General features: G+C 58.9%; 54 protein-coding genes and 3 pseudogenes (2 of these 57 only partly in view). 33 read left to right on the top strand and 24 right to left on the bottom strand.

All coding sequences use genetic code 11. The features are described 5' to 3' along the window. The 3 genes and pseudogenes from POR16_RS11005 to POR16_RS10995 form a co-directional block, all read left to right on the top strand. Window positions 1-627, top strand: a pseudogene (locus POR16_RS11005) (toxin VasX); its annotated part reaches 480 nt to the left of the window's first position; the annotation flags it as partial. A gap of 35 nt (window positions 628-662) precedes the next feature. Then, a pseudogene (locus POR16_RS11000) lies at window positions 663-1,099 on the top strand (permease); the annotation flags it as partial. Between the two features lie 55 nt (window positions 1,100-1,154). Further along, a complete protein-coding gene (locus POR16_RS10995; RefSeq protein WP_005893206.1) occupies window positions 1,155-1,730 on the top strand; it encodes a GNAT family N-acetyltransferase in 576 nt (191 codons plus the stop codon). A 62-nt stretch (window positions 1,731-1,792) separates the two neighbouring features. On the opposite strand, the gene POR16_RS10990 is transcribed toward POR16_RS10995, so the two are convergent. Both POR16_RS10990 and POR16_RS10985 read right to left on the bottom strand, forming a co-directional pair. Then, entirely contained in the window at window positions 1,793-3,361 is a 1,569-nt protein-coding gene (locus tag POR16_RS10990) for a TerC family protein (RefSeq protein WP_005893208.1), read from the bottom strand. A gap of 469 nt (window positions 3,362-3,830) precedes the next feature. Then, window positions 3,831-3,992 carry a hypothetical protein gene (locus POR16_RS10985; RefSeq protein ID WP_005893210.1) on the bottom strand — a complete coding sequence of 54 codons (162 nt, stop codon included), beginning with the start codon at window positions 3,990-3,992 and terminating at the stop codon, window positions 3,831-3,833. A gap of 16 nt (window positions 3,993-4,008) precedes the next feature. Here POR16_RS10985 and POR16_RS10980 point away from each other — a divergent pair, with 16 nt between their 5' ends. From POR16_RS10980 to POR16_RS10960, 5 genes are all read left to right on the top strand, one after another. Next, a complete protein-coding gene (locus POR16_RS10980; protein WP_005893212.1) occupies window positions 4,009-4,290 on the top strand; it encodes a hypothetical protein in 282 nt (93 codons plus the stop codon). Window positions 4,291-4,415: 125 nt separating this feature from the next. Further along, window positions 4,416-4,757, top strand: coding sequence for an FKBP-type peptidyl-prolyl cis-trans isomerase (locus POR16_RS10975; protein ID WP_005893213.1), 342 nt, complete (start codon window positions 4,416-4,418; stop codon window positions 4,755-4,757). A 132-nt stretch (window positions 4,758-4,889) separates the two neighbouring features. Next, the gene (locus POR16_RS10970) at window positions 4,890-5,117 is read left to right on the top strand and encodes a hypothetical protein (protein WP_005893216.1); all 228 of its coding nucleotides are present in this window, start codon (window positions 4,890-4,892) and stop codon (window positions 5,115-5,117) included. Window positions 5,118-5,168: 51 nt separating this feature from the next. Continuing rightward, window positions 5,169-5,873, top strand: a complete 705-nt coding sequence (locus POR16_RS10965; protein WP_024669126.1) for a YoaK family protein — start codon at window positions 5,169-5,171, stop codon at window positions 5,871-5,873. A 65-nt stretch (window positions 5,874-5,938) separates the two neighbouring features. Next, on the top strand, window positions 5,939-6,901 hold the full coding sequence (locus POR16_RS10960) for a class I SAM-dependent methyltransferase (protein WP_005893223.1): 963 nt from the start codon (window positions 5,939-5,941) through the stop codon (window positions 6,899-6,901). 30 nt (window positions 6,902-6,931) lie between these two features. Here POR16_RS10960 and POR16_RS10955 read toward each other — a convergent pair whose 3' ends face one another. Continuing rightward, on the bottom strand, window positions 6,932-7,771 hold the full coding sequence (locus POR16_RS10955) for an IclR family transcriptional regulator (RefSeq protein WP_042932571.1): 840 nt from the start codon (window positions 7,769-7,771) through the stop codon (window positions 6,932-6,934). 241 nt (window positions 7,772-8,012) lie between these two features. Between POR16_RS10955 and POR16_RS10950 the strand changes: the two genes are divergently transcribed. The 9 genes from POR16_RS10950 (at window position 8,013) to moaA (ending at window position 17,369) form a co-directional block, all read left to right on the top strand. Further along, window positions 8,013-9,041 carry an ABC transporter ATP-binding protein gene (locus POR16_RS10950; protein ID WP_024669123.1) on the top strand — a complete coding sequence of 343 codons (1,029 nt, stop codon included), beginning with the start codon at window positions 8,013-8,015 and terminating at the stop codon, window positions 9,039-9,041. Further along, on the top strand, window positions 9,038-9,910 hold the full coding sequence (locus tag POR16_RS10945) for an ABC transporter permease (protein ID WP_005893229.1): 873 nt from the start codon (window positions 9,038-9,040) through the stop codon (window positions 9,908-9,910). Before POR16_RS10950 ends, POR16_RS10945 begins: the two co-directional genes overlap by 4 nt. A 3-nt stretch (window positions 9,911-9,913) precedes the next feature. Further along, window positions 9,914-10,708 carry an ABC transporter permease gene (locus POR16_RS10940; protein ID WP_005893231.1) on the top strand — a complete coding sequence of 265 codons (795 nt, stop codon included), beginning with the start codon at window positions 9,914-9,916 and terminating at the stop codon, window positions 10,706-10,708. Window positions 10,709-10,725: 17 nt separating this feature from the next. Further along, complete coding sequence (locus POR16_RS10935) at window positions 10,726-11,016, top strand: (2Fe-2S)-binding protein (protein ID WP_005893233.1); 291 nt, start codon at window positions 10,726-10,728, stop codon at window positions 11,014-11,016. Continuing rightward, on the top strand, window positions 11,013-12,389 hold the full coding sequence (locus tag POR16_RS10930) for an FAD/NAD(P)-dependent oxidoreductase (RefSeq protein ID WP_122381275.1): 1,377 nt from the start codon (window positions 11,013-11,015) through the stop codon (window positions 12,387-12,389). The genes POR16_RS10935 and POR16_RS10930 overlap by 4 nt, the downstream gene beginning before the upstream one ends. Further along, window positions 12,386-13,561 (top strand): NAD(P)/FAD-dependent oxidoreductase, encoded by a 1,176-nt coding sequence (locus POR16_RS10925; protein ID WP_122381276.1) that lies wholly within the window; start codon window positions 12,386-12,388, stop codon window positions 13,559-13,561. The genes POR16_RS10930 and POR16_RS10925 overlap by 4 nt, the downstream gene beginning before the upstream one ends. Continuing rightward, entirely contained in the window at window positions 13,558-14,610 is a 1,053-nt protein-coding gene (locus POR16_RS10920) for an ABC transporter substrate-binding protein (RefSeq protein ID WP_005893236.1), read from the top strand. Before POR16_RS10925 ends, POR16_RS10920 begins: the two co-directional genes overlap by 4 nt. A 149-nt stretch (window positions 14,611-14,759) precedes the next feature. Further along, window positions 14,760-16,109 carry a cation:proton antiporter gene (locus POR16_RS10915; protein ID WP_005893237.1) on the top strand — a complete coding sequence of 450 codons (1,350 nt, stop codon included), beginning with the start codon at window positions 14,760-14,762 and terminating at the stop codon, window positions 16,107-16,109. A gap of 261 nt (window positions 16,110-16,370) precedes the next feature. Then, window positions 16,371-17,369, top strand: a complete 999-nt coding sequence (gene moaA / locus POR16_RS10910; protein WP_024689894.1) for a GTP 3',8-cyclase MoaA — start codon at window positions 16,371-16,373, stop codon at window positions 17,367-17,369. 41 nt (window positions 17,370-17,410) lie between these two features. Here moaA and POR16_RS10905 read toward each other — a convergent pair whose 3' ends face one another. The 5 genes and pseudogenes from POR16_RS10905 to POR16_RS27045 form a co-directional block, all read right to left on the bottom strand. Beyond that, the gene (locus tag POR16_RS10905; RefSeq protein WP_024669115.1) at window positions 17,411-17,944 is read right to left on the bottom strand and encodes a DUF3833 domain-containing protein; all 534 of its coding nucleotides are present in this window, start codon (window positions 17,942-17,944) and stop codon (window positions 17,411-17,413) included. Window positions 17,945-17,961: 17 nt separating this feature from the next. Continuing rightward, window positions 17,962-18,480 carry a chalcone isomerase family protein gene (locus POR16_RS10900; RefSeq protein WP_005893244.1) on the bottom strand — a complete coding sequence of 173 codons (519 nt, stop codon included), beginning with the start codon at window positions 18,478-18,480 and terminating at the stop codon, window positions 17,962-17,964. Between the two features lie 214 nt (window positions 18,481-18,694). Then, window positions 18,695-19,012: a hypothetical protein gene (locus POR16_RS10895; protein WP_005893245.1), complete on the bottom strand. Its 318-nt coding sequence runs from the start codon at window positions 19,010-19,012 to the stop codon at window positions 18,695-18,697. 569 nt (window positions 19,013-19,581) lie between these two features. Then, entirely contained in the window at window positions 19,582-20,211 is a 630-nt protein-coding gene (locus tag POR16_RS27050; RefSeq protein WP_371906713.1) for a methyl-accepting chemotaxis protein, read from the bottom strand. Between the two features lie 537 nt (window positions 20,212-20,748). Further along, a pseudogene (locus tag POR16_RS27045) lies at window positions 20,749-21,519 on the bottom strand (nitrate- and nitrite sensing domain-containing protein); the annotation flags it as partial. A gap of 275 nt (window positions 21,520-21,794) precedes the next feature. On the opposite strand from POR16_RS27045, the gene POR16_RS10885 reads away from it, so the two are divergent. Next, complete coding sequence (locus POR16_RS10885; RefSeq protein WP_005893250.1) at window positions 21,795-22,217, top strand: GFA family protein; 423 nt, start codon at window positions 21,795-21,797, stop codon at window positions 22,215-22,217. Here POR16_RS10885 and poxB read toward each other — a convergent pair. The 3 genes from poxB to POR16_RS10870 form a co-directional block, all read right to left on the bottom strand. Further along, window positions 22,214-23,932, bottom strand: coding sequence for a ubiquinone-dependent pyruvate dehydrogenase (gene poxB, locus POR16_RS10880; protein WP_005893252.1), 1,719 nt, complete (start codon window positions 23,930-23,932; stop codon window positions 22,214-22,216). The genes POR16_RS10885 and poxB overlap by 4 nt on opposite strands. 151 nt (window positions 23,933-24,083) lie before the next feature. After that, window positions 24,084-25,973: a penicillin-binding protein 2 gene (gene mrdA, locus POR16_RS10875; protein ID WP_005893253.1), complete on the bottom strand. Its 1,890-nt coding sequence runs from the start codon at window positions 25,971-25,973 to the stop codon at window positions 24,084-24,086. Window positions 25,974-26,111: 138 nt separating this feature from the next. Beyond that, window positions 26,112-26,540: a winged helix-turn-helix transcriptional regulator gene (locus POR16_RS10870; RefSeq protein ID WP_005893254.1), complete on the bottom strand. Its 429-nt coding sequence runs from the start codon at window positions 26,538-26,540 to the stop codon at window positions 26,112-26,114. Window positions 26,541-26,627: 87 nt separating this feature from the next. Here POR16_RS10870 and POR16_RS10865 point away from each other — a divergent pair, with 87 nt between their 5' ends. From POR16_RS10865 to POR16_RS10855, 3 genes are all read left to right on the top strand, one after another. Beyond that, complete coding sequence (locus POR16_RS10865) at window positions 26,628-27,485, top strand: SDR family oxidoreductase (RefSeq protein WP_005893255.1); 858 nt, start codon at window positions 26,628-26,630, stop codon at window positions 27,483-27,485. Between the two features lie 96 nt (window positions 27,486-27,581). After that, on the top strand, window positions 27,582-27,890 hold the full coding sequence (locus POR16_RS10860) for an RcnB family protein (RefSeq protein ID WP_005893256.1): 309 nt from the start codon (window positions 27,582-27,584) through the stop codon (window positions 27,888-27,890). Window positions 27,891-28,125: 235 nt separating this feature from the next. Beyond that, the gene (locus POR16_RS10855) at window positions 28,126-28,959 is read left to right on the top strand and encodes an AraC family transcriptional regulator (RefSeq protein WP_005893258.1); all 834 of its coding nucleotides are present in this window, start codon (window positions 28,126-28,128) and stop codon (window positions 28,957-28,959) included. Between the two features lie 9 nt (window positions 28,960-28,968). Here POR16_RS10855 and POR16_RS10850 read toward each other — a convergent pair whose 3' ends face one another. Continuing rightward, entirely contained in the window at window positions 28,969-29,553 is a 585-nt protein-coding gene (locus POR16_RS10850; RefSeq protein ID WP_005893259.1) for a LysE family translocator, read from the bottom strand. A gap of 210 nt (window positions 29,554-29,763) precedes the next feature. Here POR16_RS10850 and POR16_RS10845 point away from each other — a divergent pair, with 210 nt between their 5' ends. The 3 genes from POR16_RS10845 to POR16_RS10835 all read left to right on the top strand — a co-directional run bounded on the left by POR16_RS10845 (window position 29,764) and on the right by POR16_RS10835 (window position 30,862). Beyond that, a complete protein-coding gene (locus POR16_RS10845) occupies window positions 29,764-30,252 on the top strand; it encodes a DUF3828 domain-containing protein (RefSeq protein WP_005893260.1) in 489 nt (162 codons plus the stop codon). A 63-nt stretch (window positions 30,253-30,315) separates the two neighbouring features. Then, window positions 30,316-30,519 (top strand): hypothetical protein, encoded by a 204-nt coding sequence (locus POR16_RS10840; RefSeq protein WP_005893261.1) that lies wholly within the window; start codon window positions 30,316-30,318, stop codon window positions 30,517-30,519. 145 nt (window positions 30,520-30,664) lie between these two features. Beyond that, the gene (locus POR16_RS10835) at window positions 30,665-30,862 is read left to right on the top strand and encodes a hypothetical protein (RefSeq protein WP_005893264.1); all 198 of its coding nucleotides are present in this window, start codon (window positions 30,665-30,667) and stop codon (window positions 30,860-30,862) included. Between the two features lie 4 nt (window positions 30,863-30,866). Here POR16_RS10835 and POR16_RS10830 read toward each other — a convergent pair whose 3' ends face one another. Next, window positions 30,867-32,318: an MFS transporter gene (locus POR16_RS10830; RefSeq protein ID WP_024669109.1), complete on the bottom strand. Its 1,452-nt coding sequence runs from the start codon at window positions 32,316-32,318 to the stop codon at window positions 30,867-30,869. Window positions 32,319-32,379: 61 nt separating this feature from the next. Continuing rightward, on the bottom strand, window positions 32,380-33,699 hold the full coding sequence (locus POR16_RS10825) for an Nramp family divalent metal transporter (protein ID WP_042932619.1): 1,320 nt from the start codon (window positions 33,697-33,699) through the stop codon (window positions 32,380-32,382). A gap of 277 nt (window positions 33,700-33,976) precedes the next feature. Between POR16_RS10825 and POR16_RS10820 the strand changes: the two genes are divergently transcribed. Beyond that, entirely contained in the window at window positions 33,977-35,395 is a 1,419-nt protein-coding gene (locus POR16_RS10820) for an MFS transporter (RefSeq protein WP_005893271.1), read from the top strand. A gap of 33 nt (window positions 35,396-35,428) precedes the next feature. Here POR16_RS10820 and POR16_RS10815 read toward each other — a convergent pair whose 3' ends face one another. Beyond that, on the bottom strand, window positions 35,429-35,653 hold the full coding sequence (locus POR16_RS10815; RefSeq protein ID WP_005893272.1) for a DUF6555 family protein: 225 nt from the start codon (window positions 35,651-35,653) through the stop codon (window positions 35,429-35,431). 277 nt (window positions 35,654-35,930) lie between these two features. Here POR16_RS10815 and POR16_RS10810 point away from each other — a divergent pair, with 277 nt between their 5' ends. Genes POR16_RS10810 through POR16_RS10790 form a run of 5 tightly spaced genes read left to right on the top strand, consistent with a single transcriptional unit; the run spans window position 35,931 to window position 41,888 of the window. Next, entirely contained in the window at window positions 35,931-37,382 is a 1,452-nt protein-coding gene (locus tag POR16_RS10810; protein WP_122381277.1) for a UbiA family prenyltransferase, read from the top strand. Continuing rightward, window positions 37,379-38,695 (top strand): FAD-binding oxidoreductase, encoded by a 1,317-nt coding sequence (locus POR16_RS10805; protein ID WP_005893273.1) that lies wholly within the window; start codon window positions 37,379-37,381, stop codon window positions 38,693-38,695. The genes POR16_RS10810 and POR16_RS10805 overlap by 4 nt, the downstream gene beginning before the upstream one ends. Beyond that, window positions 38,692-39,432, top strand: coding sequence for an SDR family oxidoreductase (locus POR16_RS10800; protein WP_005893274.1), 741 nt, complete (start codon window positions 38,692-38,694; stop codon window positions 39,430-39,432). Before POR16_RS10805 ends, POR16_RS10800 begins: the two co-directional genes overlap by 4 nt. Then, on the top strand, window positions 39,429-40,400 hold the full coding sequence (locus tag POR16_RS10795) for a lysylphosphatidylglycerol synthase transmembrane domain-containing protein (protein ID WP_042932576.1): 972 nt from the start codon (window positions 39,429-39,431) through the stop codon (window positions 40,398-40,400). Before POR16_RS10800 ends, POR16_RS10795 begins: the two co-directional genes overlap by 4 nt. Before the next feature lie 57 nt (window positions 40,401-40,457). Then, the gene (locus tag POR16_RS10790) at window positions 40,458-41,888 is read left to right on the top strand and encodes a hypothetical protein (protein ID WP_005893277.1); all 1,431 of its coding nucleotides are present in this window, start codon (window positions 40,458-40,460) and stop codon (window positions 41,886-41,888) included. Between the two features lie 63 nt (window positions 41,889-41,951). Here POR16_RS10790 and POR16_RS10785 read toward each other — a convergent pair whose 3' ends face one another. The 4 genes from POR16_RS10785 to POR16_RS10770 form a co-directional block, all read right to left on the bottom strand. Next, a complete protein-coding gene (locus tag POR16_RS10785; RefSeq protein WP_122354843.1) occupies window positions 41,952-43,778 on the bottom strand; it encodes a glycoside hydrolase family 15 protein in 1,827 nt (608 codons plus the stop codon). Continuing rightward, the gene (locus tag POR16_RS10780) at window positions 43,771-44,571 is read right to left on the bottom strand and encodes an SDR family oxidoreductase (RefSeq protein ID WP_005893284.1); all 801 of its coding nucleotides are present in this window, start codon (window positions 44,569-44,571) and stop codon (window positions 43,771-43,773) included. Before POR16_RS10780 ends, POR16_RS10785 begins: the two co-directional genes overlap by 8 nt. 66 nt (window positions 44,572-44,637) lie before the next feature. Next, window positions 44,638-45,675 carry an NADP(H)-dependent aldo-keto reductase gene (locus POR16_RS10775; protein ID WP_005893286.1) on the bottom strand — a complete coding sequence of 346 codons (1,038 nt, stop codon included), beginning with the start codon at window positions 45,673-45,675 and terminating at the stop codon, window positions 44,638-44,640. An 86-nt stretch (window positions 45,676-45,761) separates the two neighbouring features. Continuing rightward, a complete protein-coding gene (locus POR16_RS10770) occupies window positions 45,762-47,573 on the bottom strand; it encodes an ABC transporter ATP-binding protein (RefSeq protein ID WP_122381278.1) in 1,812 nt (603 codons plus the stop codon). A gap of 86 nt (window positions 47,574-47,659) precedes the next feature. Here POR16_RS10770 and POR16_RS10765 point away from each other — a divergent pair, with 86 nt between their 5' ends. Further along, complete coding sequence (locus POR16_RS10765; RefSeq protein WP_005893293.1) at window positions 47,660-48,085, top strand: DUF1810 domain-containing protein; 426 nt, start codon at window positions 47,660-47,662, stop codon at window positions 48,083-48,085. 48 nt (window positions 48,086-48,133) lie between these two features. Here POR16_RS10765 and POR16_RS10760 read toward each other — a convergent pair whose 3' ends face one another. The 5 genes from POR16_RS10760 to POR16_RS10740 all read right to left on the bottom strand — a co-directional run bounded on the left by POR16_RS10760 (window position 48,134) and on the right by POR16_RS10740 (window position 52,282). Beyond that, a complete protein-coding gene (locus POR16_RS10760) occupies window positions 48,134-49,210 on the bottom strand; it encodes a DUF1615 domain-containing protein (RefSeq protein WP_042932581.1) in 1,077 nt (358 codons plus the stop codon). Window positions 49,211-49,277: 67 nt separating this feature from the next. Next, window positions 49,278-50,186, bottom strand: coding sequence for a glutaminase B (gene glsB, locus POR16_RS10755; RefSeq protein WP_005893300.1), 909 nt, complete (start codon window positions 50,184-50,186; stop codon window positions 49,278-49,280). A gap of 255 nt (window positions 50,187-50,441) precedes the next feature. Beyond that, a complete protein-coding gene (locus tag POR16_RS10750; protein WP_005893302.1) occupies window positions 50,442-50,936 on the bottom strand; it encodes a copper chaperone PCu(A)C in 495 nt (164 codons plus the stop codon). Beyond that, the gene (locus tag POR16_RS10745) at window positions 50,930-51,535 is read right to left on the bottom strand and encodes an SCO family protein (RefSeq protein WP_005893304.1); all 606 of its coding nucleotides are present in this window, start codon (window positions 51,533-51,535) and stop codon (window positions 50,930-50,932) included. Before POR16_RS10745 ends, POR16_RS10750 begins: the two co-directional genes overlap by 7 nt. 189 nt (window positions 51,536-51,724) lie before the next feature. Continuing rightward, complete coding sequence (locus tag POR16_RS10740) at window positions 51,725-52,282, bottom strand: TetR/AcrR family transcriptional regulator (RefSeq protein WP_024669097.1); 558 nt, start codon at window positions 52,280-52,282, stop codon at window positions 51,725-51,727. A gap of 179 nt (window positions 52,283-52,461) precedes the next feature. Between POR16_RS10740 and POR16_RS10735 the strand changes: the two genes are divergently transcribed. Next, entirely contained in the window at window positions 52,462-53,622 is a 1,161-nt protein-coding gene (locus POR16_RS10735; protein ID WP_042932583.1) for an efflux RND transporter periplasmic adaptor subunit, read from the top strand. Between the two features lie 33 nt (window positions 53,623-53,655). Beyond that, on the top strand, window positions 53,656-55,969 hold the 5' portion of the coding sequence (locus POR16_RS10730; RefSeq protein ID WP_122381279.1) for an efflux RND transporter permease subunit. The gene runs 827 nt beyond the window's last position; 2,314 of the gene's 3,141 nt are visible here — the first part of the coding sequence; it begins with the start codon at window positions 53,656-53,658; its stop codon lies off the right edge, out of view.

Genomic DNA, 55,969 nt, shown 5'->3' with positions numbered 1-55,969 from the left:
GCCCCAAGCCGCGCCTTGTGGATGAAAGCGCTTGACCTGGCCCGCTACTGCACCAGCATGGCCGAGCCCGATACCTTGCCGCTGGACCGCATCGCAGAGGCCGTGGCGGATATCGACCTGGGCCACGTGATTGACGATGGACGTTTTGCAGATACGTCGGTCCCCACTGCCCGCCCATTGTCAGAAGACCAAGACGCACAACCGTCATGGGCCCCATTGGGGGCTGACGTCTTCTGGCAAGGCAGCGTTGACGATCAGGACAGCGCCTTGGTCATCGCCCTTGATGACCCTCTGGCCGTTTTCAACGATCTGGGCATGCAGCTGGCGGCTGATCAGGCGGCGCTTCGGGATTGGCAAAGCGAACACGAACACAAGATCCAGATCGCCCAGACCGTCGCCACCCTGTGCGGCGCAGAGAGTGAAACGGATAAACTGCCTGCCTCGGTGCGCGACAATACTCTACGAACGCATCAGTACCTGAGCGAGCTAGAAGCCTACTTTGAACAGTGCATCCTTGAAGAGGCACAGATCAGCAGTAGCAACGTTCCAGGAGATTTTCTGCTGCTGCCGGACATGTTCAAGAGCCTGGACATGCGCAAGTCAATTCAGACCCGTTCCGGCAGCGCTTTGCCGGTGCGGCAACATACATCATTGCGTTAGGTGTCCGCCAAAAACCATCTACAACTACACCATAAAAACCGACTGTGCCCACCTGGATTACTACCTCCACTACCCCGACTTCGCCTCGTCCTTATTCAAAGGCATCGCCATAGCCGTCATCCTCGTATTCGTTCTCATCGCCGCCCTGACCGGATCGATACTTTTCCTGATCGGTCCGGTAGCCGTTGCATTTGTCGCAGCCGTCAAACTGCTAAATTGGGAAAACCCCATTCACCACGAACAAAGCCTGCCATGGGGCGAATATAACTACGTCACCGTCGACCGCAAGCGTCTGATGATCATCACGCACCGCACCGACGTGACGCTGGGCTTCGAGGCCCGCTTCCAGCACGAGGTACTGTTCAACAAATACCTCAGCTTTCTGCACACCGTGCTCCCCTCCACTGCCGAGTTCACCGAAAAAGCCTGGAAGTGGTAGTGCGCTCCAGATAACGTACACCCCGGAATTCAAGCCCTACTTGCCAAGGCCCCTCATGATCCAGATCCGCCCTATGACCCCGGAAGACTTCGACCACTTCTGGCCCACCTTTCAGGCTGTTGTCGTCGCTCAGGAAACCTACGCGTTCGACCCAGCAATCACTCAGGATCAGGCACGCGATCTATGGATGACGCTGCCACTGCACACGCTGATCGCCGAGGAAGACGGTCAGCTTCTGGGCAGCTACTACCTCAAGGCCAATGCGGCAGGTCCGGGCAATCATGTCTGCAACTGCGGCTATATGGTGGCGGACGCAGCAAGAGGCCGGGGTGTAGCGCGGTTGATGTGCGAGCACTCGCAACAGCTGGCGCGGGACAGCGGCTTTCTGGCGATGCAGTTCAATTCGGTGGTTGCCTGCAATGAGGTCGCCGTGGCGTTGTGGGCCAAGCTGGGTTTCGAGACTGTCGGGCGTTTGCCCAAGGCTTATCGACACGCCCGCCTGGGGTTGGTGGACTGTCTGGTGATGTTCAAATGGCTGGCTGAAGCGCCAGTGCCTGCAGAGCCGGTGCAACCCAAGCTGATAGGTCGCAAGAATATCGAGTCGGTGGTGTCGCGCCCGCGTCGAAAATAAGCACAAATAAAAACGGGGCTCGCCCAACAAACTGGCGGCCCCGTTTCGGTACTGCTCAGCGCTTATTTACCAGAGCTCACCTCGGGCTGCTTCTGCAGCAATACCCGCGTCACTCGACGCTCCTCCACGCCCACCACTTTCAGGTCCCAGCCCTGCCAGGTCAGGCTGTCGCCCGTAGAGGGCAGACGGTCCAGCAGGCTCATTACCAGCCCGGCCAAGGTCTGATAGTCGTCGGTCGCCTTGGCCTGAAAACCGGTCCGCTCGCGAATCAGGCTCAGGTTCAAGGCACCGGAGACCACGAAGTCCTCACCCTGCGCAACGATGTCCGGGCCTTCCACTTCACTGGCGTCAGGCAACTGGCCAGCAATGGACTCCAGAATGTCGGTCATGCTGAGCACGCCGATAAAGTCACCGAACTCGTTGACCACAAACGCAATGTGGGTCGACTCCTTGCGCATCTGTTCCAGGGCATTGAGGATGGTGAAGCTTTCAAGCAGATTGATGGCCTTGCGTGACACCAGTTTCAGGTCAGGCTGATTACCGGCCAGCAACTCCTTGAACAGTTCTTTCTTGTGTACAAAACCCAATGGCTCGTCGATGCCGCCCTCGCCAATCAATGGCAGTCGCGAGTATGAAGAGTGCATCAGATTCAGGCGAATCTTCTCGGCATCGTCGTTCAGGTCGATGTAGTCGATCTCGGCCCTTGGCGTCATCACCGTACGAATCTGCCGCTCCGCCAGCTGCAGCACGCCGCTGATCATGACCCGCTCACGCCGATCGAATACCGGCTCGGTGCTTTCGCCCTCAAGGATGTCGGTGATTTCCTCATCGACATCGCCAGGCTCGAGCCTGCGGCCGCCCAGCAAACGCATTACCGCATGAGCGGCACGCTCACGACGTGGCAAGTGACCATGCGCAGACTTCTTGCTGCGCTTGCGAGCGATCTGATTGAACACTTCGATGAGGATCGAGAAGCCGATCGCCGCGTACAGATAGCCTTTGGGAATATGGAAACCCAGGCCTTCGGCAGTCAGGCTGAAGCCGATCATCATCAGGAAGCCCAGACACAGCATGATCACCGTCGGGCGACTGTTGACGAATTTGGTCAGGGGTTTGCTGGCAATCATCATCAGGCCGATGGAGAAGATCACAGCGATCATCATCACCGACAAGTGTTCGACCATACCGACCGCGGTGATCACGGCATCCAGCGAGAACACGGCGTCAAGCACCACGATCTGCGCGACGATGGGCCAGAACAACGCGTAGCCCGCGTTACCGGCGCGCTGGGCAACGTGGCCTTCCAACCGTTCGTGCAGTTCCATGGTGGCCTTGAACAACAGGAACACGCCACCAAACAGCATGATCAGGTCACGCCCGGAGAAGCTTTTGTCGAAGACCTCGAACAACGGCTCGGTCAGCGTCACCATCCAGGAGATGCTCGCCAGCAGGCCGAGGCGCATGATCAACGCCAGAGAAAGACCAATGACGCGCGCCTTGTCGCGTTGTTCAGGGGGCAGTTTATCGGCAAGGATGGCGATGAACACCAGGTTGTCGATACCCAGCACCAGTTCAAGCACGATAAGCGTCAGCAGGCCAAGCCATGCCGTGGGATCAGCGATCCATTCCATGGTAGTTATGCAGCCTCACGAGAAAAATGACAGAGAGTGGCGTTGGTTACTGTAGACCAGACGCGATCGCGAACTTTCAGACACAGCTTTGCAGCGTCAGGACGCGAGGCCCTGCCGGAATCAAAACAGTTCAGAAGGCTGGATAACTCAGTATCGGGATGGGGCGGCCTGCTCGGTAAGAAGGAAATCACCGGCCAACCATGAGCAATGAAAGGAGGACAACTCGGAGGCTCCTGAAGGGTATTCATACAGTCCTGAAAATCAATACGGGCGCTGATCGTACAATACACACAGATGTTTCGTACGCTGGAGAAGTATTACAAGACTTGACCATTCAGTACCTGCCTAGATACTGACATAAAGGCCCAGAGCGACGTTTTGTCACACCTCCAGGCACGACCAGTTGTCTGACAACGGCTGCTCACGGGTAGATGGTGCAGGCCATTTGTTTTAAAATGTTTCCATAGCGTCAGGCAGACGCTGTGTCTTTTGCGAATTGTCCAACCTCGCCATTCACTGCTCGCCTGATCAGAACCATAAAAAGAAAGCCCGTCATAGACGGGCTTTTTTCGTTTTCAGCTTTTGCATCCGGTGCCGCTTCCGGCATCACAGCAAGCCGTTTTTTCAACATTTGAGGTGATATCCCCATGCTGCGTATAGTTGTCGTTCATCTGTTCCAGTGGTTCAAACGCCTGTCTTCCGCCCTGCTGTTCCGTAGCGCAGAAGACAACTACTCTCGTAGCTTCACGCGGGAGAACGACGATGAAGGCCGCTGGACCTTTGTTTCGATTGCCATTGTTCTGACCCTGAGCCTGTACTGCCTGGCAGGCCTCGGTTACTACGCCAAGACCAACATCTGGGACGGCTTCACCCAAGCGCAGAAAGAAAACATCGCTCAGGCCATGATCGTCAGTTCGCAGAACCTCTGAGCAGCCCAGTGTGACATCCGGACGGGGAAGCAAATGCTTCCCCGTTTTCGTTCTGGTGGCTTGCCACAGACTGCAATTTCTGCGAGAACGCCACCCCGAGACAAACACTCACTGGATAACCAGCAATGAGCAATGACTTACAGGTAACCGACCTGCAACTCGGCGACGGCAAGGAAGTGGTCAAAGGCGCGCTGATCACCACTCATTACACCGGAACCCTGAACGACGGCACGGTGTTCGACTCTTCGCATCAGCGCGGCAAGCCATTCCAGTGCGTGATTGGCACAGGGCGCGTCATCAAGGGTTGGGACGTGGGCCTGAAGGGCATGAAGGTGGGCGGAAAGCGTAAATTGTTTGTGCCAGCGCATCTCGCCTACGGCGACAGAGTTATGGGCGCGCACTTACCACCCGGTTCCGACCTGACTTTCGAGATAGAGCTACTGGAAGTGCTGACCCGCGACGATTGATTACCTGTCCTGAGGGCTTAACCTTACTGAAACGACGCCGATATCATTGACTACGCATAAGCCCGATTGCTTGTTATCGCGGAAAAAGCCATGCTCCGGGCATGGAATTCAGGTTTTCCCACAGGAACACGTATGGCGCTCAATAAGTCGACTCAAGAGCTGAAAAAGCACTTGAAAGGCACCGCAACGAATCTCGAAAGTACGGCAGAAGAAATCCTCAAGCTCGCTTCGCAAATGAAAGATGTCGATGTCACGGCCATTCTGCAGATGGTCAATCGACTTTACAGCGACGCTGATCAGCTCAAGGCTTACGCTGATGAAGTGAGGGCGAAAAGAATCGTACGCGCCAAGCCGCTATAAGCAGCTGAAGGCGTCCGCCAGCAACATTTGCGCCGGTACAGAGGTTCTTTGATGCTGCCATCGCCCGCCAACGTCAGCGCCAGTTCAAGGCACCTGCACATGCAGAAATGGCGTGGCCGGGTCGGCATGACGCTGGCTGCCAGCCTTTCGGTGCTGGCGGGTATGACCGATGCCATCGGCTTCATGGCGACCGGCGATTTTGTCTCGTTCATGAGCGGCAACACCACACGCCTCGCAGTCGCTATCAGTGACGGCGACCTGAACGTGACAGCACGTCTAAGCCTCGCGATCTTCACCTTCATCGTTGGCAATGCGCTGGGTGTCGTCGTTGCGCGGCTGGGGGGTCGGCGCGCGCTGCCTTTATTGTTGAGTATTGCCACGCTGTTGTGTGCTGCCGCCGCCTGGCCGCTGGAAAGCAACATCCTGGCCCTGGTCTGGGCAATTCTGGCGATGGGCATGCTTAACGCCGCTGTCGAGCAAGTCAACGGGCTACCGGTCGGGCTGACCTACGTAACAGGCGCACTGTCACGCTTCGGTCGCGGTCTGGGCCGCTGGATGCTCGGGGAGCGCCGGGATGGCTGGCGCATTCAGTTAATACCCTGGGCCGGCATGTTCATCGGCGCGGTGATCGGCGCAATCCTTGAACAGCGTCTCGGTCTTGATGCCTTGCTCGTCAGTGGCAGCCTGTCCGCGCTACTGGGGCTGGTGTCATTGAGCATCCCCCACCGCTGGCAGCGCCGATACATGCCTCGCTGAAGGCCGAGATTCCCATTCGCTGAAATACGTTTACCATACGGCGCCTTTCATAACCGACCGCTGTCATGACCCCTGAAGCATTAAGCATCCTGCAACAGCACCTGCTCAACGCCCTGAGCGACGTTCCCGATGAAACCCGCCGCCTGTTCCACGGACGTGGCCGCGTGTGGCCGGGGCTGGAGCACATCACCGTGGACTGGATGCAGGGCGTGGTGCTGGTCTGCGTGTTCAAGGAGCCGCAACCGGGCGAGCTGGAAGCACTCACGCACGTGCTGACCGGGCTGATCGACACACTTCAGTGGCAGCAAAGCCAGGCTCACACCCTGTTGTTGCAGCACCGCTATCTGCCGCAGAGCACCACACAATGGCTGACTGGCGAGGTGGTGGACGAATGGGTGATCACTGAGAATGGCTTGCGCTACAAGGTCGATTTCGGCAAAAAGCAGAATAGCGGCCTGTTTCTGGACATGCGCTACGGGCGGGACTGGGTGCGGGCCCAGGCCAAGGGCAAGCGCATCCTGAATCTGTTCGCCTACACCTGCGGCTTTTCGGTCGCCGCCCTCGCCGGTGGTGCGGACCACGTGGTGAATCTGGACATGGCGCGCGCGGCACTGAATCGCGGGCGCGAGAACCATCGGCTTAACGATCACGATCTGGGCCGAGTGACGTTTCTGGGGCATGACCTGTTCAAGTCATGGGCCAAGGTGACGCGCTCGGGGCCTTACGACCTGATCATCATCGACCCGCCTTCCTTTCAGAAAGGCAGCTTCATGCTCGACAAGGACTACCAGCGGGTATTGCGTCGCTTGCCGGAATTGCTGGAAGAAGACGGTTTGGTACTTGCCTGCATGAACGACCCTGCGACAGGCCCGGAATTTCTGATCGAGCACACGGCGGTCGAAGCCCCCTGCCTGCGCTTTCAGGAGCGCCTGGAGAACCCTCCGGAGTTCCCGGACGACCGCGTCGATGGCGGGCTCAAAGCTCTGGTATTCAAAGCTGAAGGCTTGAGCCGGACAGGATGGGCGTAACGGTTACTGAAGCGCTTCCCGGTCTGCAGCTTATTCCGCCTGCCCGAATACCTGACTCGGCCGGCGCAGCGACGGGTCGAACGGGTTGATCTTCGCGCTGATCGTCGTCGCTTCGCGCTTGAGCAGCTCTACCACGGTCGAAAGACGGTCAGGCCCTAAACGGTCGCTGATCGTCGCCACGCTGAGTGCCGCCACCGCGCGTCCGCTGCGGTCTAGAATCGGCACCGCCAGCCCCGCCATGCCCGGCAGCGCGCCGGTGTTGCGGCCCGCGTAGCCGAGACGCCGTACGTTGTCGACCTCAGAGCGCAGAAACACTTCGTCGTACAAGTGGAAGTCTTTGAGTCGTGGCAGGTTGTAGGCAATTACCGTTTCTCGCTCGTCTTCTGGCAGAAACGCAAGAATGGCCAGGCTGCCCTGCCCCACACCCAGTGCGACACGACCGCCAATGTCGCCGGTAAAGGTGCGAATCGGGTATGGGCCTTCGCTGCGGTCCAGGCAGATCGCATCAAAACCACTGCGCGCGAGCAGGAACAACGAGTCTCCCAACGATGCCGACAGACGCAACAGGCTCGGCCGCACAACATCGCGCAGGTTGCCTGTATTGCCAGCACGCGCCGCCAGCGCAAAGAACTCGATGCTCAAACGGTAGCGCTTGCTGAGCAGGTCCTGCTCGACCATGCCCTCATCCATCAGGCTGCGCAACAAGCGATGGGTGGTGGGCTGTGACAGCCCGACGCGCCTGGCCAGTTGGGTGACCCGCTCGCCGCCTTCGTCACAGTCACCCAGGCAACGCAGTACGGCAAACAGTCGTGAAACAGCGCCCACACCGACTTCTGCAAGCACGCTATTCCTATCAGTGGAATTATTCATGAAAATATCTCGCTTATTTTCCACCTGATGAATTAATCCGAATAAATATGTTATTCAGTGAAATTCCTTGTTGAGCGCATCCTAGCCTTCGCCCTACTCTCAGTCCACAGGGGCGATTTGAACAATCATCGGTAGCCGACTCAGAGCGAGCGCCAACGTCCACAGAATTGCATGACTTCATTTCGCATCTGCCCATGACAAACGCGTGCCACGGCACGCACGCATAAAGGTGGAAGCAGGCATGGCATTTCTGCAGCTGGAAGGTCTCTCCAAACGTTACGGTTCCATAGACGCCGTGGTTGCCACTCACCTGGCGGTGGACAAGGGCGAGTTCGTCTCGTTGCTCGGCCCTTCCGGGTGCGGCAAAACCACCACCCTGCAAATGATCGCCGGCTTCGTTGAAGTGAGTGACGGACGCATCGTGCTCGACGGCCGCGACATAACCCACGCCAAACCCAGCAGCCGTGGCCTGGGCGTGGTATTCCAGAGCTACGCGCTGTTCCCGCACATGACAGTGGCCAACAACGTGGCGTTCGGCCTGCGTATGCGCAAGGTGCCTGAAGCAGACCTCCAGACGCGGGTCAGCAAGGTGCTGCAACTGGTGCGTCTCGATCAGCACGCGGAGCGCTATCCACGTGAACTGTCCGGCGGCCAGCGGCAGCGGGTTGCGCTCGCCAGGGCGCTGGTGATCGAGCCGCCGGTGCTGCTGCTCGACGAGCCGTTGTCCAACCTGGACGCCAACCTGCGCGAAGAAATGCAGTTCGAAATCCGCCGTATTCAGAACGAAGTGGGCATTACCACGCTGATGGTGACTCACGATCAGGCAGAAGCCCTGTCGATCAGTGATCGGGTGGTGGTCATGCAGGCCGGACGCATTACCCAGATCGACGAGCCGTACAAGCTGTACGAACACCCTCGCACGCGCTTCATTTCGGGCTTTGTGGGCAAGGCCAATATGCTGCCTGGCGACCTGGACAGCAGCGGCTGCCCACAGATTCGCCTGCTGCCTGGCGACGGTGCGCTGACCCTGAGCTTGCGTCCCGAGAAAATTGACCTGGTTGCATCAGGCAGTGGTCGTCTTTCAGGGCGAATCGTCACGCGCTACTTCCTCGGCAGCCAGTGGCTGTATCGCCTCCAGACCGACATTGGCGAGATCACCGTGGTCCGCCGCAATGACGGCCAGGCCCCGCTGGAGGAAGGCGCTACAGTCGGTATGGACTGGCCAACCGAGTTGCTGCGCGTACTGGACGCCGATGAGGTGCGCGCATGAGCCTGATGACCGAGATGCGTCAGGGCGGTCGCGGTTACTGGCTGTCGGCGCCTGCACTGGCGCTGTACATCGGCTTGCTGGTGCTGCCGCTGGGTCTCACCCTGCTGCTGTCGTTCAACGTGTTCGACTATCAGGTGGGGGTGAAAAGCGACAGCTACACCTTGGACAACTATGTGGCCGTAGTCACCGATTCGTACTTCTATGAAATCTTCCTGCGCACCTTCTGGATCAGTGCACTGGTAACCCTGTTGTGCGTACTGATCGGCGTGCCGGAAGCCTACATTCTGAGCCGCATGGGCACGCCGTGGCGCTCGATTTTCCTGATTCTGATCCTCACGCCATTGCTGATTTCAGTAGTGGTGCGGGCCTTTGGCTGGAGCCTGCTGCTGGGAGCCGACGGCTTGATCAATCAGGCCATCCAGTTCATGGGCGGTCGCCCGGTGAAGCTGCTGTACACCCCTTTCGCGGTGATCATCGCGCTGGTGCATGTGATGTTGCCGTTCATGATCATTCCGGTCTGGACTTCGCTGCAGAAGCTGGACCCCACCGCCGAGCAGGCCGCGCTGTCGCTGGGCGCCAGTCAGGCGAAAGTGATGCGCCTGATCGTCCTGCCGCAAGTCATGCCCGGTGTGCTGTCCGGCTCGCTGATTGTGTTCGGCCTGGCCGCCAGCTCATTCGCCATTCCCGGACTGCTCGGCGGACGGCGCCTGAAGATGGTCGCCACAGTGATTTACGACCAATACCTTTCGGAGCTGAACTGGCCGATGGGCGCGACTCTGGCCGTGGCGCTGCTGCTGGTCAATCTGCTGGTGATGCTGTCGTGGAACCGCATGATCGAAGGCCGTTACAAAAAAACTCTGGGGGAATGATCCATGTCCAAGAACGGTCCTTTGTCCCTGTCATTTCATGCACTGGTAGTGATCTTCATGATGGCCCCGCTGGTCGTGGTATGCATGGTCGCATTTACTCCGGAAAACACGCTGAGCCTGCCTACTACCAATTTTTCGCTGCGCTGGTTCAAGGCAGTGTTCGAACGCGCAGACTTCATTGACTCGTTCTACAGCAGCGTGATTCTGGCGTTCGTGTCGGCAACCCTGGCAACACTGATCGCGGTGCCCGCCGCCCTGGCAATTACCCGGCACACATTCCCAGGCCGCAATTTTTTCAACGTACTGTTCCTGTCGCCGATCATCATTCCGCATCTGGTGCTGGGTGTGGCCATGTTGCGCCTGTTTGCCCTGATGGGCGTGAACGGCAGTTTCACCTGGCTGATCTTCGCCCATGTGCTGGTGATCACGCCCTATGTGTTGCGCCTGGTACTGGCTGCGGCCATCGGCATCGACCGCAGCGCCGAACACGCCGCCGAGTCATTGGGCGCAGGTCGTTTCACACTGTTTCGGCAAATCACCCTGCCGATGATCCTGCCCGGCGTGGCGGGCGGCTGGCTGCTGGCATTCATCAACAGCTTCGATGAGGTCACGCTGTCGATCTTCGTCACCTCGCCCGCCACCCAGACCCTGCCGGTGCGCATGTACGTGTACGCCACTGAATCCATCGATCCGATGATGGCCGCCGTGTCGGCACTGGTCATCGCCCTGACTGCGGCCACCATGATCCTGCTCGATCGGGTCTATGGACTGGATCGCGTGCTGGTCGGCAAACATTAATCCGGAGCTCTGACGTCATGGCACTGCTGAAAAGACTGGTCGAACGCGACCGCCCGGCACTCTCTTTCACGCTCGATGGCCAACCCGCCAGCGGTCTGTTCGGCGATACGCTGCTGACGGCGATCCTGACCACCAGCGAGCACCTGCGCGGCAGCGATTTCAGCGCTGAGCCGCGCGCCGGGTTCTGCATGATGGGGGCCTGTCAGGATTGCTGGGTCAGGCTGGGTGACGGCCAGCGAGTGCGCGCCTGCTCGACGTTACTGGAGGCCGGCCATGCAGTGATTCGCGAACCGGGGCGGCGCCTGTGAGCAATCACAAGATTGCCATTATCGGTGCCGGCCCGGCAGGCATTCGCGCCGCACAGACCCTTCTGGCCCACGGCATAAAAGCCTGCCTGATCGATGAAAGCCTGCGCGGCGGCGGTCAGATCTATCGTCGCCAGCCGGAAAATTTCAAGCGTTCGGCCAAAGCGCTTTACGGCTTCGAGAGCGGCAAAGCGCTTGCTGTCCATCAGACGCTCGATGCACTGGCAGCGCAGATCGACTACCGACCACGGACGCTGGTCTGGAACGCCGAAGACAATCGGCTCGACACTTTGCAGGACGGCTCGGCATCAACTCTCGACTTCACCCGACTGATCGTCGCCACCGGGGCCACCGACCGGGTGCTGCCCGTACCCGGCTGGACACTGCCCGGCGTCTACAGCCTGGGCGCCGCTCAGGTCGCCCTCAAATATCAGGGCTGCGCCATTGGCGAGCGGGTGGTGTTCTGTGGCAGCGGACCGCTGCTGTACCTGGTGGCCTATCAGTACGCGAAGGCGGGTGCAAACGTCGTAGCGGTGCTGGACAGTGCGCCGTTCTCGGCCCAGTGCAAGGCACTGCCGGCATTGCTCGGCCAGCCAGCGACGCTCGCCAAGGGGCTTTATTACCGGGCTTGGCTGACCGCACGGGGCATCCCGGTGCACCAAGCTGCGCACCTCACGCGCATCGACGGTGAGCAGCGCGTGAGCGGTGTCCATTGGGAGCGCAATGGCCGATACGGCCAGTTGAGTTGTGATGCAGTGGCGTTCGCACACGCGCTGCGCAGCGAAACCCAGCTGGCGGACCTGCTGGGCTGCGAGTTCGGCTGGAGCCCATTGAATCGCGCCTGGCTGCCCACCCGCGATGACTGTGGGCGCAGCAGCGTATCAACCGTGTACTTGGCAGGCGATGGCGCAGGAATCATGGGCGCAGACGCCGCAGAGATGGCCGGAGAGCTTGCCGCACTCGCCCTGTTGCAAGACAGCGGAGTCAGCGTGAACGCCTTGCGGATGAGTGATTTGCAGGCCGTCCTGCAGCACATCGAGCGCTTTCGCCAAGGACTGGAAACAGCGTTTCCGTTCCCGGAGCAATGGGCCGCGAACGTCCCGGATGAAACACTGATCTGTCGCTGCGAAGAGGTCACCGCAGGAGTTATCCGCAGCACCGTGCAGGACGGCCATTGGGAGATCAATCGAGTCAAGGCCATGTGCCGGATCGGTATGGGCCGTTGCCAGGGCCGCATGTGCGGGCTGGCGGCGGCCGAACTGATCGCCCACGAAAGCGGACGCCCGGTGGATCAGGTCGGTCGCCTGCGCGGCCAGGCGCCCATCAAGCCGCTGCCGTTCGGCGTAAAGACCCTGATCGTGGAGCCGCAGCCATGAGCACACTGATTGAAACCGACGTGATTATCATCGGCGGCGGCATTGTCGGTGCGTCAGCAGCTCTGGCGCTGGCTCGCAAAGGCCAGCGCGTCGCTTTGCTGGAGCGCGATTTCTGTGGCTCGCATTCCAGTGGCGTCAACTATGGCGGTGTCAGGCGGCAAGGTCGCCCGCTGTCACAATTGCCTCTGTCACAACGAGCGCACCAGATCTGGGGCAGCCTGGGTGACCTGATCGGCACCGACGGCGAATACCAGCGTTCTGGCCATCTCAAACTGGCCCGCAGCGAACAGGACATGAATGCCTTGCGTGCCTATGCCGAGGCCAGCCAAGGGTTTGGCCTGGACCTGCAACTGCTCGACCGAGAACAACTGCGTGCGCGATACCCCTGGGCGGGAGACGTAGCGGTCGGTGCGTCGCTGTGTGCCGAGGACGGCCACGCCAACCCGCGCCTGGTATCGCCCGCGTTTGCCCGCGCCGCGTGTCAGGCCGGCGCGCAGGTGTTTGAGCAGGCAACAGTGGTTGACGTCAGCCATGCCAGCAGTGCTTTCACGGTCAAAACAGCCAATGGACTGACACTGCGGGCTGCCTGGCTGCTTAACTGCGCCGGCGCCTGGGGCGGACAACTGGCGGCGCAATTCAACGAACCTGTGCCGATGTACTCAGGGCATCCGGCGATGCTGGTGACCGAGCCGCTGCCGATGTTCATGGACGTCAGCACAGGCGTCGAGGGCGGTGGTATCTATGCCCGGCAAGTAGCTCGCGGTAACTGCGTGCTGGGCGGTGGGCAGGGCTTCGCCCTTGACCCTGCACGCGCCAGACCGGGCCAGGCTGCGCTGCTGGACATTCTGCGTGACGCCGTCGAACTCTACCCGCCACTCGCCGGCGCCCAGGCCATTCGCACCTGGAGCGGCACCGAGGGCTACCTGCCGGATCGCGAGCCTGTGCTGGGGCCGAGCCTGACTCAGCCTGGCCTTTTGCACGGGTTCGGTTTTGCCGGAGCCGGTTTTCAGATCGGCCCCGCAGCCGGCGAAGCACTGGCCGAATGGGTCTGCGAAGGCTCTTCGGCTATCTCGCTTGAGGCCTTTTCAATAGGCCGCTTTCAGCAATCCCCCCTTCAACGTGAACCCGTTACGAACGTCATCCCATTGCACAGAGGAAGGTCGTCACTATGAAATTTATCAAACATCTTGCCCCCAGCGGTCTGTCGAGCCTGACCTTGGCCGTCGCACTGTTTTCCATGCCTGCGCAGGCTGAGACGACGCTGTATCTGGGCATGAACGGCGGCACCATGGAGCGCCTGTATGCCGATCAGGTACTGCCCGCGTTCGAGAAGGCCAATAACGTAAAGGTCGTGATCGTGCCGGGTACCTCAGCCGATATCCTCGCCAAGGTGCAGGCCAGCAAGGACAACCCGCAGATGCACGTGATCTTTCTTGACGACGGCATCATGTACCGGGCCATTTCCATGGGTTTGTGCGACACCTTGCAGCCGAGCGCCAGCCTCGCCGACCTGCCAGCCAAGGCAAAAATCAAGGATCAGGCCGCGGCAGTCAGCCTGGGCGTGACAGGCCTGGCCTACAACACACGCATGTTCAAGGAAAACGGCTGGAGTGCGCCGACCTCGTGGATGGATCTGGCCGACAAACGCTTCAAGGACAAGGTCGTGTTCCAGTCGCTGGCTTCCTCGACCTTCGGGCTGCATGGTTTTCTGATGTTCAACCGCATTCAGGGCGGCAGTGAAAAAGACGTCGAGCCTGGCTTCAAGGCGTGGCCGAAAACAGTCGGCCCGAATGTGCTGGAATATATTGCCAGCTCGGCGAAAATCTCAGAAATGGTGCAGACCGATGAAGCCGCACTGTTTCCATTGACCCCGACTCAGGTCACCGCGTTGAAGATCAAAGGCGTGCCAGTGGAGTACGCATCGCCCAAGGAAGGCGGCGTCGTGCTGAATGTGGCCGAATGTGCCATCGCCAACAACAACCAGCCGGAACTGGCGCAGAAACTGGCAGCGTATCTGCTCACCCCCGAGGCTCAGGCGCCGGCACTGGAGTTCGGTGACCAGATCCCGTCGAACCCCAAGACCCCCACCACCGACAAGACTCGAGGCCAGGTCGAGGCCATGAACAAATACCTCGAAACCGCTGTGACCATCGACTGGGATCAGGTCAATCAGATCCGTCCCGAGTGGAACGCCCGCTGGAGCCGTAGTATCGAGCGCTAGCGCGACCACCTGCACGCTGGATGCCCGCATTGGCGGCCAGCGGCAGTGTTTTCAAACCGCTCGGCAAATTATTTCAACTTATTACCGCATAGGGCAGTCCCACCGTTACGCCCTCTTCTCAAGGCGCATTCAACGGTGGTTCTTTCTCTATGAGTTTTCTGGTCTGCATGGGCGTGCTCGGCGTTTTATTGATGCTGTTGGCACTGACCTCTTCCTTTTTGCGCTGGATGCCGGTGACAACGTCGGCAGTCTGTCTGGCGTTCGGTTTCAGCATCGGCCCGATGGGCCTCGATATTGTCGATCTCGACTTCAAGGCGTCGCATGAATGGCTTGAGCGCCTGACCGAAGTGGCCGTGCTGTTTTCACTATTCGGTACCGGTATCAAGCTGCGCTTGCCGTTAAAGGGCAAAGCCTGGCACTCGGCTTATTGGCTGGCCGGGCCGGTGATGCTGGCGACGATCGCCGGGGTAAGTGTTGCCGCTCATTACATCTTCGGTATCGACTGGACCATATCCTTATTGCTCGGCGCCATGCTTTCACCCACCGACCCGGTACTGGCGGGGATGGTGCAGGTCAACAGTGCGCAAGATCAGGATCGCCTGCGTTTCGGCTTGTCGGGCGAGGCAGGGCTAAACGACGGTACCGCGTTCCCATTCGTTATTTTTGCGCTGCTCTATCTGACTTCCGGCGGAGGGATGGCCAACTGGGTACAGGACTGGCTGATCAAGGACCTGATCTGGGCAGTACCCGCTGGCCTTCTGATCGGTTATGGCATGGGACGAGGGGTTGGCCACCTGATGATTTTCCTGCGCATCAAGAATGCCGACAGCACCACCTCCCCCAACGACTTCCTGGCCCTGGCGCTTATTGCGCTGGCTTATGTAGTTGCCCAAAGCGTAGGAGCCTTTGGTTTTCTCTCGGTATTCGCCGCAGGCTTTGGCTTGCGTCAGGCCGAAGTGCGCGTCACCCGCTCGGAACTGCCCTCAGAGCACGTGGCACAGCCGGTGCTCGGGCACATGACAGCATCACTGGAAAAAGGCACCGTGGCCGAATCCGATGACCTGAGCGATTCACAATTGGCCGCCGGCGTGATGATGGGCGATATGCTGGCGTTCGGCAGTCTGGTGGAGCGCGCAATGGAGGTACTGCTGATCACCTTGCTGGGCGCTGCGCTGGCCACTTATTGGGACTGGCGCGCCATTGGCCTGGGGCTGGCGTTGTTCTGCGTCATCCGCCCGGTCAGTGTCTGGCTGCTGATCAGTCGACGTCTGCTCAACCGGAAACAGAAGGCACTGGTCGGCTGGTTCGGCATTCGCGGCATCGGCAGTCTTTACTACCTGTGCTTTGCCCTTTCCCATGGCCTGGCGGACGATGTCGGGGATGTTGTGATCGGCATGACGCTGTCAGTGGTGGCCTTGAGTATCTTGCTGCATGGCATCAGCATCCAGCCGTTGCTGGAGCGTTACGAGCGTAGCGCTTCGGCCAATCCTGAAACATGAGGCAACCCTGGCAGCGGTAATAGAGCAGGTCGATGGGCGTATCGGAACAAGCAATTGGACTGCGGCATTTCGTCTCGGTTAGCGTGACACATATCCAGCCTGTGCAACCCTGTCCTCACTAGCTACTATGAAGACTGATCGAGGCACTCTGCCAGCCTGTACCCCAGCGCCACACAGCACTCAGTCTGCAAAAGACCTGAACCCCTGTAAGTCGCTGGCCTCCAAACGGAATACAGTTCTATCAAACAGTTAGAAGGTGAAATGTCAGAACCGGTTTTGATGGACCGCTTTGCACGCAAAGTCGATTATCTGCGCATGTCGGTCACCGACCGATGCGATTTCCGCTGCGTGTACTGCATGGCCGAAGAGATGACGTTTCTGCCGCGACAACAGATTCTGTCACTGGAAGAAATACTTCAGGTAGCTGAGCGCTTCGTCGCACTGGGCACCCGAAAAATCCGTCTTACCGGTGGTGAGCCTTTGGTGCGCGCAGGCGTGGTTGGGCTTTGTGAGCGTATTGCCGCCCTGCCCGGCCTTCGCGAACTGTGCATGACCACTAACGGCTCGCAGCTGGATAAACTCGCCGAGCCGCTGTTCAAGGCTGGCGTCACGCGCTTGAACATCAGCCTGGACAGCCTGGACCCGCAACGTTTTCGCGAACTGACCCGTACCGGGGATCTGTACAAGGTCATTGCCGGGATCGACGCTGCCAACGCCGCCGGTTTTGTACACACCAAGCTCAACTGCGTGGTAATGCACGGGCGCAACGACGACGAGATCAATGATCTGGTGGCGTTCGCCATTGATCGCAACCTCGATATCTCGTTCATTGAAGAAATGCCCTTGGGTGTCATCAGCGAGCACAGTCGCGCCGAATCCTTTTACTCCAGTGATCAGGTCCGCGAGCGCATTGCCGAGCGTTATACGCTGGTGCCCTCCACCGATTCGACTCAGGGGCCTTCGCGCTACTGGCGCTTGGCCGAAGCGCCAAACATTCGTATTGGTTTCATTTCTCCGCACAGCCACAACTTCTGCGGTACCTGCAATCGTGTGCGGCTTACCGTAGAGGGCCGCTTGCTGCTGTGCCTGGGCAATGAACACTCGGCGGACTTGAAGTCAGTGCTGCGCGCGAACCCCGGTCAGCCGCAAAAACTTGAGAAAGCCATCATCGACGCCATGCAGTTGAAGCCCTGGAGCCACAACTTCACTCACGACGATGGCGTCCAGGTAGTGCGCTTCATGAACATGACTGGCGGTTGATCGCCGTTCAGGTCACACAACGCCTTGCGGCAAGGCGTTGCTTACTTCTCGGGCTTGCGAAAGAACAACGTGATCTGCCCGACCTCGACGCCCAGCTTGGTCATCGACGATCGGTTAGCCAGCGTCCGCTCATCGATCAGGTACATCCAGTCATCCAGACTGACGTCATATTCAGTGCCGTCCACCGGCAGTCTGAGCACGTAATTCCAGTGAAAGCTGTTGCCTGCCACTTCGCCGGACGCCTCCCCGACCACGTCGCCTGCGGTGCCCTTCCAGCGGCCCGGACCGTCGGGACGCAAGCGCCATTCCCGTACTTGTTTGGTGCCGTCGCTGTAACTGAACGCTTCGTGCATGACCAGCACTTCGCCCTCGCTGTGGCCATTGATCACGACGGTAAAGCGCTTGGCGACTTCACCTGAGCGTTTCTGAAACATCCCCCAGGCTTCGACACGCCCAGTGAAGTACTCGCGCAAATCAAGTTTGGGCGCTTCCTGGCTGTAGTGACTGACTGGCACACCGCCGCAACCGCCCAGCCCAAGACCGAGGCAAACCATCAACATCCATTTTCTGAGCATGAGCCCTCCAGAATCGATCATGAACCTTTGCTGCCCAGTAGCTGTTCCCGAAGCTCGGGGTTACGGGTTTTCGGGTCAAGCCAGATGGAAAAGAACGCCTTGGCAAACTGGCCGTCCGGCACGACATGCTGGAGCTTGTCGCCGACATAGAAACGCGCCTCGCGCCCAGGCAGATAGACGCCTGTAATCTTCATGCCCGGCTGAACGTCGACAAATGATTGATTCATTTGCTCGCGCCACTCGCTCAGTTGCCCGGCAGTCACCGTCGGCCCGGAAATGCGCTTGATTTCATCGATGCTGGCATCAACCAGATCTTCGCGATCAATGGCGCGATGGTAGGTGAGCTCAAGGGCCAGTGGAGCATCTGCCACAAAAGGTTTGGAGGGGCTCAAAAGCCTGGCGGTATAGATACGAAAGCCGAACAGACTGAGGTCACCGCCGCCTACCACTTGAGCATTGGGCAATGCCTCATGCCAGTCCGCCGAAGCGTTTGCGCTGAGCAGGATAACCAGCCATAACCACCGTGGTGCACGCATCGGCAACCTCTGTATAGGCACTGCCATAACTTCGATGGCAGGCTGGGAATGAGACAAGTCAGATGCACTGACTCATTGCCGGAATCTATACCAGCAAAATCACTTTGTACAACCGATAAGGCAATTGTTCTTCTCGGTACTTAAAACCAAAAAGCCTGCTCCCGATCAGGATCGGGAACAGGCTTCAGGGCTCAAGACTTAAAGCATCTTTAAATCACGCCACCTGAGAATGAGCGTGCCGCCGGGTCTTCAGCCATTCACTTTTCAGTGCCTGCAATGTGTTTTCCATAAAAGTGCGGTCAGCTGCGGCTTTCTTGCCGACATAACCCTGACCGCGGCGGAACATCTTCAGTGCCGTGCGCATGTGCGGGTGCGCATCGCGAAACTCGCTTTCCTGCGTGAACGGCGACATAGGGTCGACATGCACTTCACCTGAATCGGCGATCCAGACGATGTGGTTGTCCAGCGTATCTTTGCGCGCGGCAAACAGACGAGCCAGCTCATCGATAGTCGGTTGATTGTTGATATTCATGGTGACGCTCCTTCGCTCGCAGACTGTTCGATAGTTGATGCATCAAGTTCATGCGCCGGACGTTCATCGACGAAACTCGTCGAACACGGTTCCAGCCCTAAAGGACATGCAGGTAGCCCTGATGAAAAGCCGCTACACAACAGCATCAGCGCAGAGAAAAGAAGTCACGAAACCCAAAGATCCGGCCCAGGATCATCAATCGATCCGTTACAAGCATCATGAGGACATTTCGCCAGCTTCTCGCCCTTATCGACGACAATGCCAGTTCAGCTCCATCAATCTGCCTTGTGGGCAGCCTGCATCCAGGAACATCTCGACGGTTTGCCGAGCCCGTTCAGTACCTATTTGCAGCGCTCCCGATCAGGGAGACAGCTGCATGATGCAAGGGTAAAGGAGATGCGTCAACGATTATGTAGTGATTATTTTAAAGCACTACATAGCTGTATGAGGGATGTGCAGTTACGCAGAATCCTGACTGAGTGGTCGCAGACCGATACAGAATTCGAATAACAAAAAGGCCTGAAAGCTTTCGCTTCCAGGCCTTTGTACAGATGCATGACGCCTGGTGATCAGCTCACCTTGAAGCGCCCCACCAACCCTTGTTGCTGCTCGGCCAATCGAGCCAGTTCGCGGCTGGTGACGGCTGTCTGCTCGGCACCGGCGCTGACCTGGATGACCAGCGCGTTGATGTCGTGGACATTGCGATGGATTTCTTCGGCAACCAGGCTTTGCTCCTCGGCGGCCGAGGCCACCTGGATATTGCGGTCGCTGATGCTGGCGATGCCTTCGGCAATTTCTTCCAGCAGCTCGCCGGCGCGCACCACGTTGCTGGCGCCCTCCTGCGCTTTGCCCAGAGTCTCCTGCATTGAAGCGGCGGCACGTTCGGAACCCGATTGCAGGTTGGCGATCATCTGCTGGATGCTGACGGTAGAGTCTTGGGTCTTCTTGGCCAGGTTGCGCACTTCGTCCGCAACTACCGCAAAGCCGCGACCTTGCTCGCCTGCACGTGCAGCCTCAATGGCCGCGTTGAGCGCCAGCAGGTTGGTCTGGTCGGCGACGCCACGGATCACATCGAGGACCGAGGAGATAGAGTTGCTCTCGCCCTTGAGCTCGCCGATGATCTGCGAAGTTTGCTGCGCCTGAAGCGACAGTCCTTGAATCAGGCTGATGGTGTTTTCGATTTCGGCCTTGCCCTGCATCGTGCTGGCATTGACCCGTTGCGACATTTCCGACGCATCGGTAGTGCTGCGTGCAACGTCCTTGACCGTCGAGCTCATCTGGCTGATGGCAGTGGCCACCTGATCAGTGCCCTGACGTTGCTGTGCCACGTTCTGGCTGGTCTGCAGCGCGACGGCCGAAGACTGTTCGGCCGCCGTGGCAACCTGCGCTGTGGCGCTGCCGATCTCGCGAATGACGTCGCTGATCTGTTGCGCCATGTTGTCCAGGTTGCGTGAGATCTCGCCAAACTCGTCTTTGCCGATATAACGCGTTCTTGCGGTCAGGTCGCGGGTGGAGAGCGCAACCAGCGTGCGGTTCACGTCCACCACTGCAATCTTGATGTTGCGGATGATCACCGACGCCAGCCAGAGCACGACTATCAGCATCATGACCACCGTCCCGATAGCCACATACAGGCTGCGCTCCGCCTCGTTGCGCGCATCAGAGGCCAGGCTTACGACGGTCTGTCCCAACTCGGTTTCCACCTGAGCCATCATGTCGATACGCGACGTTGCAAGGTTGAACCAGTCTTCCGGTTTTACATTGAGTGGGTCGCCCAATGGCGTATCAAAACCCAGACGCTGCAGACGCGCGACTTCCAGCGAAGCAGGTTGCTGCAAAACAGCGTTCAATTTGGTTTTGAACACTTCAGGGGACCAACGCTGAAAGGCTTCGTAATAACCGGAGAACTCGCCCAGGTTGCGACTGAAGCGTGATAACAGTGCCGCGTCGAAACGGTTCTGGTTGAACGCCAGGCCCAGCAATACACGTTCACGACCTGCGCGCTCTTTCATGTCAACGAATTGGTTGAGGGAGCTCAGGGCACGCAGTATTTGCGGGTCTTCAATCGTGGCTTCGAGAGAGTAAGTAAAACCGATCAAGACTTTGATGATGTCGGTGAAGCGCGCACCGGACTCGGTATTGTTGATCGCCAGCGCATCGACTTTCAGGCGCAGTGCGATGACGTCATCCAGCGCACGCGACACGTTCTCCGTTCCGGAAAGGCCTTCAGTAGATTGCGCGCGCATTTCGACCATGGCCTTGTCGGTTTCCTGACGAAGGCTTCGCAGCTTGTCCTGCATGGTTTTGCCGCCGCTGCCCAGGAATACGCCACTGGCGCCGCGTTCGCGCTGCAATGTGGTAACCACATCACTCAGCGTACGGGCAACGCTGGTCGCAGTAACCGCGCGACTGTTGTCACCCAGCGTCTCGCTTTTGTCAGCGACGTAGAGACCTGCAAAGGCCAGAAAACCCAGCAGTGGGAAGATTAGAATAAGCAGCAGTTTCATACTCAAAGGAGCATTTCTAAGCATTACAGACCTCGTGACTCGCAAACTTTCTATAAAAATCACTGTGGCCCAACGCTTTATAAGCACTGACGTTTTTATAACCAGAGATGATTCGATAATTAGCCTGCCGTAGCCTGTCCTGCCTCCATCCATTTGTTTCGGCCGTGTTGTAGCAAGCTTTACCTGCCGGTCTGCTTTAATTTGAAAGCACGCCATTGCGAGAACATGAAATGAGTAACGACTGCGCGATTTAATATCAAACAAGAGGAAAAGACATGATCAAGAAAGTCGGCCCTACCGACATCAAACCTGTCCACCGCGCCTCGTGCCATTGCGGCGCGATCATGCTGGAGCTCGATTTACCGGACGGCGTTGTTGACCCGCGACGTTGTGATTGCTCGCTGTGCAGGCGCAGAGGCGCTGTGGTGGCCACTGTGGCGAAAGACGGCGTTCGGGTGATTCATGGGCAGAGTGTGTTGAAGCTGTATCAATTCAACACACGCACCGCCGAGCATTATTTTTGCGGAAGATGCGGGATCTACACCCACCATCAGCGACGTTCCAACCCCAATGAATACGGTTACAACGTCGCCTGCCTGGAAGGTGTGAACCCTTTCGATCTGGGCCAGGTGAAAACCAGCGACGGGGTCAATCATCCATCTGACCGCCCAGCCGATGTAGCGCCCGAGTGCGATTAGCGCAGGTTGGTCTTGGCCAGCTCCAGCACTTCGCTGCCTCGTCCGCTCATGATCGCGCGCATCATATACAGACTGAAGCCCTTGGCCTGCGCCAGTTTGATTTTCGGCGGGATGCCCAATTCCTGTTTGGCGGTGACGACGTCGATCAGCACCGGGCCGGGGTGATCAAAGGCCTTGCGCAACGCTGCGGGCAGTTCTTCGGCATTTTCTACTCGCAGGCCAAGAATGCCAGCGCCCAAGGCGATACCGGCAAAGTTGGTTTCGTGCAGGTCAGTGCCATGCGGCACGTAACCGCCGGCCTTCATTTCCATGTCGACGAAGCCCAGTGAACTGTTGTTGAACACCACCAGTTTGATCGGCAGGTTCAACTGCCGAATGCTCAGCAGATCACCCAGCAACATCGACAAACCACCGTCACCACACAGGGCGACGACCTGCCGGTCCGGATGTTCGGCCTTGGCACCCAGTGCCTGAGGCAGCGCATTGGCCATCGAGCCGTGGTTGAACGAGCCGAGCAGGCTGCGTTTGCCGTTCATGTGCAGGTAGCGCGCAGCCCACAGCGTCGGCGTCCCCACGTCTACGGTGAAGATGGCGTCGGCATCGGCATGCTCGTCGACGAGTCGGGTAAGGTACTGCGGGTGAATCGGTGTGCCATCCGGTGTCGGCGTGGCGAGTTCGTCCAGCTCCTCACGCGCCTTGGCGTAATGCTTCAGAGCCTTGTCCAGAAAGCGTCGGTCAGCGTGGGGAGTAAGCTTGGGCAGCAACGCGTCCAGAGTTTCGCGAACACCACCGACCAGCCCCAGGGTCACTGGGGTGCGGCGGCCCAACTGGGTCGGGTCAAGGTCGATCTGAATGATGTCGGCCTTGTCCGGATAGAAGTTGCGATAAGGCAAGCTGCTGCCGAGAATCACCAGCGTGTCGCAGGACAGCATGGCGTGATAGCCGGAGCTGAATCCGATCAGGCCGGTCATGCCGACATCGAACGGGTTGTCGTACTCGACGTGCTGCTTGCCGCGCAGGGCATGGACGATCGGTGCGCCCAGCTTGTCGGCCAGGGCGAGGACCTGCTCGTGAGCACCTTCACAACCAGCTCCGCACAGCAAAGTCACAGCCTTGGAGGCGTTGAGCATTTCGGCCATAGACTGCAAGTCGTTGTCCGCCGGCACGACCGTCGGCGGCGTAGGGGCGACCCATTTCACCGCAACATCCGGAGCCTCGCTGAGCGCCACGTCGCCGGGCAACACGATGACTGCCACGCCCTTCTGGCTGATGGCCGCACGCATGGCACGTTCCAGCACACGCGGAAACTGCTCGGGGTTGCTGACCAGTTCGACGAAGTGGCTGCACTCCTTGAACAGCTCCTGCGGGTGGGTTTCCTGAAAGTAGTCCAGGCCTATCTCAGGGGAAGGAATATGCGCGGCAATTGCCAGCACCGGGACCCGGTTGCGATGGCAGTCATACAGGCCATTGATCAAATGCAGGTTGCCAGGTCCGCAGCTGCCCGCGCAAACCGCCAGCTTACCGCTGGACGCCGCTTGAGCGCCTGCAGCGAAGGCAGCCACTTCTTCATGGCGGGTGTGCATCCAGCGAATCGAGTCGATGCGTTCCAGGCTATCGGTCAAGCCGTTGAGGCTGTCACCGGACACCCCCCATATGTGGGAAACGCCTGCCGCTGCGAGGGTTTGCGCAAAATGATCGGCAATGGTCTTGGACATAAGGGGTTCCTTGTCGAGGCAATAAAAGGGTCGAACAAACAGGCGTAGCGCTCTGCCACGCCTGTTGTGGTCGACCCGACGGAATCTCGACAGTTCAGAAAACCTGAGCCCTGTTCAGGGCTCAGGCAGGCAGTCTGCCTGGGCAGACGGCTCAGGCGTGCGGGTTGCCCGTCGCCTTGGTGGGCACTGCGTATTGCGGCTTGAGCTTGCCGTCGCTGTCGAGCAGCCAGGCGTCGAGAATTTCCCGCACCACCGGACCGGCCACCCGACCACCCGCCTCGCCGTTCTCGATGGTCACCGACACTACGATCTTCGGATGGTCAGCCGGGGCGAAACCGACGAACAAGGCGTTGTCGCGGTTACGCTCAAGGGTCTTGAGACGGTTGTAACGTTCACCCTGCTTGATCGCCACCACCTGCGCCGTACCGCTCTTGCCGGCAATCCGGTACTGCGCGCCCTTTGCGGCGTCGCGGGCAATACCGCGCGGATCGTGCATCACCATCTGCATGCCGGTGTTGACCTGATTCCACTCATTGGGGTCATGCAGCACGATATTGGGCATGGGATGCTCATCGACCGGCGCGGCATTGCCGACTTCCATCGCCAGATGCGGACGATGCCAGACGCCCTTGCTGGCGATCAGCGAAGTGGCCTGGGCGAGTTGCAATGGCGTGACCTGCATGTAGCCCTGACCTATACCGAGGATTACTGTCTCGCCGGGGAACCAGGCCTGACGGCGCGTTGCACGCTTCCATTCGCGGGACGGCATCAGCCCGGCGGCCTCCTCGAACATGTCCAGCGAGACTTTCTGGCCAATGCCGAACATGGTCATGTAGTCATGCAGTCGGTCGATGCCCAGCTTGTGCGCCAAGGTATAGAAGTACGTGTCGTTGGACCGCATGATCGCGGTGTCCATGTCTACCCAGCCATCACCGCTATGGTTCCAGTTGCGGTACTTGTGATCGAAGTCCGGCAGTTGGAAGTACCCAGGGTCGAAGACCTTGGTCGAGGCAGTGACCACACCGCTGTCGAGGCCGGCAATGGCAACTTCCGGCTTGACCGTCGAGCCAGGGGCATACAGACCGCGCAACACGCGATTGAACAGCGGCCGGTCGATGGAATCGCGCAATGCAGCGTATTGCTTGAAGCTGATGCCGGTCACGAACAGATTGGGGTCGAAGCTCGGCTTGCTGACCATCGCCAGCACCTCGCCTGTTTCCGGGTCCAGCGCCACTACCGAACCACGACGATCACCCAGCGCGTCCTCCGCAGCAGCCTGAAGATGCGCATCCAGCGTCAGGGTGATGTTCTTGCCGGGCACCGGGTCAGTGTGTTTCAGAACCCGCAGTACGCGCCCCTGGGCATTGGTCTCGACTTCTTCGTAACCCACATGACCGTGCAGCTCTGACTCGTAGAAGCGCTCTATCCCGGTTTTGCCGATGGATTGAGTGCCGCGATACTCGTTGTCGAGGTGAGCCGCTTCCTTTTCGTTGATGCGCCCAACGTAACCGATAGAGTGAGCAAAATGTGCGCCCAGCGGGTAGTGACGAACGAACTGTGCCGCGACATCAACGCCCGGCAACAGGTACTGATTGACTGCCAATGTGGCGATCTGCTCTTCGGTCAGTTCGTACAGGAGGGTCGCAGGCTCGAATGGATGACGTACCTGTTTCAGCTCTTTGTCGAACAGAATACGGTCTTCATCCGGCAGTTCCAGCAGGGTCATCAGTTCGTCGATAACCTTGTGCCAGTCACCTGCTCGCTCACGGGTCAGGGTCAGATTGAAACTGGGCCGATTGTCGGCCAGCACTTCGCCATTACGGTCAAAGATCAAACCGCGCTCAGGCGGAATCGGCAGTACATGGACGCGGTTGTTTTCGGAGATCGTCGAGTGATACTCGAACTCGGTGACCTGCAGGAAGTACATTCTCGCCACCAGGCAGGTGGCCAGCAGCCCGACCAGCACGGCACAGGCAATCAGTCGCTGGTTGACCAGCCGCGTCTCTTTCTCGTGGTCTTTCAGGGGGATTGGATTGGGCATTTCTACAGCTTCTCGATGAAGGGCAAACGGCGCAACTGAACGTGTAAATGAATATTTCGGCGCGCACCATAGCAAGAAGCGACTGATGACAGGCAGTTGCGCTGACATTCGCCAGATGAAAAATCTGTCAGAAATGCCTCAGGCAGGCAATGCACGGGCCTCGGCTGACGCTTCGCGCGCCTGCATGATGCGCGGCAGACTTGTCTCGATCCAGGTGACCAGTGTCTCGACCTGCAAAGCAACCTCTTCGCCCATCGGGGTCAACCGATACTCGACATGCGGCGGAACGACAGGCAGCGATTTGCGGCTGACGAAACCGTCCTGCTCCAGATGCTGAAGTGTCTGGGCGAGCATTTTTTCGCTGACCCCGCCGATCTTGCGTCGCATTTCGCTGAAACGGTGCACGCCGCCACGCAACACCACCAGCACCAGCACGCCCCATCGACTGCAAATGTGATTGAGCACGACCCTTGAGGGGCACTCAGTGGCCAAGACGTGTCCCTGGCGAACAAAGGCCAGCATGGACTCGACGGTATCAGATGGCACCTGCGGGGCAGACTCACTCATGACACTTACCTTTTTGTGCGTACTTACGAAAGGTAAGCATGATGACTATGCTGACGCTTCCTTTCAACCGATTCGAGGAATCATTCCATGATCGTTGTCACCGGTGCCACTGGCCAGCTAGGCCGCCTCGTCATTGAGCAACTGCTCGTCCGCATTCCTGCCGGACAGATCATCGCAGCCGTACGCAGCCCCGATAAAGCCGCTGACCTGTCGGCACTGGGGGTCCAGGTTCGTCACGCCGACTATTCGCAACCCGCGACCCTGGACAGCGCATTTGCGGGAGCTGAAAAGGTGCTGTTGATTTCTTCCAGCGAAATAGGCCAGCGCCTTTCCCAGCATAAGGCGGTTATTGATGCAGCCAAGCGCGCCGGGGCCAAATTGCTCGCCTACACCAGCGTATTGCACGCTGATGCCTCGTCACTGGGCCTGGCCAAAGAACATCGCGAGACCGAGGACTACCTGCGCGCCAGCGGGTTGTCATTCGCCTTGCTGCGCAATGGCTGGTACACCGAGAATTACACGGCAGGCATACCGGGGGCACTGGCACATGGTGCGATGATGGGTTGCGCCGACGAAGGCCGAATCAGCTCGGCATCGCGCCTTGATTACGCTGAGGCTGCAGCGGTTGTATTGACCTCGGAAGAAGATCAGTCAGGTCGCGTTTACGAGCTGGCGGGCGACGAGTCTTACACCCTTGCCGAATTTGCCACCGAGCTGTCGAAACAGTCGGGCAAACCAGTGCCTTACGCCAATCTGACGCAAACCGGGTTCGAAGCCGCTTTGATTCAAGCCGGCCTGCCTGATTTCGTCGCAAATCTGTTAGCCGATTCCGACGCGGCAGCCGCCAAAGGCGCCTTGTTTGACGACAGCCGCCAGCTGAGCAGACTGATCGGTCGCCCTGCCACCCCACTGGTAAAAACCATTGAGGAAGCACTGCGAGGCTGAGCACTGTAAAACCGATCGAATGATTCCAAATCGTGAAGGTCCCAGTTATGACCAATGGCATAAAGCCGACTGAGACCTAAGACTGGGAGTCTTCACATGAATACCAAATCGCTGATCGCCTGCATGACCCTGCTCGGCTGTTTCTCTGCCGTCACCCTGCCAGTTCATGCTGCCGAGACGCCTGATCCGAAAATCACCGAGTCCAAGGACAACGTTCACGAGCTTGAACTCGGTTCCCGCATACCCGAGAAATATCGCCGCAGCGACCTCGAAGTCAAAGACTGGAAAAGCAAAGGCCTGGAAGAGCCCGCCAAGGAAAGCGAATGGGTAAAGGTCAATGACAAGTATGTGCGGTTTCAGAAAGTGAATGGCCAGATCATGGATATCGTGCCGATCAAGAAGTAATCTCATGTGCCTCGCGCTGGCATGCCTGAGTGACACATAGAGTCACGAAATACATGTCAACGCGGCGCGTCGAAAAGAGTCAGTCAGACATATGCAACATGATCGGTGCAGCCCCACAAGCCTAGGCCCGGTGCCTCTTGCTCCTCACGCTTAATGGTGACGCTCTGCGTCACCTCCGCTTCGCTCTGACTCATCAGTTCAGCTAATCTGGTCGCTCTGCCGACGGGATATCTGTATGAACAGCACACACCCCAACCACTCGACCGTGAATCCTTTCTTCTGGCGCGATGAGCATCTGCCTTTCATCGAGGCACGCTCGGTAGAGGACGGCAGAAAGGTCTGTTATGCCCCGCATTCGCATGAATTTTTTTCCATTGGCGCGATCATTGCCGGGCAAAGTACCTATCTGCACGAAAAGACATCGCGGCGCGTCATGGCAGGCACCGTGGTGCTGATGAACCCTGGCGATGTACATGCCTGCAATCCGATCAATGACCAGCCGTGGTCGTACCTGATGCTTTACGTCGACAGCTATTGGCTGAGCGATATTCAGCAAGACGCGAGGCTGGATGCAGCAGCCGGATTTCAGCCGCTGCCCTACACGCATAGCTGCAATCCGGTCCTGTTCGGCGCATTGACGGCGCTTTACGAGACACTGGTCGACGTGAGTCTCGATACGTTGCAAAAGCATTGCTCAGCCGTATCGTTTTTCACCCTCATGCTGGGCACATTGGGCGCTGCGCAACTGCACCCACCTCAACCCTCCGCTCGAGTCACGCGGGCCGCCGACTACATCAACGAGAACTTCACTCGTTCCATCAAACTTGCCGACATCTGCGCAGCCTCCACCCTGTCGGCGTCATACCTGATTCGCTCGTTCGAACAGCACTATCACCTTACGCCGCATGCCTACCTGCTCAACCGACGCATTCAGCACGCCTGCACCGAACTTAAACAAGGCAAGATGATCGCCGATGTCGCACTCGAAAGCGGTTTTTCCGATCAGGCGCACTTTCAGCGCGAATTCAAAAAACATCTGGCCGCAACGCCAGGCCAGTACCGGTTGTGATGAATACGATCAGATAACCAGGTAAAACGCGCAGCCAATCAGCAACAGTCCCATGAACCGGTTGAACGCGCGCACCCTCGCCGCGTTGCGCAAGTAATGGCTCAGGAAGCTCCCGGCAAAGGCCCAGCAGCCGAGTGACACGTAGCAGACCACGCAATAGATGGCTGCAAATTGCCAGACCAATACAGCCTCGCCATTGGCGACAAAAACGCCCATACCTGCTATCGACGCCAGCCAGGCTTTGGGGTTTAGCCACTGCATGACCGCGCCTTGTATCATCGATGGGCCAGTGCCCTGCTGTCCTAAACTCAGTAGCCCGTTATCGGTTACCAGCCGAAAGGCCATGTACAACAGAAAGGCCACTCCAGCCCCTTGAATGATCCGGGTCAGAAAAGGCCACTGCTGCAAAGTTTCGTGCAGGCCGAAACCGATAAGCAGCAACAACAGCGTGAAACCCAGCGTTGCGCCTAACACATGGCGCATGCCTGGCCAAAAACCAAAACTTGCGCCGGCGCTTAGCGCCACGATGTTGACCGGCCCCGGCGTGATGGACGACGCCAAAGCAAACGCAGCCATAGAAGTCAGCAAACTCATAGAGAACTCCTCGAACACGATCAGAAATGACCGAATCAAGGTAATGGCGGCAACGCACAGCGTATTGAAGGAAATTACCCTTGACCCGGTTTCAGTCATCCGGCGCGCCAGATACAAAACTTAAAACCATTGCTTTTTTGTCCGCTTGGCTTACAAATGCAGAGGCGTGAGCCTGTACCATCACTGCCACCTTCTCTGCGAGCCTGCTCCATGTCCAGAACTGCTGCCATCGCCATTGCCTGCCTGCTGTCCTCCACCTTGCAGGCCGCCTGCCCCGCTGCCAGCCCGGTCGATACCGCGCGCTGGATCTACGAAAAGCATCAGGATTTTTACGTCAACGGCAAAGGGGGCGCGGATTACCTGTCCAAACCACTGTTGAGCCTTCTCAAGAAAGACTGGGCCTGTCAGAACGGCGATCAGTGCGCGGTCAGTGCCAACCCGTGGACAGATGCGCAAGATGGCGACGTGCAGAAACCAATCGACTGGAAGCTGGTGTCCAACTCCGACAAACAGGCGGTGGTCGAGATGACCTACAACCTGGGTTACAAAGACGCCCCGCAACAGCCGGTTACCAGCCAGACGACACGCCTGTTACTGGCCAAAAATGCCAACAGTTGCTGGGTGCTGGATAACATGCAGGGCCCGCAAGGCGTTGCGCTGATGCAAACGCTTGAAGAATTCCCCTACGAGGGCGACTGATCGCCCTTGAAACACTTCAGTATTCTCGGTATTACAGCAACCTGAACCCGAAGAGCGAGCACCATGAATACCTTTGAGCAATCGATTATTGAGGCTGCGCAAGCTGCCACGCCCAATAACACCGATGCCGAGCGCGAAGCTGCAAGAATCGCCGCCACGCAGGCAGTAGCCGACATCATGTCCAGCCGCAGCGGGCTGGACCGCACGCTGGCGCTGGCCGAGCTGCTGGATTCCTATACGGAACAGGACGAGCAGGATGAGGATTAGCGGGGCCGCTGCTACCTGATAAATTTATTTAAGCCAGGCATTAAAGAAACCTGTTCAGGTTGCCGACAAATCGTGTTGGCAGGCTCGGTGGAGTCGCTCATTTATCAGGCTAGTGCGCTCGGATGCGACCTAATGGGGAACATCCGTGCAGATTGAGCAGTTGAAAGATATCCAGGCCTACGTACAGCGTACCGCCGACGACCTTGAACGCGTCTCGGCCAACATGGCCGGGCATCTGTTGTACCTTGAACGTACGTCTCGTCCGCATGAAGCACGAGAAGTCAACGAGCGCATCATCGGTTTACAAGCATCGGTAGACGGCCTTCGCGGCGTGTTCATCTGACGATCTACCGATCTCCGGCCTGCGACAACGGCCTCGCTACTTCCTCCAGAGACTTGCGTTCAGCGGCCGCGCCCCAGATCGACTGCACAACGGCCGCCAGCAGCATCAACCCCGCCCCGACAAGATAACCAATCAGCACATTGCTGCGTTCGCCGGTGTCGATCAGTTCACCAAACAGCGTCGGCCCGATCATTCCGCCCAATCCGGTGCCGAATGCATAAAAAACCGCGATTGCCAGGGCGCGAATTTCCAGCGGGAAGGTTTCGGCCACAGTCAGGTAAGCCGAGCTGGCAGCCGCCGAAGCAAAGAAGAAAATCACCATCCAGGCGATGGCTTGCTGAGTGACGTCCATAAGCCCTTGCTGGAACAGGTAACCGCTTATTGCCAACAAGATGCCGGACACGCCGTAGGTCAGGCTGATCATCACTCGCCGCCCGATCACGTCAAACAACCTGCCCAGCAACAGCGGCCCGCAGAAATTACCCAGCGCAAGAGGCAGCACATACCAGCCCACTCGCTCTGCGGGCACGCTGTAGAAATCTGTCAGCACCAGTGCATAGGTGAAAAAAATCGCGTTGTAGAAAAATGCCTGTGCGGTCAGCAATGTGAGGCCAACCAGCGAGCGCTGTCGAAACGTCACCAGCAGCGTTCGGGCGACTTCGCCGAGCGGCGTATGGTCTCGAACATGCAGGCGCAGGGGCTTGCCCTCGACCGCTGACAATGTGTGGCCCTGACGTTGTAGATCCGCTTCGATCTGCTCGACGATTCTCTTCGCTTCGGCCGATTGTCCGTGAATCAGCAACCAGCGCGGGCTCTCCGGAAGCCACAGGCGCATCAACAGCACCAGTAGCCCCAGCACTGCGCCAATTCCAAAACACAGGCGCCAGCCCAGCTCCGCGCCCAGCCATTGCGGGTCAAGTAACACAATCGAGCCGATCGCCCCCAATGCTGCGCCGAGCCAGAACGTGCCGTTGATGGTCAGGTCAACCCAGCCTCTGTAGCGCGCCGGGGTGAACTCCTGGATGGTCGAATTTATAGCCGTGTATTCGCCGCCGATGCCCATGCCGGTCAGAAACCGAAACAGCATGAAGCTCCAGAAACTGAACGAGAAAGCCGTCGCCGCAGTAGCGCCGACGTACAGCAGCAGGGTGATGAAGAACAACTTGCGACGCCCGAGGCGGTCGGCCAGCCAGCCGAAGAACAGCGCGCCCAGCACCGCGCCGGCGATATACGCTGCCCCCGCCAGACCTATGTCGCTGTTGGTGAGGTTGAGCGCCGGGCTGGCCTTCAAGGCCCCTGCCACCGAACCGGCAAGGGTCACTTCCAGGCCGTCGAGCAGCCAGGTAATGCCCAGAGCCACCACCAGCAAGGTGTGAAATCGCCCCCACGGCAGGCGATCCAGACGGGCCGGTAGATCAGTCTCGAACACGCTTGCAGTGTCGCGGGGTGTGTTCATGTCCGGGTTTCCTCACGGCTGACGGTGGTCTCAAGTTGAGAGTCGCTTGCTCTGCCCGAGTTCAGATGATCCAGAACCACAGCAACGTCAGGTTGGCCGCAGAGATCAACCCGAACAGGCCCCAGGCAGCGGTTTTTACCAGGCGGCTGTTGACGAACGGCCCCATCAGCTGCGGATCGCTGGTAAAACGGATCAGCGGCCACAAGGCGAATGGCAGTTGCAGACTCAATACCACCTGACTGAGCACCAGCATTTTGCCGACCGAGCCGTCTCCCAGCCAGATCACCCCGATCAACGCCGGGATCAGTGCCAGTGCACGAGTGATGAGGCGCCGCTGCCAGCAAGGGATCTTCGCCTGCAGAAAACCTTCAAGCACCACCTGCCCGGCGATGGTGCCGGTAAACGTCGAGCTCTGGCCCGCTGCCAGCAATGCCACGCCGAACAGTACGCTGGCGACAGCGCCTCCTACCAGCGGATCGAGCAGGTGATAAGCATCCTGAATCTCGACCACCTCCGTATGGCCGGTGGTGTGGAAGGCTGCGGCAGCGAGGATCAGAATCGCGGCGTTGATCAGCAGCGCAAGACTCAGTGAACCGACAGTGTCCAGTCGCGCGTAACGAATGGCGCTGGCCTTGCTGACCAGGTCCGAACCATTGACCCGGGTCTGGACCACCGAGGAATGCAGATAAAGGTTATGCGGCATGACTGTGGCACCCAGGATTCCGATGGCAATGTACAAAGGCTCCTGGCTGCTCAGCACATCCCAGCTCGGCCGTAGACCGGCGAAGACATCCGGCCAGAACGGCTTGATCAGAATCAGCTCGACGGTAAAGCAGGTGGCGATGGTAGCGATAAGCCCGAGGACAATGGCCTCGAGACGCCGAAAGTTGGCGCCCTGCAAGGCCAGCACGATCAGCGTATCGAAAGCGGTCAGCGCTACACCTGTGGTGATAGAGACACCCAGCAGCAAATGAAACGCCAGCGCAGCGCCCAGGACTTCGGCCAGGTCGGTGGCGATAATCGACAACTCTGCCAGCAACCACTGACCTGTGGCGACGTTACGGCTGTAGCGAGCGGCAGACAGCTGCGCAAGATCTCGTCCGGTCGCAATGCCAAGGCGGGAACACAGGTTTTGCAGCACCATACCCGACAGGCTGGCCAGTACCACGACAAACAGCAACGAGTAGCCGAAACGCGAGCCCGCCTCGATGGCGGTCGCCCAGTTGCCGGGGTCCATATAGCCGATCGACACCAGCAGGCCAGGGCCAACGAACAGCATCATCTTGCGCAGCAAGGATGCGTTGGGCGGAATGCTGACGCTGTCAGTCGTTGCCGAGGGACAGAAAGGCGCTGTAGCGGTGGTGGGCAATTTGTACGTCACGGGAACCCGGCAGGTAGAAAGCGAGGCCTTCATCCTAAGGTTTTGCGACACATGTTGATACATCCTTCGCAGCGTCGCACTGCACTTCGCTGGCGGTGCTGACGGGCGGCCAATCGGCTCAACCTAAGCAGTAAAAACAGGAAATCAGAAAACCAAGAGTGCTAACGATTAAACAATCATTCATTCAGAAAACACACGTTGAAGCATTCAGAAACAAAATAATGCAAATCATCAGTAGTACCATCTAGATTCCAACAAGAACTCAGGATGCTCACCGATGAATTCATCACTCCAGACAGGCGTCTCGGTCAGTGACCCGACAAGAGCTGCCTCGATTTCGGCGCGCATCGACCGCCTGCCGGCGGTTGCGACGATATGGCGACTGGTTGCCCTGCTTTCCATCGCCGGATTCTTTGAGCTTTACGACCTGTTCCAGACCGCCTATATCAGTCCGGGGCTGGTTCGCGACGGGATTTTCGCCACGGGCAGTCAAGGCCTGTTCGGGTTTTCCGATCAGGCGGCTTTTGCCTCTGCCACCTTTCTCGGGCTGTTTCTGGGCGCCAGCCTGCTCAGCCCTGTTGCCGACCGATTAGGGCGCAGGACAATCTTCACCTTCGCATTGATCTGGTACACGGTTGCCACCGTGATCATGGGCCTGCAAACCTCTGCCCTGGGCGTTATAGCCATGCGTTTTGTGGTCGGCATCGGCCTGGGCGTCGAACTGGTGACCATCGACACTTATCTCGCGGAACTGGTGCCCAAGCGTATTCGCAGCTCTGCGTTCGCCTTCACCTTTTTCATTCAGTTCCTGTCAGTCCCAACCGTTGCGCTCATGTCATGGTGGCTGGTGCCTCTGTCGCCGTTTGGTTATTCCGGCTGGCGTTGGGTGGTGATCGGCAGCGCAGTGTTTGCCCTTTTTGTCTGGTGGTTGCGCTCGGCATTGCCCGAATCACCTCGCTGGCTGGCGCAGCAAGGACGTTACGACGAAGCCGAACGAATCATGGACGGTATCGAAGCGCGTTGCGTCAAAGACCACGGCAAGCCGCTGGATCAACCGGAACCGCAGAACGTGGCACTCGAAGGCAAAGGCCGCTTCTCAGATATCTGGCAACCGCCTTACCGTCGGCGCGCCGTCATGCTGATCGTGTTCCACGTCTTCCAGGCAATCGGCTTCTTCGGCTTCGGTAACTGGCTGCCCGCGCTGCTTTCCGGTCAGGGCCTCAGTGTCACCCACAGCCTGGGCTATGCGTTTGTGATCACGCTGGCCTACCCGCTGGGTCCGCTGTTGTTCGTGAAGTTTGCCAACCGGTTTGAAAACAAATGGCAGATCGTGGGATCAGCGCTCGGAGCGATGATTTTCGGCAGCCTGTTTGCGTTTCAGAGCAGCGCCGCAGGACTGGTCTTCTGCGGAATCATGATCACGTTCTGCAACGCATGGCTGAGTTTCAGTTACCACTCGTACCAAGGCGAACTGTTCCCGACCAATATACGCGCCCGGGCGGTAGGCTTCTGCTACTCGTTCAGTCGCCTGTCTACCGTGTTCAGCAGCCTGCTGATCGGCATATTCCTCGATCACTTCGGCACGCCGGGCGTGCTGGGCTTCATTGTCATCAGCATGTTGATCGTGATCATCACCATCGGTCGCTTCGGGCCGCGCACACGCAACCTGGCGCTGGAGCAGATAAGCAGCCGCTGACGTCAGGCGGGTGACATCAATACGTGGAGTGGCTCAGGCCTGAGCCCACTCCACGTCAGTGACACCGAAGTGCTCGGCATAGGGTTTGGACACGCGCTGGACTTTTTCCAGGCGGTATTTGGGGATGCGTGCCAGACCTGCGTCCACACTCGCGTGGTGCCACGCCTCTGCGTTATCCATGTTCTCGGTACGTATGTAAAAGCTCTTGAACGAACCGTTTAACAGATAATCAATGCGGTAGTGCTTTGGAAGTGCCATTGAAAGTCTGATCCTTTTTCAGCAGTGACTTGAGTATAGGTGACTCAAACCGACGCCGGAAATTCACTCTTTTTTGGATCCGCACGACCGGCGTACACCGCCTCCATATCAATCACTCGCCATCCATCAATAGTCATCAAGCATCGTAGGCGCTGAAGCAGACACGTTCTCTGGCGTCATCGGCACGGCTATATTGCTGATGGTCTTTAACTTTTTTGTCGTGGTGAATGTCCGCTTTCGTCCCATAGTGCGCTCACTTTCAAAGGAGCGACTATTCATGTCCGGCATTCAGGGAAGAATTCTTGAGGTTCACCCTCCGCTGGTGGTCGACCTCGACGGCACATTACTGTCTTCGGACATGCTGTTTGAAACGGCGATGGCATTCATACGCCATCACCCGCTGCAGGTGTTGCGGATTTTTGCCTGGCTGCTGCGAGGCAAGGCGTCGCTGAAACAAGGGCTGGCGCTGGGCACCGATATTGATGTGACCTTGCTGCCGTACCACGCAGCGGTCATTGACTACATACAGACCCAACGACAGAGCGGACGTCTGGTGGTATTGGCAACGGCCTGCCATGACACACTTGCCAGCCGAATAGCCACGCACCTGCAACTGTTCGATCAGGTCTTGGCCTCGGATGGCATGATCAACCTCTCTGCCCATCGCAAACGCGATCTGCTGGTCAGCCTCTACGGTGAAGGCGGCTTTGACTACATAGGCAACTCGCGGGATGACCTGTGCGTCTGGAAGGTTTCGCGCCAGTCTATAGTTGCCAGCCCGCTGGCAGGCGTAGAGCGCAAGGCACGCGCGCTGGGTAATGTCGCTCAGGTCATCAAAACCGCATCGACGCGGCGGCACGCCTGGTTTAAAGCGCTTCGCCTGCACCAATGGATGAAAAACACCCTGATTCTAGTGCCGCTGCTGGCCGCCCACCAACTCCAGAACCCACTGTTGATGCTTGACGGCTTACTGGCATTTTTATGCTTCGGGCTGTGTGCTTCAAGCGTCTACCTGCTCAACGATCTCCTCGATCTGGCAGACGATCGGCACCACCACAGCAAGCGCCTACGTCCGTTCGCCAGCGGCCAACTGTCGATAAAGTCCGGCCTGGTCGCGATCCCGCTATTGCTGGTGGCTGCGTTCGCGGGCGCAATGCTCACATTGCCGTGGCAGTTTTCGGCAGTGCTGGCAGCTTATTACCTGTTGACGCTGGTTTACTCGCTTTATCTGAAGCGGCATATGGCAGTGGATGTCATCGTTCTGGCGATGCTCTACACCACCCGCATCCTTGCAGGCGCTGAGGCGTTTCAGTTACCCCTGACGTTCTGGATTCTGGCGTTCTCGATGTTTCTGTTTCTCAGCCTTGCGCTGGTCAAACGCTACGCCGAACTGCGTGACGCCCGGATGCGCAATCTGACCAGCAGGACACGCGGTCGCGGCTACTACCCCGGCGATCTGGAGATGATCGCCTCATTGGGAGCGTCGTCGGGCAATCTGGCCGTCATGGTTCTGGCGCTCTATATCCATGAAGGCGCAACGTCGGCCCTTTACCAGCACCCACATGCGATCTGGCTGGCATGCCCCCTGTTGCTGTTCTGGATAACCCGGATCTGGATGCTGACTCATCGCGGCGAGATGAACGAGGACCCGGTGGTGTTCGCGATTCGCGACCGGGTGAGCCAAGGCATCGGATTTCTGTTCCTGACTGTTTTCTGGGTCGCGGCATGAACGCACCTCTCTATTCATGGGGTCGCTACCCGCTCATTCCGCAGCAAGGTCACGCATGTGAAGCGATAGAGCGCTTACCCACACATATTGCCGACATCATTGGCCGCCATCGCAGCAGCCTGCCGTTCGGCAACGGACGCAGTTACGGCGACAGCTGTCTGGCCGCCAGCGATCATGTGCTGGACATGCGCCGACTGGACCGCTTCATTGCCGCCGACTGGCAGACCGGCATGGTCCGACTCGAAGCGGGCATGACCTTGTCGCAACTGCTCGACGCAGCCATACCGCATGGCTGGTTTCTACCGGTCACCCCCGGCACCCGATTCGTCACACTGGGCGGGGCGGTTGCCAACGACGTTCATGGCAAGAACCATCATCGACGCGGGACATTCGGCTGTCACGTCAAGCGCTTCGGGCTGATCCGCCAGGGCGAGGCGCCGATGATCTGTTCAGCGCAGGAACACCCGCGATTGTTCGCCGCAACCATCGGCGGCCTTGGCCTGACCGGGGTGATCAACTGGATCGATCTGCAACTCATGCCTGTCCGCACCAGCCAGATTGATAGCTGCGTCGTGCGCTTTGCCAACCTGAAAGAGTTTTTCGCTTTGTCCCAGGCTTTGGACGCCCGACACGAATACAGCGTGGCGTGGATCGACTGCCTGGCCAAAGGCAACAACAGCGGGCGCGGGGTCTACATCGTCGGCGACCATGCCGGTTATGGTTCGCTGATGGCAACGCCGCGCCGCGCACTGAGCATGCCGTTCATGCCACCGTTTTCCCTGGTGAACAACTTTTCACTGCGCGCCTTCAATTCGATGTACTGGCATGCACATCCACGCCGATCCACGCCAAGGCGCTGCAGCCACGAATCTTTTTTCTACCCGCTGGATCGCCTTCATCACTGGAATCGCCTGTATGGCCGCAACGGTTTTCAGCAATACCAGTGCGTGATCCCGGAAAATTGCGCCCCACAAGCCATTCAGGCGTTGCTCGACGTTATCGCCGCATCGGCGCGGGGATCTTTTCTCGCGGTGCTCAAGCGCTGCGGCGACATCGTCTCACCGGGGTTGTTGTCATTTCCGATGCAAGGCACCTCGTTGGCGCTCGACTTTCCGCAGACCCACGATCTGGCCGGTTCTCTGTTCCCGCGCCTGGACGCTATCGTCCGGGAAGCCGGCGGACGCCTGTACCCGGCCAAGGATGCCCACATGAACGGTAGCGATTTTCGTTTGGCCTACCCGGCCTGGGAGCAACTGGAAGCCCTGCGCGACCCTTCCCTGATGTCCCGCTTCTGGAAACGAGTGATGCCATGAAACGAATCCTGATCATTGGAGCGACCTCTACCATCGCCCACGCCTGCGCTAGGCTCTGGGCAGTGCAAGGTTGTGATTTTTTCCTCGTCGCACGCAATGTGGAAAAGCTGGAAAGCAACGAAGCCGACCTCAAGGCTCGTGGTGCCGGGAGTATCATCCTGCACCCCATGGACGCTACGCACTTTGCCGAACACCCGGCAATGCTCGACGCATGCCTGAAGGCCTTCGGCCAGATCGACATTGTGCTGATTGCGCATGGCACATTGCCCGACCAGCGCGCGTGCGAACAAGACGTTGCCCTGGCGCTGCAGGCTTTCATCACCAACAGTGTTTCAGTGATCGCGCTGCTGACCCTGCTGGCCCGGCATTTCGAAATACAGCGCTGCGGCACACTGGCGGTGATCTCTTCGGTGGCTGGCGAGCGCGGCCGCCCTTCCAACTACCTTTACGGTTCGGCCAAGGCAGCAGTCACCACGTTCTGCGACGGGCTGGACGCGCGTATGTTCAAGATCGGTGTGCGTGTGCTGACCATCAAGCCCGGTTTTGTCGATACCCCCATGACCCAGGGTCAGAAGTTGCCTGCCGCGCTGGTTGCGCAGCCTGAAACGGTTGCCAGACGCATCGTCGCGGGGATTGAGCGTCAATCAGGCAGTCTTTACGTACCGGGCTACTGGGCCTGGATCATGTGGGTGATCCGCTCGATACCGCGAGCGCTGTTCAAAAGGCTCGACCTGTGAGCAGTCTGTCGGCGCTGTCAGGATGGCGTTATAGGGCGGTATTGCTGTCAGTGGTCGGCTCTGCGCTGGGGTATCTGGGGTTTTCCCTGTGGGGCGGCTGGCAGGCGGTGAGCGAGGCGGCCGCCAAGGTCGGGCTGCTCGGCATTGGCGCGGCATTGCTGATGTCCGCGCTCAATTACGGCCTGCGCTTCGGCCGCTGGCAACTCTACCTTAAGGTCCTGGGGCATCCGCTCGCGTGGCGACACAGCCTGAGCATTTATCTGGCGGGCTTTGCCTTGACCACGACGCCTGGCAAGGCCGGCGAAGCCTTGCGCGGCGTGTTACTCAAACCGCTGGGCGTGCCCTACCCACACAGCTTTGCCGCTTTTTTCAGCGAGCGCCTGTCCGACTTGCTGGCCATCGTGCTGCTGACGTTGTTCGGCTTGTCGTGGTATCCGCAAGCGCAAACAATCATCGTGCCTGGCCTGATATTGGTACTCGCCGTCCTGCTGGTCCTGTCTCAACGCCCTTTGCTGCAACGCCTGCGGGGTTTGATACCGGCGGCCAGCGGCACACGACGGCACAGACTGTGGCGGCAAGTATTCGACATGTTGCTCGCGGCGCGCCAATGCCTACGCTGGGACGTACTGCTGACGGCCAGCTGGCTAAGCCTGATCGCCTGGAGCGCCGAAGCACTGGCGTTCTACTGGATGCTTGGCTGGCTGGGCGCCCAGATCCCCCTCACGTTTGCCGTGTTCACTTACGCATTGGCGATGCTCGCAGGCGCAGTGAGTTTCATGCCTGGCGGCCTGGGCAGTGCCGAAGCGGTCATGGTCGGACTGCTGATTTTCAAAGGCATGCCAAGCGCGGATGCCGTTGCGGCAACGCTACTGATCCGCCTGGCGACCCTATGGTTTGCGGTGGCCATCGGGGCGGCGATGCTGTCCCGGTTCAAAGACGCTGCACAGGTGCCGGAGCGTCAGCCCTGACGCCGCCAAGTGATCGTTTCCCGTTTTTCTGTTCACCTCAAGGAGGAGTTTTATTCAATGCCTGCCGATACTTCACGCGCATCAAACATCATTCCCATGGTTCTGCTATGCCTCGCCATTGCAGCGAGCTTTCTGGCTTCCAGCGGGCCGGTGCAATGGATGGACAACGGCATGTTTCTGGCCAATGCCCATGAGGGGCCGTATTTCAGCCAGTCGCTCGGACCACTGGAGCATCCGCTTTATCAGTTGTTCAATGCCGTATTTTTGACTTTGTTCGGAGCTACGCCGCTCAGCCTGCTGAATTCTATGATTTTGCTGCCACTCGCCTGGGTCATCTATCGACTGGCCCTGAACGTCGGTGCAGGGCCTCGTCAGGCCGTACTTGCCGCAGTGGCGACACTGCTCGCCCACGGAGTTTTCTGGGTCTCGACCAAGGCGGAGGTCTACCTGCTGCACACCCTGCTCGTGCTGCTGACATATGCGTTGCAATTTCACGACAGCAGCCGGCTGACACCGTTGAAAAAGCTGTTCATGGTCGGCGTTCTGACCGGCATGGCCGCCTCGATCCACCAACTGACCTTTGTGGTCCTGCTGCCGTTGTACGTGCAAATTCTGTATCAGCACAAAGCTCTGGCGCTGATCACACTGCCCGGCTTCCTGCTGGGCTTTGCGGCAGCGGCCTTTGCTGTGATCAATGATCTGAACGCAGGCTCGGGGCTGCTGGAGATCGCCCGTCGTTATCTGACCGGAGCGTCCTCGACTCTCGCTGGCCCGGAATGGGAAGGCAGCCTGCTGCGCTTCGACCAACTGTTACAGGAAAAAACCTCGGTAGTGCTGTTGCTGCTATCGCTGATCGGACCTCAGCTGGCGGGTCTGGTGCTGTTTCCCAAGGGCAGTCGGTTACGCTTGCTATGGGCCGCGGCACTCCTGAACCTGGTATTCGCCATTTCCTATAACGTCACCGACCGCTTTACTTTTTTCCTGCCTGGCATAGCGATGTTGAGTGTCCTTGGCATGATTCAACTGCGGCGCCTGTTGCCCCGCAACGCTGCTCGCGGGGTCCTGCTCAATCTTTCAGTGTTGTCCGCGCCTGCGGTGATCCTTCTGGCCTATGCGCTTTACGCCAATGGCGTCATCCAGCTGCCTGCGCATACCGAAAAGCTGCCGATGCGAGACGACATTCATTATTTCATGGTGCCTTATCTGCGCGATCGATCTGCCGAACAGTTCGTGCACGCCTACGAAGAGTCGGTGCCGGAGGGCGCGCTGCTGATCGCCGACTGGACGCCCATGGGTGCGCTGCGCTCAGCTCAGGCCGTGGGACTGCTGAGCGGGCGCGAGCTGGCGATGTGCGGCGATGCCGTCGACACGCGCGAGTACCTGAATGGCCAAGGCGCGTACCTGACGAGACTGAGCCATTGCGAAACATATGCCGAAGATTATCGACTGGAAAAACAGTCGGTCGGCTACGTTCTGCGCCCTAAGTAACCCGGTGTTGGCGGGCGATGGACGCTGTACCACACAGCGCCTTTTCGAAAACGCTCGGTACACTCAAGGCTGCCAGAGCGCCTGCCCGCCTCCCAGTTTACGGTCCAGAAAACTGGCCGCGCTGATCAGCGCCAGATGACTCAAGGCCTGCGGTGTGTTGCCCAGATGCCGCGCGTGACTGTCGAACTCTTCGGCATACAGCCCCAACGGGTTGGCGTAACGCAGCAGTTGCTCGAACTCCAGATGCGCCTGCTCGACCCGCCCGGCACGGGCCAGACATTCCACGTACCAGAACGAGCAGGCCACGAAGGCGCCCTCTTCGCCCGCCAGGCCGTCATCATGATCGTCGTCGTTGCGGTAGCGGAATACCATGCCATCGCGCACCAGCGCTGCTTCGATGGCATCCAGCGTCGCCAGCCACTTCGGATCATTGGCCCCGACAAAGCGCACCAGCGGCATCAGCAACATGGACGCATCAAGGTTGCGGCTGCCCTTGTGTTGCACAAAGTGGCCCAGTTCTTCGTTCCAGAAGTTCTCCCAAATGTCGTTCTGGATATCTTCGCGCACCTTGTTCCAGCGTTCGAAAGGCCCCGACAGCGAACGTTTCAAGGCCAGGCGCAGAGCACGATCCAGCGCCACCCAGCACATCAGCCGAGAATGCAGAAAGTGCTGATCGCCGCCGCGCATTTCCCAAATGCCCACATCGCGGTCATTCCAGTGCTCGCACACGTAATCTACCTGACGCACCACATGTTTCCAGCCTTCATGGGAGATTGCGTCACCGTACTTGTTGGCCAGGTAAACGGCGTCCATCAGCTCGCCGTAGATGTCCAGCTGGACCTGCTCGTACGCTTCATTACCAATACGCACTGGTTGCGCACCGCCGTAACCGGAGAGGTGATCGAGATGTTCTTCGGGCAGCTCGGCATGGCCGTCGAGGGCATACAGAATGCCGAGCTTCTCGGTCTGTTCGCAGCAGTCATCCAGGCGCCCACGCACCCAGCCCATGAACGCATTGGCTTCTTCGGTGTAGCCCAGACGCATGAACGCATAAACGGTGAACGATGCGTCACGGATCCAGGTGTAACGGTAATCCCAGTTACGTTCGCCACCCTCGGTTTCCGGCAGGCCAAATGTCGCTGCAGCGACGATGCCACCATGCTTGCGAGAGGTCAGCAGCTTGAGCGCCAGCGCCGAACGGGTAACCATTTCACGCCAGCGGCCCTTGTACTGCGACTGGCCAGCCCAACGACGCCAGAATTTCAACGTGTCGTTGAAATAACGCGAGCACTTGCCCGCTGCGACATTAGGGTCGTCGATACCGCCAAGAATGAACTCGATGGTCTGGCCTTTGTGCATATGAAACTCAGCGACCGCGTCCTGATCCTGCAGATGCAATGGCGTGGCAGCCGACAAGCGCATGCCCGGCTGCCCCTCTGCCTCGAAACAGACGTCCTGGCCGTCAATGCGCGCGGTGGTTTCAGCGCGGCTGTAGTCCATGCGCACGCGGCAGCGCATACGGATCGTCGCCTCGCCAAAACGCACCTGCACGCGACGTACGATACGGGGCAGGTCTTCCTGATCTTCGCCAATCGGCATCAGGTCAGTAACTTCCACCACCGCATCTTCGGAAATCCAGCGGGTTTGCAGCACGTTGGTGTCGGGCAGGTAAATCTGCAGCCTTCGCGCATCAGGCAGATCCGGCGCCAGCTGAAAGATTCCGGCGTCGTTGGTGTCGAGCAGCGCGGTAAAGATCGACGGGCTGTCGAAGTCCGGCCAGCAACAGAAGTCGATACTGCCGGTGTCGGCGATCAGCGCTGCACTGCGCATGTCACCGATGATGCCGTGATTCTCGATACGGTTCTGCGCCTCTTCCGGAAAGTCAGCCATTGCCACGAAACTCCGGATAAAGGGTCATACCACCGTCGATGAACAGGGTAGTACCGTGGACATAATCGGATGCATCGGAAGCCAGCCAAAGGACCGCGTTGGCGACGTCTTCCGGCTCGCCGATGCGGCCGTAGGGAATCAGCTTGAGCATTTCCTTCTCGGCATCACCTTTACGCGCGTCGGCATTGATCGGCGTGCGGATTGCGCCCGGCGCAACACTGTTGACGCGAATCTTCAGTTCGCCGACTTCCTGGGCGATGCTGCGCATCAGCAGGTCGACGCCGCCCTTGGACGCTGCGTAATTGACGTGCCCGGCCCAAGGGATCAACTGGTGGACCGAACTCATGTGAATGATCTTGCCCATCGCCCTGGACACATCGGGGCGCATGCCCTGCTTGATGAACTGGCGCAACGCGGCGCGGGCGCAGAGAAACTGCCCGGTCAGGTTGACATTGATGACCGTGTTCCAGTCGTCCAGGCTCATGTCGACGATGGACGCATCTTTTTGCAGACCGGAATTGGCGACCAGAATATCCAGCGTACCGAAGTGCTCGATGGTCTGGGCGAACATCCGCTCGACATCTTCCTCTTTCGACACGTCGGCCCCGATCGCCAGGGCACGGCCACCCGCAGCGCGAATTTCTTCGGCCAGCTTCTCGGCAGGTTCAGCCTTGGAGTTGTAGTTGATGACCACTGCAGCGCCAGCGTCGGCCAGCGCCCTTGCGGCACCGGCACCCAGTCCGGAACTGGCACCGGTAACGATTGCGACTTGTTGCTTGAGAGAGATATGCATCAGGGTTCAGCCTCGAAGTAAGCACCTAGTGCTGACTGGCGAGGCTGACGGGAAGTTCAGTGCAGGTTATGGCGCGGGGTTGGGTTGCGCGGTGTGAATAGCCTCGATACCGGCGATCACTTCATCGGACAGCGTGACATCGATGCTGTCCAGATTGATCTTCAACTGCTCCAGTTTCGTGGCGCCGATGATGTTACTGGTCACGAACGGGCGGCTGGTCACGTAAGCCAGTGCCATGTGCGAAGGGTCCAGACCATGCTCGCGGGCCAGCGCAACGTATTGAGCGGTAGCGCTGACGGCCTGCGGGTTGTTGTAGCGCTGGAAGCGCTCGAACAGGGTCAGGCGGCCATCGGCCGGACGTGCGCCGTCAAGGTACTTGCCGGCCAGCACACCGAACGCCAGTGGCGAATAGGCCAGCAAGCCGATCTGTTCGCGAATGGCGATTTCTGCCAGACCGACTTCGAATGTGCGGTTCAGCAGGTTGTAGGGGTTCTGGATCGACACGGCGCGCGGCAGATCAAGCTTTTCGGCAAGGCTCAGAAAGCGCTGGGTGCCCCACGGCGTTTCGTTGGACAGACCGAAGTGACGGATCTTGCCTGCCTTGACCAGATCAGCCAGGACCGACAGGGTTTCCTCGATCTCGACCGCTTGGTCGTCAGGGTCGTGGGTGTAGCCCAGGACACCGAAAAAGTTGGTCTTGCGATCCGGCCAGTGCAACTGGTACAGGTCCAGATAATCCGTGTTCAGACGCTTGAGGCTGGCCTCAAGTGCTGCAGTAATATTCTTGCGGTCGAGGCGCGGGTTGCCATCACGGATGTGCTCCATGCGACCGGGTCCGGCCACTTTGCTGGCCAACACCCAGTCGCTGCGGTCGCCGTACTTCTTGAAGTACTCGCCGATGATGCTTTCGGTCTTGGTGTAGGTCTCGCCACGCGGCGGCACCGGGTACATCTCGGCCGTGTCGAGGAAGTTGACCTTGGCGTCCTTGGCCATACGAATCTGTTCGAATGCTTCATCCTGGGTGTTCTGCTCGCCCCAGGTCATGGTGCCCAGACAGATCGCGCTGACCGACAGGTCGGTTTTGCCCAATTTACGAAATTGCATCGATGTCTCCGTTTGATTCAAAAAATTACGGCGTGAAACAGGGCTCCCATAAAACGCCGACTGGTCATTCACTGCAACACTTTTATCTAGCGATAGCCCTGCGCCTGAAGATCGAACAGCGTTGCGTAGCGCCCTGCAGCGGCGATCAGGCTGTCATGGTCACCGCGTTCCAGCACCCGCCCGTGCTCCAGTACAACGATGTGCTCGGCGTTACGCACGCTGGAAAACCGGTGCGATATGAGCAGCGTCATGCGGCCTTTCGCGTATTCACGGAAATGATCGAACACGGCGGCCTCTGCGCCCGCATCCAGCGCAGCGGTGGGTTCGTCGAGAATCAGAATATCGGCGTCCCGGCGCATGTAAGCACGAGACAGCGCGATTTTCTGCCATTGACCACCGGACAGCTCCTGACCGCCTGCGAACCAGCGTCCCAACTGAGTGGCGTAACCCTTGTCGAGTTGTTCGATGAACTGCGCGGCCATGCCTTGCGCCGCCGCCTCGCGCCAGCGGGTTTCATCGTGAAACGCATGAGTGTCGCCGACACCGAGATTTTCGCCGACCAGAAACTGATAACGAATGAAGTCCTGAAAGATCACGCCAATGCGCGAGCGCAGCGCATCTTCTTCCCAGTCCTGCAAATCGCTGCCATCCAGCAGGATTCGGCCCTCGTCAGGGCGATACAAGCGGGTCAGCAGCTTGATCAGGGTGGTCTTGCCCGAACCGTTTTCACCCACCAGCGCTACGCTGCGACCCGGTGCCAGGTGCAGGTCGATATGCTCAAGTGCCGGGCGGCTGGTGCCCGGGTAGGTGAAACTCACCCTTTCGAAACGCATGCCATCGCCTGGCAGCGCGCCCTGCGTCAGGCTGCCCGTCGGTGGCGTGACCGGCTGGCCAAGGTAGACATACAGGTCCGCCAGGTACAGGCCGTCCTCATACAAGCCGCTAATAGCGCTAAGGCTGCTACTGACCGCGGCCTGCCCCTGCTTGAAAAGCACAAGGTACATGGTCATCTGACCGATAGTGATTCTGCCCTGTACCGCATCGATCACTACCCACGCATACGCCAGGTAGAACGACGCAGTGCCCAGCAGCCCAAGCAGAAAGCCCCAGCCGTCACGACGCAGAGTCAGGCGGCGGTCTTCGGTGTACAGACGCTCGAAGGTCTCGCGATAGCGCCGCAGCAGCAATGGCGCGAAGCCGAACAGCTTGACTTCCTTGATGTAGCCCTCGTGGGAAAGCAGGGTTTCAATGTAATTCTGTCGACGGGTTTCCGGGGCACGACGCGTGAACAACCGGAACGCATCACCGGAAAAATGCGCCTCGGCAAAAAACACCGGCAATGCACCGACAACCAGGATCAACAACGCCCACGGCGAAAAATGCACCAGCAGCACAGCAAAGCTGATCAGCGAAATCAGGTTTTGCAGCAGCCCGAGCGATTTGGTCACCAACGCGAGCGGCCGTGTCGAGGCCTCGCGCCGGACACGCACGAGTTTGTCGTAGAACTCCGAATCCTCGAATTGCGACAGCGACAGGGTCTGGGCCTTTTCCAGAATCAACGTATTGACCTTCTGGCCCAGCAAAACCCGCAACAGCGCCTGCTGCACTGACAACGCTCTTTGCGCACAGGCCAGCAGCGCCAGCACACCGGCTTCGAACAATACGTAACGCAATACCGGCCACAGAGGCGCGTCGCCGGTGCTGGCGTGCAACTGCATTGCGGCCACGACGGCGTCCACGATGCGCTGTCCCAGCCAGGCGGCCAGTGCGGGCAACAGTCCAGCAATCAGCGTTGCCAGTATCAGGCCGACGGACAAGCCGCGAGAAGTGGTCCATACCAGGTGCATAGCCCGAAAGGCCTGCTGCATGAAAATAGTGAAGCGCTTGAAGACAGGCATTCGCAAAAACTCTCGAGACCGGTAGAACCCCCGTGTCGGGCGGCCATCATACGACCACAGGTTCGTGAAAAAACAGGAAGCAGATCATGAACGACGCTTACAACCTGCAACGCTTTGTCAACGCTCAGCAGCCAGTGTTCCAACAGGTGGTAATGGAACTTGAAGCCGGGCATAAACGCAGCCACTGGATGTGGTTCGTGTTTCCGCAGATCGAGGGGCTGGGCCGCAGCGACATGGCACAACGTTACGCCATCAGCGGTCTGGAAGAAGCCCGCGCCTACCTGCAGCACCCGCTGCTCGGTGCGCGCCTGGAGCAATGCGCCAGCATCATCGTGACTCAGGCGGAGCGTACGGCACGCCAGATATTCGGCTCGCCGGATGACCTGAAGCTGCATTCGAGCATGACCCTGTTCGCCCTCGCCGCCCCTGAACGACCAGTGTTCAAGAGCGTGCTTGATGCATTTTTTGCAGGCGAACGGGATAAAACCACGGAAAAGCTTCTGTCACGCTGATCATCCATGAAATGCACCCTCAAACGAGCGGAGTCGGTGCCAACTGGTTCAAATGCCCTTCGGCGCGCGCTGCACACAGCGTTCACGCCGGTCATCCACGCGCTCGGCGAACCAGGCGGTGGTGAGGTTGCGAGTGATTTTCGGGCTTTTCAGGGTAATGCCGGGCAATACGGCCCTTGGCAGGGGCTTGCCTGCTGACGTGTCGGCCAGCGCGAATACCTTGCGATATAGATTGGTGTCCTCAAACTCCAGGGTGTCGCCCTGCTTGAGCTGACTCCATATCTGCGACTTGTTCATGCCCAACTGGCCCGCCAGCGTGCGCACTGCAAGCTCGGTGGCGCCTGGCGAGGTGGAGTCGAAGCGGATCAGGTCCCCATCAAGCGCCAGTTCGATACCGGTCGCGCGGCTCACAGCATTTTGAAATGCGGCGTTACGGCTGGCGTACCAACCGGCATTGAAGTCGGCGAAGCGGTACAAGGTCTGCGTGTAGTTCACCGGGTAACCCAGCAGATGGGCGATGCCGAAATACATGCCGCCACGGCGGGTAAACACTTCTCGCCGGATCGAACCGTCAACCGTGTAGGGATAATCCTCGGCATGTTTTTCGGCGAAAGCGATGCTGACCTGCATCGGTCCACCGGTCTTGACCGGATTGAAGTTACCGAAAAGGACCTGCCCCAACGGCACCATGCCGATGAAATCATCGAAAATGGCGCTCAGGTCCTTTTCCGTATGAGCCGAGTCGAGCCGCTTGCCGTACGTCTTGCCATCCGGCGAACGCACCCGCAACGCCGTGGCAATCAGAGCATTCGGAATGTGCAGCCGCGCGGCGCGGCGGTCGATTTCGGCGCGGGCAATACGGCCCATGCCCGGCACTGCAGGGTCAGCCTGAAAGGTCGATTCCTGTTCGGTCACAGCCAATACAGAACATACGTTTTCGGTTGTCATCGGAATTTTCTGCGCGGCGAACGCGGCCTGGATATCCGCCGCCCACGCCTGCCGGTCCGAGACATTGGCAGGCATCAGACGCGAGATCTGCGCACGCGCCTGCTCGGGGCTCAGTTCAGGCTCTTGAGCGCGCTGAGTACCGCACCCCGCTAGTGCCACAAGCGCAGCACTCATCATGAGCCATTTGCACACACTTCGATTCAATCCATGACTCCTGACGATTTGCGTTCCGAGCACTGTTACCTCAAAAGACTGACCAGTCAATTCGCGCGCTGAGTTTTTCCAGCGCAGCCATACCAACCAGGGAGTTACCTGCCGCGTTCAACTCCGGAGACCACACACAGACTGAAAAGCGCTCCGGCACGATTGCCACAATCCCGCCGCCTACCCCGCTTTTGCCCGGCAGACCGACGCGGTAGGCGAAGTTTCCGGCTTCGTCGTAAAGACCGCTGGTGGCCATGATCGAATTGACCTGGGTGGCCTGGCGGGCGCTGAGGATCTGCTCGCCACTGTGGGCGCAAAAACCTTGATTGGCCAGAAACCCGAAAGCTCGCGCCAGATCAATGCAGTTCATGCTCAACGCACAATGGTGAAAATAACTGCGCAGCACGTCCTCTACGTCGCCGTGAAAATTATCGAAGGATTTCATCAGATAAGCCGCCGCCGCGTTGCGCGAACGGTGCTGGTATTCGGACTCGGCGACCTTGGAGTCGGAGGTGATCGAACGGTTTCCGCACAAACGACGCACAAAATCGCGCATCGACAACGAAGGCGCCGCAAAACGCGCCTGGTTAATGTCGCAGATCACCAGCGCACCGGCGTTGATGAACGGATTGCGCGGCCTGCCTCGCTCGAACTCCAGCTGCACCAGCGAATTGAACGGCTGGCCGGAGGGCTCATGGCCCAGACGCTGCCAGATGTCCTCGCCGGAATGGCCGATGGCCTGAACCAGACTGAACACCTTGGAAATGCTCTGAATCGAAAACTGTGTCTCGGCATCACCCGCGCAGAATATCTGGCCATCGTTGCCATACACCGCGATGCCCAGCTGATCAGGCCGAACTCCGCCCAGCGCCGGAATGTAATCGGCGACCTTGCCCTGGCCGAGCAAAGGTCTTACTTCATCGAGGATTTCGTTCAGCAGGTCTTGCATGTAGGCGCCCCTTGTTTTGGGTGCGCACACTACAGCAACGCTCAACGCCTCGCATCACTGCATTGTGGATCACGTAACCGACGTAGTGGATGCCCAGTCCGCTCAGGTCAGGTCATCGACGAACCTGAAAGAGTGGTGCGGCGCAGAGTTGTGACGCGGAGCCCCACCCGAGGCATTCTCACGCGAGCATGGGGAACGAGAATCTGGACTATCGTGTGACGCTCCGCGTGCCATCTGCGCATATCAGGCAATACGTCAATGACCGCTGTGATCACCGTGCCCGCCGTCTTCGTCACTGGTCAGTGACCTGGCTATCGCCGTGACCTGAACGGATTCCTTCACGCCCTTGGCGTCTTCCACCGTAAGGGCCAGGGGCACCTTGTCACCCTCTTTGACCTGCGAAGCAAGGCCCATGAACATCACGTGATAGCCGTTGGAGTCAAATACCACCGGCTCACCCGCCGGCAGGTCGACCGAGGTCACGCGTTGCATGCTCATCACATCGCCTTTCATGCTCATCTGATGGATCTGCACGGTCTTGGCAACAGGTGAAGCAACGTCCACCAGTTTGCTGTCGGTGCTGGACGTAATGCGCATGAAGGCGCCCGTCGAAGGCTGGCCCGGTACGGTGGCACGCACCCAGGCATCATCGACGTGTGTTTCAGCCAGTGCCTGAGCGCTCAGGCCCAGCAGCGAAAGGGTCAGCAAAAGCGGTTTTACGGCATTACGAATCAGAGCAGTCATCAGCATACTTCCATCAAAGTGAGCAGATCTTCGGTGCATTGTTGAGCGGACAGCCTGTGCGACAACCCCAGGCGCAGCACGCCGCGGGTGTCGTAGACGTAACTGGTGGCTGTGTGGGAAATGGTGTAAGTATCGCCCAGCGGGACCTTCTCGAAAAACACGCCGAACTCCTTCGCCGTTGCGGCCGTCTCTTCAAGCGTGCCGGACAGGGCAACGAAGGTCGGGTCGAATGCTTTTACGTAGGCATCGATCACTTCGGGCGTATCGCGCTCCGGATCAAGTGTAATGAACACCACCTGAAGCGTCTTGCCCTCCTCGCCCATCAGTTTTCTGATCTGGGCGGCACGCGCCAGCGCCGTCGGGCAAATGGCCGGGCATTGGGTGAAGCCAAAAAAAATCATCGGCATCAAGCCGCGAAAGCTCGACAGGGTCTTGACGTTGCCTTTCGAATCCTTGAGCCGGAAGTTACGGCCAACAATTTCGTTGCTCATGTCTTTGCCGTGCTTGAACGGCAAAGCATTGGAATTGCCACAGCCAGCCAGCAGGCCAAGGCTCAGCAACGAGAGGCCTGTGACCACCTGGCGGCGGGTCGGTTGGTACGTCATGTCTTACGTCCCCTGGAGGATAAGGCGCGTGGGTTCAGACAAATTCAGAGGGGGCGAATTTACCACTCACGGACGGTCGGGAATACCGACAATCCTGTATCAAACCATGAGCAGGCGCGCAAACGTCGGTCTTATGGGCGTCAGGCCGGGTGCGACAAAACAGCACGGGGCTGGCTGCAAGGCTATTGCTTACCTGACGGCCGCCGCGCCCTGCAGGAAAAACTGAATCAGCAGCGCTCCCATCCCTGCGCGCGCCAGACGACCGCGGCGTTCGGCGTCGACCATCCCGGAGAGCAGCGCTGCAAACATTTCGCTGAGAACAGTGGCGCTGATATCGATCCTGAACAGGCCTTCACGCTGACCACGCAGAAAGAACGCATCAAGTGCATCGGAGTAAGGCAACCAGCGACGACCGCCGCAGCTTTCGTCGAGCGAATCAGGGCGCCACTGGAAGACCAGAAAGACCAGCATTTCGCGATGCATAAGGTGGTTGTCCACCAGCCGCTGGAAAGCCTCGAGCGGCGGCGCGTGCTTCAGGTCTGCGTCGGCTACCATCTGATTCATGAGGACCGAGGCATGGTTGAGGAGCATTTCCACGAGATTGGCCCGGGTCCCGCAGAACCGGTTGAGGGTCGCCTTGCTTACGCCAGCAGCCTGCGCAATGTCCTTGAGCGTACCGTTGGAATGGTCAACCAGCGCAACGGCCAGGGCCTTCAGAAATTTGTCGTCAGCAGCGGGTAATTCCATTAGGTACGTCTTCAACTCGTGTAAGTGGCGGGCGGCGCATTGTGCAGAAGATAGCTGCATTCTCAAAGCGCCTACACAATTAGTCACTAAAGTCTCATATGAGTCAATGTTGACTCACCATAGTACAAAGGTGGATTATGCGCGTCTTTAGCGTCTGATGGGCTGCGGCCAGGTGAATGATGAGTAGTTTGAGCGATTGGCGTTTCGTGCCTGGTTTGGCACTGCTGGCCGTGCTGGGGCTTGCCGGATGCGAGCAGAAGCCGGCGCAGGACCACGCTGCATCTGCGCCCCCCAAGGAGGTAGAAGCGTTCACGGTCAACACCGAGCCTTTCACCGTAATCGACGAATTGCCCGGTCGTATCGAACCGGTTCGTGTGGCACAGGTGCGAGCCCGGGTGGCCGGCATCGTGCTGACGCGCAATTTCGAGGAAGGCGCCGACGTGAAAGCCGGTGCGGTACTGTTCCAGATCGACCCGGCGCCGTTCAAGGCAGCGTTGTCCAAGGCTCAGGGAGATCTGGCACGCACCGAAGCCACGCTGTTCGAAACGCAGGCCACGGCCAAGCGCTATGAGTCACTGGTGGAAATTGAAGCGGTGAGTCGGCAGACCTTCGACACCGCTCGCTCTGCGCTGCAGAACGCGGTTGCCGCCAAGAAATCTGCCCAGGCTGATGTGGAAACCGCCAGGCTGAACCTGGGCTATGCCACGGTCAGGGCACCGATTTCCGGGCGTATCGGTCGCGCAACGGTCACCGAAGGCGCATTGGTCGGTCAGGGCGAGACCACACTGATGGCGACGATTCAGCAGTTGGACCCGGTCTATGCCGACTTCACCCAGCCAGCGGCTGAAGCGCTGCGGATGCGCGCAGCCATTCAGGAGGGTCGCTTGCCCAAGGGCGGAGAAGACGCGCTGTCACTGAGTGTCGACGGCACTGACTATAAGAGCACGGGCACCCTGCTTTTTACCGATGTTGCGGTGGACCGGACCACCGGCCAGGTTTCGTTGCGCGCGCGCTTCGCCAACCCCAAAGGCGTATTGCTGCCGGGCATGTATGTGCGCGTACGCACGCCTCAGCGGGTCGACGCCAACGCCATACTCGTTCCCCAGCGCGCTATTCAGCGTTCCAGTGATGGTGCAGCACGCGTACTGGTGATCAGTCAGGACGGCGCAGTCGAGACCCGGCCGGTCAAGACTGGCGCCATGCAGGACTCGCGCTGGCAGATCACCGAGGGGCTCAAAACCGGTGAACAGGTGATCGTCGGCAACATGAGCGGGCTTAATCCAGGTGACAAGGTTACCGCTAAATCGCCGCCCGCCCAGCCCAAAGCCAACGCCCAGTAAAACCGCCTTCAGGGCGACCGAGGATCACTGCACATGTCTCTGTTCTTTATCAGGCGGCCCAATCTTTCCTGGGTGCTGGCCTTGTTCATTTTACTGGCCGGACTGATGGCGCTGCCTGCCTTGCCGGTGGCGCAGTACCCGGATGTAGCTCCGCCGCAGATCACCATCACCGCCACCTATCCCGGCGCCTCTGCCAAAGTGCTGACCGATTCGGTGACCAGTGTCATCGAGGACGAGCTCAACGGTGCCAAGGGCATGCTCTATTACGAGTCGACCAGCAACTCGACCGGCAGCGCCGAAATCAATGTCACGTTCGTACCCGGTACCAATCCGGACCTGGCGCAGGTAGAAGTCCAGAACCGTATCAAGAAAGCCGAAGCGCGCTTGCCGCAGACTGTTCTCAGTCAAGGGCTGCAAGTCGAACAGGCCAGCTCCGGCTTTCTGCTGATCTTCACCCTGAACTACACAGGTGACTCGGCCAACAAGGACACGGTCGCTCTGGCTGACTACGCAGCACGTAACGTCAACAATGAAATCAGTCGGGTGAACGGTGTCGGCAGGCTGCAGTTCTTCGCCGCAGAAGCCGCCATGCGAGTCTGGATCGACCCGCAGAAGCTGGTCGGCTTCGGTTTGTCCATCGATGACGTGAACACGGCAATTCGCGCGCAGAACGTGCAAGTGCCGGCTGGCAGTTTCGGCAGCAGCCCAGGCACGTCATTACAAGAGTTGACCGCTACGCTGGCGGTCAAGGGCACGCTGGACAACCCGGAAGAGTTCGGACGAATTGTGCTGCGTGCCAACGAAGATGGCTCTGCGGTGCATCTGTCAGACGTCGCACGGGTCGCGATCGGCAGTCAGGATTACAGTTTCGAATCACGTCTGAACGGCAAGCGCGCCGTGGCCGGGGCCGTCCAGCTTTCGCCAGGCGCCAATGCCATCGGCACTGCCAGGGCGGTCAAGCAGCGGCTGACCGAGCTGTCGGCCAACTTCCCCGAGGGGGTCGAGTTTTCGATACCGTATGACACCTCAAGCTTTGTCGATGTGGCCATCGACAAAGTGATCTACACCCTGATTGAAGCCATGGTGCTGGTGTTTCTGGTGATGTACCTGTTTTTGCAGAACATCCGCTACACGCTGATCCCGACCATCGTGGTACCGGTGTGTCTCGCAGGTACGCTGGCAATCATGTACTTGCTGGGCTTTTCGGTGAACATGATGACGATGTTCGGCATGGTGCTGGCTATCGGTATTCTGGTCGACGATGCCATCGTGGTGGTCGAAAACGTCGAGCGAATCATGGCCGAGGAAGGCTTGTCCCCCGCTGCGGCGACCGTAAAGGCGATGCAACAGGTCTCCGGCGCGATTTTCGGCATCACTCTGGTACTGGCTGCAGTGTTTCTGCCGCTGGCGTTCATGGGCGGTTCGGTCGGTGTGATTTACCAGCAGTTTTCGCTGTCGCTGGCCGTGTCGATTCTGTTTTCGGGGTTTCTGGCCCTTACTTTCACTCCGGCGCTGTGCGCCACGCTGCTCAAGCCGATCCCTGCCGGGCACCATGAAAAGCGTGGCTTCTTTGGAGGCTTCAATCGTCTGTTCGGCAAGTTCACCCACCGGTACGAGCGTGTCAGTTCCAGCATGATCAAGCGTGCCGGCCGCTACATGTTGTTGTATGTCGGGATCGTCGGCCTGCTGGGTTTTTTCTACCTGCGGTTGCCAGAGTCCTTCGTGCCGGTGGAAGACCAGGGCTATCTGATCATCGACGTGCAACTACCGCCTGCCGCGACCAGGGCGCGGACCGATGTCACGGCTCAGTTGCTGGAAAACTACATGCTGTCGCGTGAAGCCACCAGCGCGGTGACCATGCTGCTGGGGTTCAGCTTCTCCGGCATGGGCGAGAATGCCGGCCTGGCATTTCCGACCCTCAAAGACTGGTCGGAACGTGGCACCGGCCAGTCGGCGGCGGAAGAAGCGGCTGCGTTCAATCAACATTTTGCCGGCCTCGGCGACGGTACGGTAATGGCCGTCACGCCGCCCCCTATCGACGGCCTCGGCACTTCGGGCGGGTTCGCGTTGCGCTTGCAGGATCGTGCAGGTCTGGGCCGCGAAGCTCTGCTGGCGGCGCGCAACGAACTGCTGGGCAAGGCCAATGGCAACCCGAAGATTCTCTACGCGATGATGGAAGGTCTGGCTGAAGCGCCGCAGTTGCGCTTGAACATCGACCGCGAAAAGGCCCGCGCCCTTGGGGTCAGCTTCGAATCGATCAGCAACGCCCTCTCCACCGCATTCGGTTCCTCGGTGATCAGCGATTTTGCCAACGCTGGGCGGCAACAGCGAGTAGTCGTGCAGGCCG

The sequence above is a fragment of the Pseudomonas coronafaciens pv. oryzae str. 1_6 genome (assembly GCF_000156995.2).
Taxonomy (GTDB): Bacteria; Pseudomonadota; Gammaproteobacteria; order Pseudomonadales; family Pseudomonadaceae; genus Aquipseudomonas; species Aquipseudomonas tremae.
Note: the sequence above shows the minus strand (reverse complement) of the source record. Positions and strands in the feature narration are given on the sequence as shown.

Excerpts from the sequence above, each read along its gene's own strand:
- POR16_RS10995 (WP_005893206.1), top strand. The coding sequence starts at position 1,155 with ATGATCCAGATCCGCCCTATGACCCCGGAAGACTTCGACCACTTCTGG.
- POR16_RS10990 (WP_005893208.1), bottom strand. The coding sequence starts at position 3,361 with ATGGAATGGATCGCTGATCCCACGGCATGGCTTGGCCTGCTGACGCTT.
- POR16_RS10985 (WP_005893210.1), bottom strand. The coding sequence starts at position 3,992 with ATGTTGAAAAAACGGCTTGCTGTGATGCCGGAAGCGGCACCGGATGCA.
- POR16_RS10980 (WP_005893212.1), top strand. The coding sequence starts at position 4,009 with ATGCTGCGTATAGTTGTCGTTCATCTGTTCCAGTGGTTCAAACGCCTG.
- POR16_RS10975 (WP_005893213.1), top strand. The coding sequence starts at position 4,416 with ATGAGCAATGACTTACAGGTAACCGACCTGCAACTCGGCGACGGCAAG.
- POR16_RS10970 (WP_005893216.1), top strand. The coding sequence starts at position 4,890 with ATGGCGCTCAATAAGTCGACTCAAGAGCTGAAAAAGCACTTGAAAGGC.
- POR16_RS10965 (WP_024669126.1), top strand. The coding sequence starts at position 5,169 with ATGCTGCCATCGCCCGCCAACGTCAGCGCCAGTTCAAGGCACCTGCAC.
- POR16_RS10960 (WP_005893223.1), top strand. The coding sequence starts at position 5,939 with ATGACCCCTGAAGCATTAAGCATCCTGCAACAGCACCTGCTCAACGCC.
- POR16_RS10955 (WP_042932571.1), bottom strand. The coding sequence starts at position 7,771 with ATGAATAATTCCACTGATAGGAATAGCGTGCTTGCAGAAGTCGGTGTG.
- POR16_RS10950 (WP_024669123.1), top strand. The coding sequence starts at position 8,013 with ATGGCATTTCTGCAGCTGGAAGGTCTCTCCAAACGTTACGGTTCCATA.
- POR16_RS10945 (WP_005893229.1), top strand. The coding sequence starts at position 9,038 with ATGAGCCTGATGACCGAGATGCGTCAGGGCGGTCGCGGTTACTGGCTG.
- POR16_RS10940 (WP_005893231.1), top strand. The coding sequence starts at position 9,914 with ATGTCCAAGAACGGTCCTTTGTCCCTGTCATTTCATGCACTGGTAGTG.
- POR16_RS10935 (WP_005893233.1), top strand. The coding sequence starts at position 10,726 with ATGGCACTGCTGAAAAGACTGGTCGAACGCGACCGCCCGGCACTCTCT.
- POR16_RS10925 (WP_122381276.1), top strand. The coding sequence starts at position 12,386 with ATGAGCACACTGATTGAAACCGACGTGATTATCATCGGCGGCGGCATT.
- POR16_RS10920 (WP_005893236.1), top strand. The coding sequence starts at position 13,558 with ATGAAATTTATCAAACATCTTGCCCCCAGCGGTCTGTCGAGCCTGACC.
- POR16_RS10915 (WP_005893237.1), top strand. The coding sequence starts at position 14,760 with ATGAGTTTTCTGGTCTGCATGGGCGTGCTCGGCGTTTTATTGATGCTG.
- moaA (WP_024689894.1), top strand. The coding sequence starts at position 16,371 with ATGTCAGAACCGGTTTTGATGGACCGCTTTGCACGCAAAGTCGATTAT.
- POR16_RS10905 (WP_024669115.1), bottom strand. The coding sequence starts at position 17,944 with ATGCTCAGAAAATGGATGTTGATGGTTTGCCTCGGTCTTGGGCTGGGC.
- POR16_RS10900 (WP_005893244.1), bottom strand. The coding sequence starts at position 18,480 with ATGCGTGCACCACGGTGGTTATGGCTGGTTATCCTGCTCAGCGCAAAC.
- POR16_RS10895 (WP_005893245.1), bottom strand. The coding sequence starts at position 19,012 with ATGAATATCAACAATCAACCGACTATCGATGAGCTGGCTCGTCTGTTT.
- POR16_RS27050 (WP_371906713.1), bottom strand. The coding sequence starts at position 20,211 with ATGCAGGGCAAGGCCGAAATCGAAAACACCATCAGCCTGATTCAAGGA.
- POR16_RS10885 (WP_005893250.1), top strand. The coding sequence starts at position 21,795 with ATGATCAAGAAAGTCGGCCCTACCGACATCAAACCTGTCCACCGCGCC.
- poxB (WP_005893252.1), bottom strand. The coding sequence starts at position 23,932 with ATGTCCAAGACCATTGCCGATCATTTTGCGCAAACCCTCGCAGCGGCA.
- mrdA (WP_005893253.1), bottom strand. The coding sequence starts at position 25,973 with ATGCCCAATCCAATCCCCCTGAAAGACCACGAGAAAGAGACGCGGCTG.
- POR16_RS10870 (WP_005893254.1), bottom strand. The coding sequence starts at position 26,540 with ATGAGTGAGTCTGCCCCGCAGGTGCCATCTGATACCGTCGAGTCCATG.
- POR16_RS10865 (WP_005893255.1), top strand. The coding sequence starts at position 26,628 with ATGATCGTTGTCACCGGTGCCACTGGCCAGCTAGGCCGCCTCGTCATT.
- POR16_RS10860 (WP_005893256.1), top strand. The coding sequence starts at position 27,582 with ATGAATACCAAATCGCTGATCGCCTGCATGACCCTGCTCGGCTGTTTC.
- POR16_RS10855 (WP_005893258.1), top strand. The coding sequence starts at position 28,126 with ATGAACAGCACACACCCCAACCACTCGACCGTGAATCCTTTCTTCTGG.
- POR16_RS10850 (WP_005893259.1), bottom strand. The coding sequence starts at position 29,553 with ATGAGTTTGCTGACTTCTATGGCTGCGTTTGCTTTGGCGTCGTCCATC.
- POR16_RS10845 (WP_005893260.1), top strand. The coding sequence starts at position 29,764 with ATGTCCAGAACTGCTGCCATCGCCATTGCCTGCCTGCTGTCCTCCACC.
- POR16_RS10840 (WP_005893261.1), top strand. The coding sequence starts at position 30,316 with ATGAATACCTTTGAGCAATCGATTATTGAGGCTGCGCAAGCTGCCACG.
- POR16_RS10830 (WP_024669109.1), bottom strand. The coding sequence starts at position 32,318 with ATGAACACACCCCGCGACACTGCAAGCGTGTTCGAGACTGATCTACCG.
- POR16_RS10820 (WP_005893271.1), top strand. The coding sequence starts at position 33,977 with ATGAATTCATCACTCCAGACAGGCGTCTCGGTCAGTGACCCGACAAGA.
- POR16_RS10815 (WP_005893272.1), bottom strand. The coding sequence starts at position 35,653 with ATGGCACTTCCAAAGCACTACCGCATTGATTATCTGTTAAACGGTTCG.
- POR16_RS10810 (WP_122381277.1), top strand. The coding sequence starts at position 35,931 with ATGTCCGGCATTCAGGGAAGAATTCTTGAGGTTCACCCTCCGCTGGTG.
- POR16_RS10805 (WP_005893273.1), top strand. The coding sequence starts at position 37,379 with ATGAACGCACCTCTCTATTCATGGGGTCGCTACCCGCTCATTCCGCAG.
- POR16_RS10800 (WP_005893274.1), top strand. The coding sequence starts at position 38,692 with ATGAAACGAATCCTGATCATTGGAGCGACCTCTACCATCGCCCACGCC.
- POR16_RS10790 (WP_005893277.1), top strand. The coding sequence starts at position 40,458 with ATGCCTGCCGATACTTCACGCGCATCAAACATCATTCCCATGGTTCTG.
- POR16_RS10785 (WP_122354843.1), bottom strand. The coding sequence starts at position 43,778 with ATGGCTGACTTTCCGGAAGAGGCGCAGAACCGTATCGAGAATCACGGC.
- POR16_RS10780 (WP_005893284.1), bottom strand. The coding sequence starts at position 44,571 with ATGCATATCTCTCTCAAGCAACAAGTCGCAATCGTTACCGGTGCCAGT.
- POR16_RS10775 (WP_005893286.1), bottom strand. The coding sequence starts at position 45,675 with ATGCAATTTCGTAAATTGGGCAAAACCGACCTGTCGGTCAGCGCGATC.
- POR16_RS10770 (WP_122381278.1), bottom strand. The coding sequence starts at position 47,573 with ATGCCTGTCTTCAAGCGCTTCACTATTTTCATGCAGCAGGCCTTTCGG.
- POR16_RS10765 (WP_005893293.1), top strand. The coding sequence starts at position 47,660 with ATGAACGACGCTTACAACCTGCAACGCTTTGTCAACGCTCAGCAGCCA.
- POR16_RS10760 (WP_042932581.1), bottom strand. The coding sequence starts at position 49,210 with ATGATGAGTGCTGCGCTTGTGGCACTAGCGGGGTGCGGTACTCAGCGC.
- glsB (WP_005893300.1), bottom strand. The coding sequence starts at position 50,186 with ATGCAAGACCTGCTGAACGAAATCCTCGATGAAGTAAGACCTTTGCTC.
- POR16_RS10750 (WP_005893302.1), bottom strand. The coding sequence starts at position 50,936 with ATGCTGATGACTGCTCTGATTCGTAATGCCGTAAAACCGCTTTTGCTG.
- POR16_RS10745 (WP_005893304.1), bottom strand. The coding sequence starts at position 51,535 with ATGACGTACCAACCGACCCGCCGCCAGGTGGTCACAGGCCTCTCGTTG.
- POR16_RS10740 (WP_024669097.1), bottom strand. The coding sequence starts at position 52,282 with ATGGAATTACCCGCTGCTGACGACAAATTTCTGAAGGCCCTGGCCGTT.
- POR16_RS10735 (WP_042932583.1), top strand. The coding sequence starts at position 52,462 with ATGAGTAGTTTGAGCGATTGGCGTTTCGTGCCTGGTTTGGCACTGCTG.